Origin of the sequence: Mesorhizobium sp. M0140, assembly GCF_040322475.1 — a bacterium.
Lineage (GTDB): Bacteria > Pseudomonadota > Alphaproteobacteria > Rhizobiales > Rhizobiaceae > Mesorhizobium.
Genome location: NZ_JAMYTM010000030.1, coordinates 1 through 54652, shown reverse-complemented (window position 1 = coordinate 54652; position 54652 = coordinate 1). Strand labels below are relative to the sequence as shown.

At 63.8% G+C, this 54652-nt stretch carries 57 protein-coding genes (1 of these 57 cut by a window edge); 22 read left to right on the top strand and 35 right to left on the bottom strand.

Annotated features, from left to right (window positions below):
* Window positions 1–324 carry the 5' end (the start) of an anti-sigma factor gene (locus NKJ37_RS25355; protein ID WP_352775476.1) on the bottom strand. Its footprint begins 405 nt before the window's first position, so 324 of the gene's 729 nt are visible here — the first part of the coding sequence; its start codon is at window positions 322–324; the stop codon falls past the left edge of the window.
* Window positions 321–860 carry a sigma-70 family RNA polymerase sigma factor gene (locus NKJ37_RS25350; RefSeq protein ID WP_013528490.1) on the bottom strand — a complete coding sequence of 180 codons (540 nt, stop codon included), beginning with the start codon at window positions 858–860 and terminating at the stop codon, window positions 321–323. The genes NKJ37_RS25355 and NKJ37_RS25350 overlap by 4 nt, the downstream gene beginning before the upstream one ends.
* 152 nt (window positions 861–1012) lie before the next feature.
* Here NKJ37_RS25350 and NKJ37_RS25345 point away from each other — a divergent pair, with 152 nt between their 5' ends.
* Both NKJ37_RS25345 and argB read left to right on the top strand, forming a co-directional pair.
* Complete coding sequence (locus tag NKJ37_RS25345; protein WP_352775474.1) at window positions 1013–2512, top strand: amidase; 1500 nt, start codon at window positions 1013–1015, stop codon at window positions 2510–2512.
* Window positions 2513–2670: 158 nt separating this feature from the next.
* Window positions 2671–3564 carry an acetylglutamate kinase gene (gene argB, locus NKJ37_RS25340; RefSeq protein ID WP_128304177.1) on the top strand — a complete coding sequence of 298 codons (894 nt, stop codon included), beginning with the start codon at window positions 2671–2673 and terminating at the stop codon, window positions 3562–3564.
* A 37-nt stretch (window positions 3565–3601) separates the two neighbouring features.
* Here the strand turns inward: argB and NKJ37_RS25335 are convergent, their stop codons facing one another.
* The 3 genes from NKJ37_RS25335 to NKJ37_RS25325 form a co-directional block, all read right to left on the bottom strand.
* The gene (locus NKJ37_RS25335; protein ID WP_352440605.1) at window positions 3602–4000 is read right to left on the bottom strand and encodes a RidA family protein; all 399 of its coding nucleotides are present in this window, start codon (window positions 3998–4000) and stop codon (window positions 3602–3604) included.
* A 207-nt stretch (window positions 4001–4207) separates the two neighbouring features.
* Entirely contained in the window at window positions 4208–5794 is a 1587-nt protein-coding gene (gene bchE / locus NKJ37_RS25330; protein ID WP_352775470.1) for a magnesium-protoporphyrin IX monomethyl ester anaerobic oxidative cyclase, read from the bottom strand.
* Between the two features lie 116 nt (window positions 5795–5910).
* The gene (locus tag NKJ37_RS25325) at window positions 5911–6387 is read right to left on the bottom strand and encodes an Lrp/AsnC family transcriptional regulator (protein WP_352553158.1); all 477 of its coding nucleotides are present in this window, start codon (window positions 6385–6387) and stop codon (window positions 5911–5913) included.
* A gap of 138 nt (window positions 6388–6525) precedes the next feature.
* Between NKJ37_RS25325 and phhA the strand changes: the two genes are divergently transcribed.
* Window positions 6526–7362, top strand: a complete 837-nt coding sequence (phhA, locus tag NKJ37_RS25320; protein WP_352775467.1) for a phenylalanine 4-monooxygenase — start codon at window positions 6526–6528, stop codon at window positions 7360–7362.
* Between the two features lie 20 nt (window positions 7363–7382).
* On the opposite strand, the gene NKJ37_RS25315 is transcribed toward phhA, so the two are convergent.
* The 3 genes from NKJ37_RS25315 to NKJ37_RS25305 all read right to left on the bottom strand — a co-directional run bounded on the left by NKJ37_RS25315 (window position 7383) and on the right by NKJ37_RS25305 (window position 9952).
* Window positions 7383–8822 (bottom strand): GMC oxidoreductase, encoded by a 1440-nt coding sequence (locus NKJ37_RS25315; RefSeq protein WP_352775464.1) that lies wholly within the window; start codon window positions 8820–8822, stop codon window positions 7383–7385.
* The gene (locus tag NKJ37_RS25310) at window positions 8819–8995 is read right to left on the bottom strand and encodes a hypothetical protein (RefSeq protein WP_352775462.1); all 177 of its coding nucleotides are present in this window, start codon (window positions 8993–8995) and stop codon (window positions 8819–8821) included. The genes NKJ37_RS25315 and NKJ37_RS25310 overlap by 4 nt, the downstream gene beginning before the upstream one ends.
* Before the next feature lie 195 nt (window positions 8996–9190).
* On the bottom strand, window positions 9191–9952 hold the full coding sequence (locus NKJ37_RS25305; protein WP_352775460.1) for a GGDEF domain-containing protein: 762 nt from the start codon (window positions 9950–9952) through the stop codon (window positions 9191–9193).
* A 160-nt stretch (window positions 9953–10112) separates the two neighbouring features.
* On the opposite strand from NKJ37_RS25305, the gene NKJ37_RS25300 reads away from it, so the two are divergent.
* Complete coding sequence (locus NKJ37_RS25300; RefSeq protein WP_023810770.1) at window positions 10113–10838, top strand: pyrimidine 5'-nucleotidase; 726 nt, start codon at window positions 10113–10115, stop codon at window positions 10836–10838.
* Window positions 10839–10919: 81 nt separating this feature from the next.
* Here NKJ37_RS25300 and NKJ37_RS25295 read toward each other — a convergent pair whose 3' ends face one another.
* Window positions 10920–11765: an LOG family protein gene (locus tag NKJ37_RS25295; protein WP_023810769.1), complete on the bottom strand. Its 846-nt coding sequence runs from the start codon at window positions 11763–11765 to the stop codon at window positions 10920–10922.
* A 226-nt stretch (window positions 11766–11991) separates the two neighbouring features.
* On the opposite strand from NKJ37_RS25295, the gene dapD reads away from it, so the two are divergent.
* The 4 genes from dapD (at window position 11992) to NKJ37_RS25275 (ending at window position 14438) form a co-directional block, all read left to right on the top strand.
* Complete coding sequence (dapD, locus tag NKJ37_RS25290) at window positions 11992–12846, top strand: 2,3,4,5-tetrahydropyridine-2,6-dicarboxylate N-succinyltransferase (protein ID WP_023810768.1); 855 nt, start codon at window positions 11992–11994, stop codon at window positions 12844–12846.
* 72 nt (window positions 12847–12918) lie between these two features.
* Window positions 12919–13281, top strand: coding sequence for a DUF805 domain-containing protein (locus NKJ37_RS25285; protein WP_128304182.1), 363 nt, complete (start codon window positions 12919–12921; stop codon window positions 13279–13281).
* Entirely contained in the window at window positions 13274–13651 is a 378-nt protein-coding gene (locus NKJ37_RS25280; protein ID WP_023810766.1) for a DUF805 domain-containing protein, read from the top strand. Before NKJ37_RS25285 ends, NKJ37_RS25280 begins: the two co-directional genes overlap by 8 nt.
* A 13-nt stretch (window positions 13652–13664) precedes the next feature.
* Complete coding sequence (locus NKJ37_RS25275) at window positions 13665–14438, top strand: hypothetical protein (protein ID WP_023810765.1); 774 nt, start codon at window positions 13665–13667, stop codon at window positions 14436–14438.
* Here the strand turns inward: NKJ37_RS25275 and NKJ37_RS25270 are convergent.
* Entirely contained in the window at window positions 14341–15381 is a 1041-nt protein-coding gene (locus NKJ37_RS25270) for a 2-dehydropantoate 2-reductase (RefSeq protein ID WP_352775456.1), read from the bottom strand. The genes NKJ37_RS25275 and NKJ37_RS25270 overlap by 98 nt on opposite strands.
* Window positions 15382–15508: 127 nt before the next feature.
* On the opposite strand from NKJ37_RS25270, the gene dapE reads away from it, so the two are divergent.
* Entirely contained in the window at window positions 15509–16702 is a 1194-nt protein-coding gene (gene dapE / locus NKJ37_RS25265) for a succinyl-diaminopimelate desuccinylase (protein ID WP_352775453.1), read from the top strand.
* Window positions 16703–16707: 5 nt separating this feature from the next.
* Window positions 16708–17343, top strand: a complete 636-nt coding sequence (locus tag NKJ37_RS25260) for a transporter (protein WP_128304187.1) — start codon at window positions 16708–16710, stop codon at window positions 17341–17343.
* On the opposite strand, the gene truA is transcribed toward NKJ37_RS25260, so the two are convergent.
* From truA to def, 6 genes are all read right to left on the bottom strand, one after another.
* Window positions 17310–18080, bottom strand: a complete 771-nt coding sequence (truA, locus tag NKJ37_RS25255) for a tRNA pseudouridine(38-40) synthase TruA (RefSeq protein WP_128304188.1) — start codon at window positions 18078–18080, stop codon at window positions 17310–17312. The two genes, NKJ37_RS25260 and truA, sit on opposite strands and share 34 nt — an antisense overlap.
* A 23-nt stretch (window positions 18081–18103) precedes the next feature.
* Window positions 18104–18610 carry a GNAT family N-acetyltransferase gene (locus tag NKJ37_RS25250; protein ID WP_352775450.1) on the bottom strand — a complete coding sequence of 169 codons (507 nt, stop codon included), beginning with the start codon at window positions 18608–18610 and terminating at the stop codon, window positions 18104–18106.
* Window positions 18607–19560: a methionyl-tRNA formyltransferase gene (fmt, locus tag NKJ37_RS25245; protein WP_352775447.1), complete on the bottom strand. Its 954-nt coding sequence runs from the start codon at window positions 19558–19560 to the stop codon at window positions 18607–18609. Before fmt ends, NKJ37_RS25250 begins: the two co-directional genes overlap by 4 nt.
* Before the next feature lie 43 nt (window positions 19561–19603).
* Window positions 19604–20020, bottom strand: coding sequence for a type II toxin-antitoxin system VapC family toxin (locus NKJ37_RS25240; RefSeq protein WP_023810758.1), 417 nt, complete (start codon window positions 20018–20020; stop codon window positions 19604–19606).
* Window positions 20021–20025: 5 nt separating this feature from the next.
* A complete protein-coding gene (locus NKJ37_RS25235; protein ID WP_023810757.1) occupies window positions 20026–20286 on the bottom strand; it encodes a hypothetical protein in 261 nt (86 codons plus the stop codon).
* A gap of 116 nt (window positions 20287–20402) precedes the next feature.
* Entirely contained in the window at window positions 20403–20933 is a 531-nt protein-coding gene (gene def / locus NKJ37_RS25230; RefSeq protein ID WP_352553302.1) for a peptide deformylase, read from the bottom strand.
* A 103-nt stretch (window positions 20934–21036) separates the two neighbouring features.
* On the opposite strand from def, the gene NKJ37_RS25225 reads away from it, so the two are divergent.
* Window positions 21037–22308: a DNA recombination protein RmuC gene (locus tag NKJ37_RS25225; RefSeq protein ID WP_352775444.1), complete on the top strand. Its 1272-nt coding sequence runs from the start codon at window positions 21037–21039 to the stop codon at window positions 22306–22308.
* A 20-nt stretch (window positions 22309–22328) separates the two neighbouring features.
* Here the strand turns inward: NKJ37_RS25225 and NKJ37_RS25220 are convergent, their stop codons facing one another.
* The 3 genes from NKJ37_RS25220 to NKJ37_RS25210 all read right to left on the bottom strand — a co-directional run bounded on the left by NKJ37_RS25220 (window position 22329) and on the right by NKJ37_RS25210 (window position 24713).
* Complete coding sequence (locus NKJ37_RS25220) at window positions 22329–22733, bottom strand: GFA family protein (protein WP_127296482.1); 405 nt, start codon at window positions 22731–22733, stop codon at window positions 22329–22331.
* Between the two features lie 61 nt (window positions 22734–22794).
* Window positions 22795–23760, bottom strand: coding sequence for a cation diffusion facilitator family transporter (locus NKJ37_RS25215; protein WP_352440613.1), 966 nt, complete (start codon window positions 23758–23760; stop codon window positions 22795–22797).
* 143 nt (window positions 23761–23903) lie between these two features.
* Window positions 23904–24713 (bottom strand): transglutaminase-like domain-containing protein, encoded by an 810-nt coding sequence (locus NKJ37_RS25210; RefSeq protein WP_023810752.1) that lies wholly within the window; start codon window positions 24711–24713, stop codon window positions 23904–23906.
* Between the two features lie 211 nt (window positions 24714–24924).
* Between NKJ37_RS25210 and NKJ37_RS25205 the strand changes: the two genes are divergently transcribed.
* Together NKJ37_RS25205 and sugE are read left to right on the top strand one after the other, a co-directional pair.
* Window positions 24925–25050 carry a hypothetical protein gene (locus NKJ37_RS25205; protein ID WP_013528464.1) on the top strand — a complete coding sequence of 42 codons (126 nt, stop codon included), beginning with the start codon at window positions 24925–24927 and terminating at the stop codon, window positions 25048–25050.
* A 207-nt stretch (window positions 25051–25257) separates the two neighbouring features.
* Window positions 25258–25572 (top strand): quaternary ammonium compound efflux SMR transporter SugE, encoded by a 315-nt coding sequence (gene sugE, locus NKJ37_RS25200; RefSeq protein WP_023810751.1) that lies wholly within the window; start codon window positions 25258–25260, stop codon window positions 25570–25572.
* A gap of 138 nt (window positions 25573–25710) precedes the next feature.
* Here the strand turns inward: sugE and NKJ37_RS25195 are convergent, their stop codons facing one another.
* Complete coding sequence (locus tag NKJ37_RS25195; protein WP_023761392.1) at window positions 25711–26139, bottom strand: DUF6481 family protein; 429 nt, start codon at window positions 26137–26139, stop codon at window positions 25711–25713.
* Between the two features lie 301 nt (window positions 26140–26440).
* On the opposite strand from NKJ37_RS25195, the gene NKJ37_RS25190 reads away from it, so the two are divergent.
* The 3 genes from NKJ37_RS25190 (at window position 26441) to NKJ37_RS25180 (ending at window position 29859) form a co-directional block, all read left to right on the top strand.
* Window positions 26441–27502 (top strand): LLM class flavin-dependent oxidoreductase, encoded by a 1062-nt coding sequence (locus NKJ37_RS25190; RefSeq protein WP_023810750.1) that lies wholly within the window; start codon window positions 26441–26443, stop codon window positions 27500–27502.
* 117 nt (window positions 27503–27619) lie between these two features.
* Entirely contained in the window at window positions 27620–28789 is a 1170-nt protein-coding gene (locus NKJ37_RS25185; RefSeq protein WP_023810749.1) for an AI-2E family transporter, read from the top strand.
* 68 nt (window positions 28790–28857) lie between these two features.
* Complete coding sequence (locus NKJ37_RS25180) at window positions 28858–29859, top strand: LLM class flavin-dependent oxidoreductase (RefSeq protein ID WP_023810748.1); 1002 nt, start codon at window positions 28858–28860, stop codon at window positions 29857–29859.
* Between the two features lie 33 nt (window positions 29860–29892).
* On the opposite strand, the gene NKJ37_RS25175 is transcribed toward NKJ37_RS25180, so the two are convergent.
* Complete coding sequence (locus NKJ37_RS25175; RefSeq protein ID WP_352673003.1) at window positions 29893–30912, bottom strand: LacI family DNA-binding transcriptional regulator; 1020 nt, start codon at window positions 30910–30912, stop codon at window positions 29893–29895.
* 220 nt (window positions 30913–31132) lie between these two features.
* Here NKJ37_RS25175 and NKJ37_RS25170 point away from each other — a divergent pair, with 220 nt between their 5' ends.
* The 3 genes from NKJ37_RS25170 to NKJ37_RS25160 are packed head-to-tail and all read left to right on the top strand — an operon-like array spanning window position 31133 to window position 34994.
* Window positions 31133–32716: a sugar ABC transporter ATP-binding protein gene (locus tag NKJ37_RS25170; protein WP_352775439.1), complete on the top strand. Its 1584-nt coding sequence runs from the start codon at window positions 31133–31135 to the stop codon at window positions 32714–32716.
* On the top strand, window positions 32713–34029 hold the full coding sequence (locus NKJ37_RS25165) for an ABC transporter permease (RefSeq protein WP_352720854.1): 1317 nt from the start codon (window positions 32713–32715) through the stop codon (window positions 34027–34029). Before NKJ37_RS25170 ends, NKJ37_RS25165 begins: the two co-directional genes overlap by 4 nt.
* On the top strand, window positions 34026–34994 hold the full coding sequence (locus NKJ37_RS25160) for a substrate-binding domain-containing protein (RefSeq protein ID WP_023810744.1): 969 nt from the start codon (window positions 34026–34028) through the stop codon (window positions 34992–34994). Before NKJ37_RS25165 ends, NKJ37_RS25160 begins: the two co-directional genes overlap by 4 nt.
* A 40-nt stretch (window positions 34995–35034) precedes the next feature.
* Here NKJ37_RS25160 and NKJ37_RS25155 read toward each other — a convergent pair whose 3' ends face one another.
* Genes NKJ37_RS25155 through NKJ37_RS25130 form a run of 6 tightly spaced genes read right to left on the bottom strand, consistent with a single transcriptional unit; the run spans window position 35035 to window position 42183 of the window.
* Window positions 35035–35496: a MarR family winged helix-turn-helix transcriptional regulator gene (locus NKJ37_RS25155; RefSeq protein WP_352775435.1), complete on the bottom strand. Its 462-nt coding sequence runs from the start codon at window positions 35494–35496 to the stop codon at window positions 35035–35037.
* The gene (locus NKJ37_RS25150) at window positions 35493–36077 is read right to left on the bottom strand and encodes an amino acid synthesis family protein (RefSeq protein WP_352775432.1); all 585 of its coding nucleotides are present in this window, start codon (window positions 36075–36077) and stop codon (window positions 35493–35495) included. Before NKJ37_RS25150 ends, NKJ37_RS25155 begins: the two co-directional genes overlap by 4 nt.
* A complete protein-coding gene (locus NKJ37_RS25145; protein ID WP_352775429.1) occupies window positions 36070–36954 on the bottom strand; it encodes a UPF0280 family protein in 885 nt (294 codons plus the stop codon). The genes NKJ37_RS25150 and NKJ37_RS25145 overlap by 8 nt, the downstream gene beginning before the upstream one ends.
* Window positions 36954–38495, bottom strand: coding sequence for a 6-hydroxynicotinate reductase (locus NKJ37_RS25140; RefSeq protein ID WP_352440582.1), 1542 nt, complete (start codon window positions 38493–38495; stop codon window positions 36954–36956). The genes NKJ37_RS25145 and NKJ37_RS25140 overlap by 1 nt, the downstream gene beginning before the upstream one ends.
* Window positions 38492–41326 carry a molybdopterin-dependent oxidoreductase gene (locus NKJ37_RS25135; protein WP_352775426.1) on the bottom strand — a complete coding sequence of 945 codons (2835 nt, stop codon included), beginning with the start codon at window positions 41324–41326 and terminating at the stop codon, window positions 38492–38494. Before NKJ37_RS25135 ends, NKJ37_RS25140 begins: the two co-directional genes overlap by 4 nt.
* Window positions 41323–42183, bottom strand: a complete 861-nt coding sequence (locus NKJ37_RS25130) for an FAD binding domain-containing protein (protein WP_128304201.1) — start codon at window positions 42181–42183, stop codon at window positions 41323–41325. Before NKJ37_RS25130 ends, NKJ37_RS25135 begins: the two co-directional genes overlap by 4 nt.
* Before the next feature lie 246 nt (window positions 42184–42429).
* On the opposite strand from NKJ37_RS25130, the gene pncA reads away from it, so the two are divergent.
* Both pncA and NKJ37_RS25120 read left to right on the top strand, forming a co-directional pair.
* Entirely contained in the window at window positions 42430–43044 is a 615-nt protein-coding gene (pncA, locus tag NKJ37_RS25125) for a bifunctional nicotinamidase/pyrazinamidase (protein ID WP_352775423.1), read from the top strand.
* Window positions 43045–43201: 157 nt separating this feature from the next.
* Complete coding sequence (locus tag NKJ37_RS25120) at window positions 43202–44635, top strand: sodium:proton antiporter (protein WP_352775421.1); 1434 nt, start codon at window positions 43202–43204, stop codon at window positions 44633–44635.
* On the opposite strand, the gene NKJ37_RS25115 is transcribed toward NKJ37_RS25120, so the two are convergent.
* The 8 genes from NKJ37_RS25115 to gcvA all read right to left on the bottom strand — a co-directional run bounded on the left by NKJ37_RS25115 (window position 44636) and on the right by gcvA (window position 53642).
* Complete coding sequence (locus tag NKJ37_RS25115) at window positions 44636–45370, bottom strand: ABC transporter ATP-binding protein (RefSeq protein WP_352775418.1); 735 nt, start codon at window positions 45368–45370, stop codon at window positions 44636–44638.
* Window positions 45367–46095 (bottom strand): ABC transporter ATP-binding protein, encoded by a 729-nt coding sequence (locus tag NKJ37_RS25110; RefSeq protein WP_352775415.1) that lies wholly within the window; start codon window positions 46093–46095, stop codon window positions 45367–45369. The genes NKJ37_RS25115 and NKJ37_RS25110 overlap by 4 nt, the downstream gene beginning before the upstream one ends.
* A complete protein-coding gene (locus tag NKJ37_RS25105; protein WP_352440576.1) occupies window positions 46092–47054 on the bottom strand; it encodes a branched-chain amino acid ABC transporter permease in 963 nt (320 codons plus the stop codon). Before NKJ37_RS25105 ends, NKJ37_RS25110 begins: the two co-directional genes overlap by 4 nt.
* Window positions 47051–47932 (bottom strand): branched-chain amino acid ABC transporter permease, encoded by an 882-nt coding sequence (locus NKJ37_RS25100; RefSeq protein ID WP_352720833.1) that lies wholly within the window; start codon window positions 47930–47932, stop codon window positions 47051–47053. The genes NKJ37_RS25105 and NKJ37_RS25100 overlap by 4 nt, the downstream gene beginning before the upstream one ends.
* Window positions 47933–48147: 215 nt before the next feature.
* Window positions 48148–49452, bottom strand: a complete 1305-nt coding sequence (locus tag NKJ37_RS25095; protein WP_128304207.1) for an ABC transporter substrate-binding protein — start codon at window positions 49450–49452, stop codon at window positions 48148–48150.
* A gap of 128 nt (window positions 49453–49580) precedes the next feature.
* Entirely contained in the window at window positions 49581–51029 is a 1449-nt protein-coding gene (locus NKJ37_RS25090) for a hypothetical protein (RefSeq protein WP_352751918.1), read from the bottom strand.
* 197 nt (window positions 51030–51226) lie between these two features.
* Window positions 51227–52531, bottom strand: coding sequence for a nicotinate phosphoribosyltransferase (gene pncB / locus NKJ37_RS25085; protein WP_128304209.1), 1305 nt, complete (start codon window positions 52529–52531; stop codon window positions 51227–51229).
* Between the two features lie 136 nt (window positions 52532–52667).
* Window positions 52668–53642: a transcriptional regulator GcvA gene (gene gcvA, locus NKJ37_RS25080; protein ID WP_352751915.1), complete on the bottom strand. Its 975-nt coding sequence runs from the start codon at window positions 53640–53642 to the stop codon at window positions 52668–52670.
* Window positions 53643–53909: 267 nt separating this feature from the next.
* On the opposite strand from gcvA, the gene NKJ37_RS25075 reads away from it, so the two are divergent.
* A partial coding sequence (locus NKJ37_RS25075) for an arginase family protein (protein WP_352775412.1) occupies window positions 53910–54652 on the top strand: 743 nt, incomplete at its 3' end.

Sequence of the window (54652 nt, the reverse complement as noted above, 5' to 3'; positions counted from 1 at the left end):
CGCGGCAAGGCCGCGCCAGAAGGCCAGGCTGGACCACAGGCCGCCGCGCGATTCGGCGGGCGTGGTCACGGCGGCAGCGTTGGCGAACAGGCGGCGGTCGACAGCGGTCTTCACCGAAACCGACGGCTCGACTTCCCGATAGGCGGCGGCAAGCGGTGAGAGACTGACCTCCCAACTCTCGACAAGACGAGCGAAAACCGTATCCGCATCGATGCGGCGGGAGACGATCTGGCGTTCGTCGGCATCGAGCACGCCGAGAACGTATTCGGCGGCGAGCAGGTCGTCGCCTCCACGTTCCGGTCCTGTGTCTTCTGCCAGCGTCATCTTTCCAGACATTCTCTGAGTTTCAACAGGCTGCGGCGCAGCCATGTCCGCATCGTGTTCAGCGGCACGCCATGGCGCTCCGCCAGTTCGGCATAGCTCTCGCCCTTGAGATAGGCGCCCCGGACGGCGGCTGCCCGGTCCTTCTCCAACTCATCGAGACAATGGTGGATACGTTCGGATTCGTCGCCCGCCACCGCCATCGCTTCAGGCCCCGGCGCCGGATCGGCCACGTCGAGCGCGGCATCGATGTCGGCGGCGGGCTTGCGTCGCGCTCGTATGCGATCGATCGCATGGTTGCGCGCGATTGCCACCAGCCAGGAGATCGGGCTTAGATCGGAGACCGCAAAACGATCCGCCTTCGTCCATATCTTGACGAAGACTTCCTGCAGCGCTTCTTCCGCGTCTCCCCGGTCGTTCAAGACACGAAGGCAGACGCCAAAAAGTTTCGCGCTGGTCTGCCGGTAAAGCAGATCGAACGCGGCCCGATCCTTCATCGAAGTCCGAACGATCAGCTTGGTGATGTCCTGCGGCGTCATTGCAGGCAAGTTAGGCGATTGCGATGTATTTGCAACGGCGGAAATAATCTTGTGCACGCCTAAGCTTTTGTGTGTCGCCGGCCCGGATCCGTCCACCGATTGCCAATGGAATCGCCACTGGCTAGCTTGCCCTCAGTGATGGGGGAGCGCGCATGTCGGTCGAACGGATCCTTTGGGAAGAAGATGCCACGGGCCTCGCCAATCTGGTCCGCAAGGGCGACGTTTCGGCCGTCGAGCTGACCGACACCGCGATTGCCCGCGCCGAGGCCACCCGTCCCGACATCAATGCCACGGCCGAACCGCTCTACGATGCCGCCCGGGCCCGCGCCAAGACCATCGACCGCTCGCTGCCGCTGGCCGGTGTTCCCTTCGCCATCAAGGATCTCGGCATCGCCATCAAGGGCGTGCCGACGCATGGCGGCAGCCGCATTCCGGCATGGCTGGCCGATGTCAATTCGGTGCTGACCGACCGCTATCTCGCTGCCGGGCTTATCCCGATCGTCACCTCGACATCGCCGGAGCACGGGCTTCGATTGATGACCGAATCCAGGGCCTTTGGCATCACCCGCAATCCGTGGAACACCGGCCATACCAGCGGCGGCTCTTCGGGCGGTTCGGCAGCCTTGGTCGCAGCCGGCGTCGTGCCGGTGGCGCATGCCTCCGATGGCGGCGGCTCGATCCGCGTGCCTGCCGCCTGCACCGGGCTTGTCGGCCTGAAAACGTCGCGCGGCCGCACACCGCTGACGCCGCTGGTGAGCGAAAGCTGGTACGGCATGGTCGTCGACCATGCGCTCACCCGTTCGGTGCGCGATTGCGCGCTGCTGCTCGACCTCATCCACGGCCCCGATCCTCTGTCGCCCTATGCCGCGCCGCCACCGAAAGGCACGTTCGCGGCTGCCGCCGCGCGCGATCCCGGCAAGCTCAGCCTGGCCGTGTACCGCAAATCGCCGCTTGGCCTGCCGATCTCGGACGAGACGCTCAAGGCGCTCGACACGGCGGTGGCGCTTGCCCGCGAGGGCGGCCACACGGTCGAAGAGATCGACCTGCCCTTTATCGGCCGCGATTTCTTCGCCGATTTCTGCAGGACGGTTGCCTCCGCCGTTGCCGGCACGATGCGCGCGGACGCGCTGCGTGTCGGGCGCTCCGTTACCGGTGACATCGAGCGGGCGACGCGCGTGCTCGCCCGCTTCGGCGAACTGGTGTCGGCGGGCGAGACCTATGCCGACCTGCAGCGGCTGCATGCCGCCTCGCGACGGCTGATTTCGGAGACTGCGCGGTATGACGCCGTGCTGATGCCGGTCATTGCCCACCCGCCGCTCGCCTGCGGCGCCATGGATCCGAAAGGCGCCGACGAACTCATCGAGAACCTGCTCGACAAGCTTCATCTGACGCCTTTGCTGAAGCTGAAGCCGTTCTTCGGGCAGCTGATGGACAAGAGCCTCTGGTTCACCCCTTGGCCGGCGATCCAGAATGTCAGCGGCCAGCCGTCGATCGCGCTGCCGGTCCATGTGACTGACGCCGGCCTGCCGCTCGGCGTCCAGGCGGCCGGCCGTCCGGGCGACGAGGAGACGCTTTTGTCGCTCGCCGCGCAGATGGAGAAGATCTCGGGTTGGCTGGACCGCAGGGCGCCGCTGATGGTGCCGCCACAATGACGAGGTCGTGAAGCGCTCGAATATGACTGCAAAGCTATTTGCGGGCGACGCCAATTCCCGCTAAGACGCCGCCGTCCTTACCTGATGCATGTCGCCCAGAAGTGTCCAGCGGTTTGGGACAGCGACATGCTTAAAATAAAAAGCCGGGAGCCAAGCCGATGACGGAAGTAACCGCCACCGCCGAAATGCAGGCAGCCCTGTTGTCGCGGGCGCTGCCCTACATGCAGCGCTACGAGCACAAGACGGTCGTGGTGAAATATGGCGGCCATGCCATGGGCGACATCGAGCTCGGCAAGGCCTTCGCGCGCGACATCGCGCTGCTCAAGCAGTCCGGCGTCAACCCGATCGTCGTCCACGGCGGCGGCCCGCAGATCGGCGCCATGCTGGCCAAGATGGGCATCGAATCGAAGTTCGAGGGCGGCCTGCGCGTCACCGACCAGAAGACGGTCGAGATCGTCGAAATGGTGCTGGCCGGTTCGATCAACAAGGAGATCGTCGCGCTGATCAACGCCGAGGGCGAATGGGCGATCGGCCTGTGCGGCAAGGACGGCAACATGGTGTTCGCCGAAAAGGCCCGCAAGACCATGATCGACCCGGACTCCAACATCGAGCGCGTGCTCGATCTCGGCTTCGTCGGCGAGCCGGTCGAGGTCGACCGCACCTTGCTCGATCTTTTGGCACGCTCCGAGATGATCCCGGTGCTGGCGCCGGTGGCGCCAGGCCGCGACGGCCACACCTACAACATCAATGCCGACACCTTTGCCGGCGCCATTGCCGGCGCCTGCCAGGCGACGCGCCTGCTGTTCCTCACCGACGTGCCGGGTGTGCTCGACAAGAACAAGAAGCTGATCGACGAACTGACCGTGGCCGAGGCCAAGGCGCTGATCAAGGACGGCACGGTCTCGGGCGGCATGATCCCCAAGGTCGAGACCTGCATCGAAGCGATCGAACGCGGCGTCGAAGGCGTCGTCATCCTCAACGGCAAGACGCCGCATGCGGTGCTGCTGGAACTGTTCACCGAACACGGCGCCGGCACGTTGATCGTCCCCTGAGCGGCGGCCGATCTGCTGATCGTCCGCCGCCGGTCGTTCAGGCAGATTGGGGAAGGCGCGCGATGACCTTTATCTCGAAATCGAATCCCGCCAGCCAGTTCACGCCAACCGCGGTCCAGTTCGTGTAAGGCGGCTCACCGAATACCTTCTTTCGAACGGCATCGATCGCCTCCCATTGCGCGGCCGGATCGGTGTGGAACGTGGTCACGTCGACGATGTCGTCGAACGTGCCGCCGGCGGCCTTCAGCACCGCCGCGAGATTGTCGAAGGCCAGCTGGACCTGCTTTTCGAAGACCGGCTCGGGCGATCCGTCCTCGCGGCTGCCGACCTGGCCGGAGACGAACAGAAGGTCGCCCGAGCGGATCGCCGCCGAATAGCGGTTGATCTCGTAGAGAGCCTGCCGGCCAGCAGGGAAGATCGCGTCGCGTTTGGTCATAGTTTCACTCCATCTAGACAAGGCAGGTCCGACCTCCCGACGATCGCGACGTGGCGTCGCCGAGAGGGCGAGAGCCGTTCGCAAGGCTTCGGGGTTTTGGATCGCTGCGCTCCACCAATCCGGGGTGATTTTTGACATACGCCCCGCATGCGCGATGTGGGTGCATACGCGACGTATGTCAATATGCATACGCAGCGTATGTTATTTTCAGGATAGTATCGGCTGCGGGCCAAGCTCATTTGCGCGGTCAGGCATTCGACGAATCGCGGTCCCAGGCAGAGTCAGCTTGCGCGCTGGGCGTCGAACGGTCATTGACTCCTCCTCGGCGTCCTGCGGCGCGCCCCAGAATTCAGCCAGCGTCGGGCCGTCTTTCACCCTGACGTCGCGGACCAGAAAACCCCAGACCTCGCGGAACCAGACGCGGCGGCCCATCTGCGTGTACCAGCGCATCGAATGCCGCTGCTCGGGATCCCTGTGGAACAGGATGCGCGCCAGCGCCTTGGGCCGCGATTGCACTGCGAGCTCGATCAGTTTGACGCTGAAGAACAGCATCCAGGGTTTCAGACGCGTCATCTGCAGCACCTGGTGCTTGTAGTCCCAAAGGCGCGCGTCCTGCTGGATCACCTTGCGATCCCGCGCAATGCGGAAGAACGGCGTCCAGCGATGCGGCGTCACATAAAGCGCCTGGATCTGGTCGGGGTCGTAGGCGATGAGCTGGCGAAACCCGCGCCACAGATCGCGAAACCCTTCGTCCTCGAAGCCGGCAACCCAGGTCGCCATCGACAGGATGCCGTGCAGGCGCAACAGCCTTATCGCCTCGCGGTCGGATGAGGTGCTGCCGCCCTTGCGGATCAATTGCAGCGTCTGCTCGTCGGTGTTTTCCATGCCGAGCAGCCAGCGGATGACACCGGCCTTACGATAGAGATGCAGGATGTCGGCATCGCGCACGATGTCGTCGGCGCGGGTCGAACCGACGATCAGCACCGGCACGTTCTCGGCGATAAGGGCGTCGAGGAAGACGCGCCAGGCCTTCTTCGAGACCGTCGGATTCTCGTCGGCGAGATTGATCAGCTCGACGCCGTGCTCGCGGTGCAGCCAGGCGATCTCCTTGGCGAACTTTACGGGATCGCGATGCCGCCAGCGGGTCCAGAAGCCGCGCTGGCCGCAATAGTTGCACAGATGCGGACAGCCGCGCGAAAACTGCATGACCACGGCCCGCTTGCCGCCCCAGTAACTGTACCGCGAGTGCTCAATCAGCTCCCAGCCGACGCGGTAGGCATCGAGTTCTGCGATGGTCATGGCCGGCTGCGTGGCTACGGGACGGCTGAGATCGTCGCGATAGGCGATGCCGGCTACGCTCGCCGCCGGCTGGCGCATTTCCAGCGCCTCGACCAGCGCCACGACGGTCGCCTCGCCCTCGCCGCGCACGATGAAGTCGAATGTATCCGTTGCGGACAGGATGTCGCGCCAATGATAGGTGGGGAAAACGCCGCCATAGATGATGATGGTCGCCGGCTCCCGCTGCTTGATCTGCTCAGCGATCAGCAAGGCGGTCGGATGCGCCGAGGTCGAGCCGGAATGGCCGATCAGGACGAAGTCGGGGTGGTCCTCCAGTGCGTTGCGCACGACGTCATCGAGCGGCATCGGCCCGAACTCGGCGTCGACGAGCCGTACTTCGTGCCCGGCATCGATCAGCGGCCCGCCGATCGCCAGCAGGCCGAGCGGCGGCAAATGATCGTCGGGCACGCGGCTGCCGATGGCGGTGTGCGGCGGATTGATCAGGACGATTTTCATGGCGGACCTCTGGGCGCTTGGTCCGCGCAAGCTGGCCGGCGATGTGGACACGCGCTTGGCCCGTTTCAGCAGTTTGCGTGCAGCTTTTGCTTAAGGGGTGAGGAAAGGAGGCATTCTCACTTCCGGAGATGCCCGAGCGGCACATGGCCCGGCCCCTTGATGTTCTGCAGCACCAACTGCGTGTGGACGTCGCGCACGCCGTCGAGCCGCATCAGCCGGTGCATGACGAAAGCGTTGAGCTCGTCGACCGACGGCACCATGACATGCAGCAGAAAGTCATGGTCGCCGGTCATCGTCCAGCACGAGGACACCTCGTCCATGCGCTGCACGGCGGCGATGAAGCTTTCGGGCGAGCCGTCGCTGTGGCTGACCAGGCGCACCTGGATGAACACCTCGACCATCAGGCCGACCGCGCGGCGGCTGATCACCGCGGCAAATCCCTTGATGATGCCGGCCTCCTGCAGCGCCTCGAAGCGCCGCGCGCACGGCGTCGTCGACAGACCGATCTCTTGGGCCAGTTCGGAAACCGGCTTGCGCCCGTCGCGCTGCAGGACATCGAGCATCTTGATCTCGAAATCGTCGAACTGAGGCATTTTCACTCCGACAGAGGGTTTTGTGAGTGGATGTTATCTCGAATATTCCGTTCGAGCCATCATCAAAACCGATTTGCCTCGGCAAATCCGGGTAGCCTTTCGGCACGTCTGCCATTCATGATTTGCGAGGAGAAAACCATGACGACGATGAGCGTTGCCGAATACGCCCGCGACTGCGCGGCGCAAGGATTGCGCGGCGACTACTCGGTCTGCCGTGCCGATTTCACCGTGTCGCAGGGTTACGATTACAGCGAAGAAGAGCAGGCGGTGTGGCGCACGCTGTGCGAGCGCCAGACCAAATTGACGCGCAAGCTCGCCCACCATTCCTATCTCGACGGCGTCGAAAAACTCGGCCTGCTCGACCGTATTCCCGATTTCGACGAGGTCAGCGCCAAGCTGCGCAAACTGACCGGTTGGCAGATCGTCGCGGTGCCGGGGCTCATTCCCGCGGCCCCGTTTTTCGATCATCTCGCCGATCGCCGCTTCCCGGTCACCAACTGGCTGCGGACCAGGCAGGAGCTCGACTACATTGTCGAGCCCGACATGTTCCATGATTTCTTCGGCCACGTGCCGGCGCTGTCGCAACCGGTGTTCGCCGATTTCATGCAGATGTATGGCGAGAAGGCCGGCGACATCATCGCGCTGGGCGGCGACGAGATGATTTCCAGGCTCTACTGGTACACGGCCGAATACGGCTTGATGCAGGAGGCCGGCCAGCCGCTAAAGGCCTTTGGCGCCGGCCTGATGTCGTCGTTTACCGAGCTGCAGTTCGCAGTCGAAGGCAACGACGCCCACCACGTGCCATTCGACCTCGAAACGGTGATGCGCACCGGCTACGAGATCGACAAGTTCCAGCGCGCCTATTTCGTGCTGCCGTCCTTCGACGCCTTGCGCGATGCCTTCCAGACCGCCGATTTCGCGGCGATCGTCGCCCGGCGTAAGGACCAGCCGGCGCTCGACCCGGCGACGTTATAGCGAGCACGTTGCCGCAGACGTCAGGCGGTGACCACCTTGCTCAGATGATCGCCCAGCCGGCAGGCCAGCGCGGTGATCGTCGTCGTCGGGTTGCATTGGCCCGACGTGCAGAACACCGAGGAGCCGCCGACATAGAGATTGTCCATGCCGTGCACCTTGCAGTTGGCGTCGACAACACTTTTGGTGACGTCGGTGCCCATGCGCGTGCCGCCCATATGATGATGGCCTGCCGTCTCGTCGTTGGTGGGATAGTCCTGGCCGTTGTTGATCCAATCGGCAATGCGCACGCGGCCGAGATTCTTCTCGATCAGCGTCTTGCCGAACAATCTGAGCCCTTCGAGCAGGGTGCGGCGCTCCATTTCCGATTTCTTCCAGTGCAGCTCGATGCGCGGCACGCCGGCGTGGTCGACATCGGTCTTCGACAACTCGATCTGGTTGGAGGCCAGCGGCGCCTGCTCCCAGGCGACGTAGAGCTGGGCGGCGCAGCGCAGTCTCTGGCTGAGCTTGGAGGACATCCACTCGGCCATGTCGGGCGCCGTGCAGGCGAGATCGGCGATAAGGCTCTTGACCCCGGGATACGGTGTCTCGATCAATCTGATGCCGAAATTCATGATCTGCAGCCGCTCCGTGGCGGCAAGTGTCGGCGAGAAGAAGGCCTCGTTGACGGCATCGACCTCGAACGCGTCGTAGTCGGTCAGGATGGCATTGCCGCCCTCGAAGGTCGGATGCTCCATCCAGTAGCGGCCAAGCGCCGTCGCATTCGGCACGACGCCGCCGTTCGAGCGCTGGTTCGACCACAGAAGCAGCCGCGAATTCTCCAGCCCACCGGTGCAGACGATGAAATAGTCGGCACTGAATGAGCCGGCATCCTGCCCGTTCGACCACAGTCTGGCGCCAGTCACGCGTTTGCCGTCGCCGGCAAGTTCGGTGGCACAAGTGTTGAGCACCACCGCGATGTTCGTGGCTTTGTCGAGTTCATCGCCGAACTTCTCGGCGAAGCGCACGGCCGGGCTCTTGATCAGCTGCACCCAGCGAATGTCGTCCGAGATCGGCATATCGGGCCGGAGGGCCGGAAGGTCGAGAATGTCGCGCACTTCCGGCAGATAGGGTTCGATGTCGGTGCGGCGGATCGGCCAGCCCGTATCGGGTACCCAGGCTTTCGGCTCGAAATCCTGCTTATCGAGCACGCGGCACCAGCCTGCCCAGTGGTTGGAACTGCCACCCATGAACCGCAGCCGGGTTATGTCGAGATCGAAATAGAAATCGCCGACCGTGCTGCCCCGGTAAAAGTCCTGCGACTCGTCGCTGAATTCGCGCGGACCGGCCTCCATCACCACCACCGGAATGCCGGCCGCGCCAAGCTTGCGGGCAATGGTGGTACCGGCCGGGCCGGAGCCGAGGATGCAGACTTTTGGGGTGAAGTTCGCGGCGCGATACGCCTCGTAGCTGTCGAAGATCATGCCAGGTCGCTCCGCCTCAGGATCCAGCCATTGACCTCGACGATCTCGTTCGGGTCGGGCTCTGGATCGGCTGCATCGGCATCAGGCAACTTGCGGAACAAAGACAGGGCAGGCAATGCGATCAACGCCTGCACGAGCGCGCGGCGTGACATTTTCTTGATGATGAAACTCATGGCTGGTCTCTCGGCTGGGCTTCGGTACCGCATGGGCGTTCCCAGAACGGCAATTCCCGGAACGACACATGCATCACCGTGGAAGCCAGTATCGTGCCAAGTCTGGCCGCAAAGCAGTGAAAGCCTGGCTAAACGGCACAACCGAGTGCAAACAGAGTTAGAATTTCCTTAACGAGCTGGTTGTGTCGGATCGGATCACGCCGCCGCGGAGATATCCGTATCGAGGATCGTCAGGTTTCGGCCCTGGTGCTTGGCCTGGTAGAGGCGTCGGTCGGCGGCGCGCATCAGCTCCGACACACTGGCTTCCTCGCCGCAGACGGTGCCGCCGATGCTGACCGTGAGCGGGATGGTCCGCTCGTCGACGGGCCGGAAGCGGATCAGCTCGACTTCGCGGCGAATGCGCTCGGCGACGCGCTTGGCCTCCTGCTCGGTGGCGCCGGTCAGGAAGGCGCCGAACTCTTCGCCGCCGATGCGGCCGAGCACATCGCCGCTGCGCACGCCGCGCTGGATCGCGCTGGCGATCAAAAGCAGCGCATCATCGCCGGTCAGGTGGCCAAAATTGTCATTGATGGTCTTGAAGTGGTCGGCGTCGATGATCAGCAGCGCGCCGCGATCGGACTTGCGGCGCGAACCGTCAAGCGCGGCAAAGAAACTTTCCCGGTTGAGCATGCCGGTCATGTCGTCGCGGCTCGCCTTTTCCGCCAGTCGGCGATGCGCGGCGGCGAGCTGGGCATGAGCGCGGGCGAGATCGCGATGCGCGTTTTTCAGCCTGTCGCTTTGCCAGAAAGTGCTTGCGCTGGCGGCCCACGCCAGCACCAGCGGACAGAGGGTGGAGGTCAGCCAGATCGTACGATTGACCGGAAATCCCATGGCCGGAACGATGATCAGGGTCAGCAGGAGAGAGGCCGCGACTGAGGCGAAAGCAACGGCGGCGGATCTCAGAATTATGCTGTTCATCGCTTGCTCCCACAAGACTGCCTCTCTGCCAGCAAGCCCTGAAGGCCACCTTTCCCAGATGCCTAAAATTTGAATCGTGAGGCGATTTACGCAACCTCAACGAGCAGAAGTTGTGGATAAAGTCGCTTTCGGAATGCGCGTTTCATGCCATAAGGAGCCTATGACCACGCTCCCTGACCCCGCCCGCTTCGCCCATGTCACCGACTGGGTCTTCGATCTCGACAACACGCTCTATCCGCATCATTCGAATCTGTTCTCGCAGATCGACGTCAAGATGACCGCCTATGTCGGCGAGCTGCTGGCATTGCCGCGCGACGATGCGCGCAAGTTGCAGAAGGAACTCTACCGCGAATATGGCACGACGCTGAACGGCCTGATGACACGTCATGGCATCGACCCCGACGATTTCCTCGAGAAGGTCCACGACATCGACTATTCATGGCTGGTGCCCGATCCCGTTCTCGGCACCGCCATCCGCCAGCTTCCGGGCCGCAAGTTCATCTTCACCAATGGCGACCGCAGGCACGCCGAGCGCACCGCGCGCCAACTCGGCATCCTCGACCATTTCGACGACATCTTCGACATCGTCGCCGCCGGGCTCAATCCCAAGCCGGCGCGCCAGACCTACGAGAAGTTCGCCGAACTGCACGCCGTCACCGGCCACAATGCGGTGATGTTCGAAGACCTTGCCCGTAACCTGTCGGTGCCGAAGTCGCTCGGCATGACCACGGTGCTTATCGTGCCGCGCAATTTCGAGCCGACCTTTGCCGAGATCTGGGAGCGCGACCCGGCCAACGAGGATGATGTCGATTTCGTAACCGACGATCTGGCGGGGTTTCTGACGGCGATTGTGGAGGGGGAAGGAAGAGGGGAATTGAAGAATTGAAGAATTGAAGAATGAAGGACGGTCTCCACGGATCAAGTTCCCCAGTTCTTCAATTCACCAGCTCTTCAATTCCCCACTGCCCTACTCCCCCAGCTTGTAGAACCGGCTGATGATCCCCCAGGCTTCGTCGGCGGTGTCGACGAAGTCGATGATGTCCTGATCGCCGGGGCTGATCGTGCCCTGCTCGGCGAGAAAATCGAGATTGATCGCCCGCTTCCAGAAGGATTTGCCGAACAGGATCACCGGCACGCGCTCCATGCGCCCTGTCTGGATCAGGGTCAGCGTCTCGAAGAATTCGTCCATCGTGCCGAAGCCGCCCGGAAACACCGCGACCGCCTTGGCGCGCATGACGAAATGCATCTTGCGGATAGCGAAATAATGGAAGTTGAAGCAGAGCTCCGGCGTCACATAGATGTTCGGCGCCTGCTCGTGCGGCAGGACGATGTTGAGGCCGATCGACGGCGCGCCGACATCGTCGGCGCCGCGGTTTCCCGCTTCCATCACGCCGGGCCCGCCACCGGTCACCACGACATATTCGCGGTAATAGGAGGTAGCCGACTGCTGCGAGCAGAGGCGGGCGAATTTGCGCGCTTCCTCGTAGTATTTGCTGTTTTCCTCGAGGTTCTTCTTCTGCGTCTCGTTCTTGGCCGCCCAGGCCTCGCCGCCGGGTTCCGGCAGGCGCGCGCCGCCGAACAGGATCACCGTCGAACGGATGCCGCGTTCGGCCAGGATCATCTCCGGTTTCAGGAGTTCGAGTTGCAGCCGGACCGCGCGCAACTCGCGCCGCGTCATGAAGTCGGGATCGTTCCAGGCGAGCCGGTAGGTTTCGGCACGCGTCTGCGGCGTGTCCGGCACACTCTTCGACCGCTCCAGATCCTCGTCCGAATGCGGCAGTGGCGTCCAGCCCGCCTTTTCCATAGGTGTCATATGCTCTACCCGTCCAAATTCTTAACTTGCGCCGCCCCATGACGCAGCCGCGATTGACCCTCACCAAGGCTTCACATAAGCAGGTTCCGCAAAAGTGTCCCGCGGTTTTGTGACAAGAACCTGCTACATGCAAAGACGCAAGCATGCGAAGCATGCATGGGGTCCGCGCGACTTTCAAAACAGGTTAAGGCGCAGCCCCTTAACAGCTTGGTAATGGAGCGAATTCATGTCGAAGCCCGATCTGGCGAGCCTCGAAAAGACCATCGAGAAGGCCTTCGAGGAACGCGACGCGATTTCGACTGCGACGCGCGGCGAAACGCGCGATGCCATCCAGTCGGCGCTCGACCTGCTCGACCGCGGCGCCGTCCGCGTCGCCGAGCGGCAGGCCGACGGCAAGTGGCATGTCAACCAGTGGCTGAAGAAGGCCGTGCTGTTGTCCTTCCGGCTCAATCCGATGGAGATCATCAAGGGTGGTCCCGGCGAAGCGATGTGGTGGGACAAGGTGCCGTCGAAGTTCGATGGCTGGGGCGCTGTCGATTTCGAAAAGTCGGGCTTTCGTGCCGTGCCGGGGTCGATCGTGCGTCGCTCGGCCTATATCGCGCCGGGCGCCGTGCTGATGCCGTCCTTCGTCAATGTCGGCGCCTATGTCGATACCGGCACCATGATCGACACCTGGGTCGGGGTAGGCTCCTGTGCCCAGATCGGCAAGAACGTGCATCTTTCCGGCGGCGTCGGCATCGGCGGCGTGCTGGAGCCGATGCAGGCCGGTCCGACCATCATCGAGGACAATTGCTTCATCGGCGCGCGTTCGGAAGTGGTCGAAGGTTGCATCGTGCGCGAAGGCTCGGTGCTCGGCATGGGCGTCTTCATCGGCCAGTCGACCAAGATCGTCGACCGCGCCACCGGCGAGATCTTCTATGGCGAAGTGCCGCCGAATTCCGTCGTCGTCGCCGGAACGATGCCGGGCAAGTCCTTTCCTAACGGCGAGCCAGGTCCGAGCCTCTACTGCGCCGTCATCGTCAAGCGTGTCGACGCCAAGACCCGCTCCAAGACCTCGATCAACGAATTGCTGCGCGATTGATCTTTGCGCAAAGCGAGCGCACCTTCCGCCGGCGCGACAATCGGTCGCGCTGGTTCAACATGGAGGGGTGACATGGACTGGAAGGATCTGCTCACAAGTTTTGATGGTCGCATAAACCGTGGCAAGTTCTGGGCCGCGATTGGCGTTTTCATCGTCATTGGCATCGTTGCCTTTATTCTCGATGCGATTCTCGGTACACGCATCACCACCGCCAGTGGCGCCCAGATCGGCATCATCGGCATTCTCATCGCTCTGGCCTCGATCTATTTCGCACTCGCAGTCTACGCCAAGCGCTGGCATGATCGCGGCAAGTCGGGCTGGTGGAGCCTGATCATGCTGGTGCCGCTCATCGGCCCGATCTGGTTTCTGGTGGAATGCGGCATTCTCGAAGGCGCCAGGGGCGCCAATCAATATGGACCGGACCCGCTTGCCTGACAGATCAGATCTCACCTGGCTTTTCTTCAAAACCTCGGGCCGCGTCAGTCGCGCGGCCTATTTTCTTGGCGGGTTGCTCGTCGCCATCATCCAGGCCTTCCCGCTCTACCGCTTCACGCTGGTGCCGGAAGGTTCGGCCGAGAGCAACATGTGGTCGTTCATCTTCTTCGTCGCCTTCATCGCCTCGCTGTGGTCGAACATCGCCCTGGCGGTGAAGCGGCTGCACGATTTGGACAAGCCGGGCATTGCCGCGCTGATCCTGTTCGTGCCGGTAGTGTCGATCGTCGCCTTCCTTGTGTTGTGCCTGTTTCCGGGGCAGCCTGGACCCAACCGCTATGGCCGGCGCACCAACGAGCCGGAACAATCCTGAGGGCCGATCGGACATGCGCTACCGCACGCTTGATCCGAAGCTGATCATCGAGACCGCGGAACGGCTGGAGACGCGTGTTGCGGAGCGTTTCCCCAAGGCCGGCCTGCGCGGCGTTGCCGCCGAACTGGTCTCGCTGTCGCGCGATCTGGCACAGGGCGCCAAGGCCCTGGAAGCGCCGATCTGGTGGCTGCGCGGCCTCATCGTCGCCGCTGTCGTTGCCGGCGCATTGATGTTCATCTTCGTCGGCACCGTCCTGCCATTCGACCGCATTTCCAAACCCGGTGATGCCGTCCAGTCGGTGCAAGGCATCGAAGCTTCGCTCAACATGTTCATCCTCGCCATTGTCGGATTTCTCGCCTTGATCCGCTCCGAGGAGCGCATCAAGCGCAAGCAGGTCTTTCGCCAGCTGCATGGCCTGCGCTCGCTGATCCACGTCATCGACATGCATCAGCTGACCAAGGATCCGGCGGCGCTGTCGGCCGATTTCAAGCCGACGTCGCATTCGCCCGCCCGCATCACCAATGCCGCCGACCTGGCCCGTTACCTCGATTATTGCTCCGAAATGCTGTCGATCACGGGCAAGATCGCCGCATTGTTCGCACAGTCGGTCAATGACGACGTGGTCATCGACGGCGTCAACGACATCGAGAACCTGGCGTCAAACCTGTCGCGGAAAATCTGGCAGAAGATCACGTTGATCGACGGCCGGCCGGTGCAACAACCTGCTCCGGCGGCAGGCCCGGCGAGCCAAGCCGCTCCGCTTCCGCCGCGCGCACCAAGGCGGTGATCCGCTGAACCGTCGGCACGGGCGTGCCGACCTTCCCCGCCAGCTGCAAGATGGCGCCTTGCAAGTCGTCGATCTCCGTCGGCCGGCCGCGCTGAAGATCGTCCCACATCGACGAGCGCGCCTGCGCGTCGATCGCCAGCATGCGCCGCGCCAGAAGCTTGAACAGCCAGTCAGGCAGCCTGAGCACCTTCGGCAGCAGCGCCGGCCGCAGGCCGGCGATCCGCGCCGGCTCGATGCCGGTCGCTTTCATCGCCGTGAGCGCCTCGTCGATCTGGCTGGCCAGGATCAGCCGCCAGCGCCGATCGGCCAGTTCGGCCGTCAGCGGCAGGCCGGAAAGCGCCACCAGTGCGTTGTTCAAATTCATCAGCAGCTTGCCCCACAGCACAGCCTTCATGTCGCCACGGGTTTCGACCGCAAACCCTTCGACTCCAAGCAGGTCGGCCAAGCCGGCGTCGCCATCCTCGACCATTACCGTGCCGTCGCTGGCGCGGTGAACGCGCAGCGGCAGTTCGCTGTCCGGCGACTGCACCACATTGAACGGCACCATGCCGGCCAGCACCGTACGTCCGGCAAGTTCAGCGCGCAGCCTGTCGGCATTGCCGACACCGTTCTGCAGGCTGATCACCACGGCATCGGGGCGGGCATGGGCCTTGATGAGGTCCGCCATATCCTGGGTGGCGCCGCTCTTGACCGTGACCAGGATCACGTCCGCCGGCGGCAGGGCGACGGCCGGATCGGCGGTGACGACAAGCGCCTCGGGCTTGATCGAGCGATCGGGGCCCTGGAGGTCGCTGACCCGCAATCCACCCTGCCGCAACGCTGCCTCGATGCGAGGCCGAGCCAGCAGAATGACCTCTCGGTTGGCCAGCGCCAGGCAGCCGCCGGCATAGCAGCCGATGCTGCCGGCACCGGCCATGACGATCCGTTTGTCCTTGTCTGCCATCCTGTCGCCCGCGCCGGGTCGCAACTATACGACATGAAAACCATAATATCGGCGGTATCGCCAGCCATGAGGCTGGCCCCTATGTCTGGCCGTGACAGGCCCTGCGCTTTCGACTATCGCTTTTGCCATGACGCTGCCGACCGATCCCGCCGAAAACCTCGCCGCCCTTATCCGTTGCGCTTCGGTGACGCCCGCTGAGGGCGGTGCGCTGACCGCGCTGGAGACGATGCTCAAACCGCTCGGTTTCCTGGTCGATCGGCCGGTGTTTTCCGAAGACGGCACGCCCGATATCGAAAACCTCTATGCAAGGCGTTCCGGCAACGGCCCTCATCTGATGTTCGCCGGCCACACCGACGTGGTGCCTGTCGGCGACGAAGCCGCCTGGACGCATCCGCCTTTCGCCGCCGAGATCGCCAATGGCGAGATGTATGGCCGCGGCGCCGTCGACATGAAGGGCGGCATTGCCTGTTTCATCGCCGCCGTGGCGCGCCATGTCGAGGCCAATGGCGGTCCGAAAGGGTCGGTCTCGCTGCTGATCACCGGCGACGAGGAAGGCCCCGCGATCAACGGCACGGTGAAGCTGCTCGAATGGGCGGCTTCGCGGGGCGAGAAATGGGATGCCTCTGTCGTCGGCGAGCCGACCAATCCGGACGCTCTCGGCGACATGATCAAGATCGGCCGCCGCGGCTCGATGTCCGGCGCCGTCACCGTCAATGGCCGCCAGGGCCATGTCGCCTATCCCCTGCTTGCCGACAATCCGGTGCGCGGGCTGATGAGCCTGGTCGATGCCTTGCTGCATCCGGTTTTCGACAAGGGAACCAGGGATTTCCAGCCGACCAATCTGGAGATCACCTCCATCGATGTCGGCAACCCGGCCACCAATGTCATCCCGGCCAAAGCGACCGCGACCTTCAACATCCGCTTCAACGACACCTGGACGGACGAGACCTTGCAGGCCGAAATCCACAACCGGCTCGACCAGGCAGCCAGGCGCAAGAAGTACCGGCAGGGCAAGAAGACGCCGGTCGACTACGAGCTCGTCTGGCGCGACCGGCCGAGCCATGTCTTCCTGACCCGTGACGACAGGCTGATCGAAACGCTGCGCGGTTCGATCAGGTCGGCGGTCGGCAAGGAGCCGACGCTGTCGACCTCCGGTGGAACGTCCGACGCGCGTTTCATCAAGGACTATTGTCCGGTGGTCGAGTTCGGGCTGGTCGGCAAGACCATGCATATGGTCGACGAGCGCGTCGCCATTGCCGACCTCGAGACGCTGACGCAAATCTACCAGCGCTTCATAGAAGACTGGTTCGGACAGGGCTGAACAGCATGCTTTCGGCGGACGAAACCCAAGCTTCGCTGACGGGCGCCTGGCGATTGATGCTCGGCAAGGCCGACGGCCTGCGCCTGCTCGACCTGTCGGCCGACGGCTTCTGGAATTCCTTCTTCGCCATTGTCGTTGCAGCACCGGCGCTGATCGTCGGCTGGGTCGGTATCGCCAACGAAATCGGCGATCCCGACGCCTTCGCAGGGCGCTTCAGCATGCTGGTGCGCCTGGCGACGGTCGACATCGGCTCCTGGGTGCTGCCGCTGGTTGCGCTCGCTTTGATCGCGCCGCGCGCCGGCATAGGCGGCCGCTTCGTCCACTACGTCGTCGCCAGCAACTGGGCTTCGGCCATCACCGCCTGGCTGATGCTGCCCTCGGCGCTGATCCGGCTTTTCCTGTCGTCCGCAAGCCAGGTTTCGAGCCTTGTGTCGCTGTTCCTGTTTGCCCTGTCGATGGTGCTGACCTGGCGCATGACCAACGCCACGATCGGCAGGGGCGCATCGGTCGGCACCGCCGTTTTCGTCGGCATGTTCATCGCCTCGCTGCTGGTGCTGTTCGGCCTGCAGACGCTGCTCGGCATCACCGTGCCGGACGATGTCGGAGTTCAGAGCCTGTCCGGGCTCGTCTCGACTGGATAATCGACACCGGTGAGAAACAGCCCGTCGGGCGGCGCCACCTGGCCGCAGGCGGCGCGGTCATGCGCCTCAAGCGCCGTTTTCAGGTCGGCCGCGCTCCAGCCGCCGTCGCCGACGCGCTTCAGTGAGCCGACCATCGAACGCACCTGATTGTGCAGGAACGAGCGCGCCGAAGCCCTGACCTCGACTATGTCGCCCTGTCGGCTCACATCGAGCCGTTCCAGCGTCCTGATCGGGCTGTTGGCCTGGCACTGGGTCGAGCGGAAGGTGGTGAAGTCATGTCGTCCGAGCAGGACTTTCGCCGCTTCGTGCATGGCGCCGGCGTCGAGCCGCTTCGGCACCCACCACACCTTGCCCTTGTCGAGCGCGGCCGGGGCACGGCGGTTTAGGATGCGGTAGAGATAGTGGCGGCCGATGGCCGAGAAGCGGGCGTCGAAGCTGTCGGAAACGACCGTCGCTTTCAAGATGGCGATGCGCGCTCCGGCCGCCTGCAGATGGGCATTGACGGCATCGCGCACCTTGTCGCCCGGCCACCCCTTGACGAGATCGACATGCGCCACCTGCGCTGTCGCATGCACGCCGGCATCGGTGCGTCCGGCGGCGCGCAGCCTGATCGCTTCGCCGCAGAATTTTTCAATCGCCCGCTCGATCGCCTGTTGCACCGAAGGCTGATCCGCCTGGTGCTGCCAGCCGGCAAACAGGCTGCCATCATATTCGATGTCGAGGCGAAAACGCGGCATGCCGGGCGGCTATACGCTCTCGCCTAGGCGGCGAGAGCGGTGAAGGCGGAGGCGTATACCAGCCTGCCGGCGTCAGGCGCATCGCCCCAAGCCAGCGCCTGCAGCGCTTCGCCCTGGTATTCGCTCGCGAAGTTCTCGGCACGCTTGTGGCTGTAGCCGAAGCGGCTGTAATAGGTGGGATCGCCGAGCACCACGGCCAGCGTTTCGCCGGCATCCTTGAGGCGGATATGCGCCTCGCGGATCAGCGCGCCGCCGATGCCGCTGCCATGGAACGAGGGCTCCACCGCCAGCGGCGCGAGCGCCACGGCGGCGAAGGTCTTGCCGCCATTCTGGACGAACAGCCGCGAAAACAGGATATGGCCGACCACCTGGCCGTCTTCTTCCGCCACCAATTCGGCAACCGCGTCGCCGCCGGTCACCAGCGCGTCGACCAGACCGGCCTCCGCCTGCTGGCCGAAAGCGTGTTCCTCGACGAGGCGGATGGCCTCGCGATCCCGCGGCGTTGCCGCGCGTATCGACATCATGCTCATGAGAATTTCAGTCCTTTTTCGATCTTGGCCCCGCGCAGGAATTCCGACGCGGCAGCGGGCTTTCCGCCCGCCCGTTGAACTTCGACCAGCCTGATCGCGCCTGCCCCGCAGGCGACCGTCAGCCGATCATCGAGAATTCCTCCCGACTCGCCCAAATCTTCCGAAGGCGACAGGCCTTGCGACAGCGTCGAGCGAAGCAGTTTCAGCCGCTCCCGGCGGCCGCCAATTCCTATCTCCGACCAAGCGCCGGGAAAGGGCGACAGGCCGCGAATATGATTGTGGACCTCACTTGCTGAGCGAGTCCAGTCCACGCGAGTCTCGGATTTATCGATTTTCTTGGCGTAGGTCACCCCCTCCACAGCTTGTGTGGTGAATGTCAGGGTGTTCCCTTCCAACCGCGCCAGCGCTTCCACCATCAAGGCAGCACCGACGCTCATCAACCGATCATGCAAATCGCCGGCTGTCATATCGGGTTCGATGGCGCATTTTTCAATCAGCCCGACCGGGCCGGTGTCCAGCCCCTCTTCCATGCGCATCACCATCATGCCGCTTTCCAGGTCGCCGGCCATGATGGCGCGCTGGATAGGCGCGGCACCGCGCCAGCGCGGCAGAAGCGAGGCATGGCCGTTGATGCAGCCGAGCCGGGTCGCCTCCAAAACCGCCTTCGGCAGCAGCAAGCCATAGGCGACGACCACAGCGACGTCGGCCCGCAAGGCACGGAAGGCGGTCTGCTCGGCCTCGCCTTTGAGCGAAACCGGCGCTCGCACCTCGATGCCCAGTCGCTCCGCCTCGCGCTGCACCGGCGACGGTGTCAGCTCCAGCCCGCGCCGTCCGGCAGCGCGCGGCGGCTGGGTATAGACGACTGATATCTCATGGCCAGCCTCGGCGATCGCGCGCAAAGTCGGCACCGAAAACTCCGGCGTGCCCATGAAGATGACGCGAAGGGGCATTTTTCTTCCGAGACCTTCTCTCTACCTGCGCCGGGAAGTCAGCTCAGGCTTCAAACGGGTTTACCAGCTTCAGGTCAAGTCCGTCGAAGTCTCGAACGTTGCGGGTGGCAAGCGTGGCGTCGTGCACCTGGCAGATCGCAGCTATCATCGCGTCCTTGGTTTCGACAGGTCTGCCAGCGAGTCGTCTTGCCGCGGCAATGCGGCCATAGTGTTCTGCGGGCAGATCCCCAAAAACCAGGATCCGACCCGAAAATTCGCCCCGGATCCTCGAAATGCTTTGGAGAAGACCATCCCGCCGGATGGCCTCCTGAACGAGGTAGGCTCCGAAATAGAGCTCTGCAAAAACAATGGTGGAGAGGAAAAGGGTCGCAGGCTCTTGGCCATTCAACCAGTTGAGAACGTTTTTGCTCCGTTGCCGCGATAGCACGTCCGATATGACGTTGGTGTCCAGTATAATCATTTCGGTCAACGGAAATCAGGCGGCCCACGATCGGCCTCACTTCGCGACCTCGCTATTTCCTGAATCTCGTCGCTTGTGAAACGATCATCGCCGACGAGCGAATAGAGGCGATCGCCGACTTTTTCGGCGCCAGCAAATTGTGTTGCAAAACCCTTCTGTATCAAGACGACCGCTTCCTCCGAAAGGCTGCGCCTGTTCAGCCGCGCACTTTCCTCGAGACGCCGTTTCAATTCCGGATTGATCCCACGGATCAGCATGTCACCCATAGACACCTCCTACGTGATATCACTGATATCACAGCAAGTCGGTATTTTCAATCGAAGGTTCGTGAAGCTGAACCGCCGAGGCTGATCGGAGGGGCCGTGCTCCGACAGAGCATGCCCTATCCCACCAGCTTGCCCGGCGCTTTGTCCTTGGCGAGCTTCTTGAATTTCTTCACCACCATGTCGCGCTTCAGCTTCGAGATGTGGTCGATGAACAGGACGCCATTGAGGTGGTCGATCTCATGCTGCAGGCAGGTGGCCATCAAGCCCTCGGCCTCCATCTCCTGCAGCTTGCCGTCGCGGTCGAGATACTTGACCCGTACGGCGGCCGGGCGTTCGACCTCGGCGTAATAATCCGGGATCGACAGGCAGCCTTCCTCGTAGACGGAGCGCGCATCGGCGCTCTCCAGGATTTCCGGATTGATGAAGACATGCGGCGCTGGCGTCTCGTCTTCCTTGGCGAGATCGATCACCAGCAATCGCAGCGGCTCGCCGATCTGGATTGCCGCCAAACCGATGCCAGGTGCGTCATACATGGTCGCCAGCATGTCGTCGGCTAATCTGCGCAGGGGCGCGTCGACACGCTCCACCGGTTGGGAAACCTGGCGCAGGATGGGGTCGGGAAGGATGATGAGCGGCTTGATCGGCATGGCGTTCCACGTAAGACCTCCAGCGAAAAGCGTCAACCGGTTGGCATGAGGCTCGTTCACGTTTTGATCTGTGCTATCGCGGCGAATCGTCTATGCTGTCCACATGAATGATTTGAGCACCATCCTTTCGGAGCCTGTCGCCCGGCTTGGCGCCACAACCATCACGCTCGGCCATGCGCTGGCCTTCGGCGCTTTGCTGTTTCTGGCCCTGTTCGTGGCGCTGGTCATTGCGCTGTGGCGGTCGGCGAAGGCGCGCGCCGTGGCGGCTGCGGAAGCCGCCGATCATGCCCGCGATGCCGAGGCGCGGATGGCCGGAATTCTGCAAAGCCAGGCCGAAATGCAGGGTCGCATGGGCGCCATTGCGGAAGTGTTCGGCGCACGGCAGGCGGAGCTGACGCAATCGATCGGCCAGCGCCTGGACGCGATGACCGGCCGGCTCGGCCAGACCATGACCGAGCAGACCAAATCCACGCATGAGAGCCTGGCCAAGTTGCAGGAGCGGCTGGCTATCATCGATGTCGCGCAGGGCAACATCCAGTCGCTCGCCGGCCAGGTCGTGCAGCTGCAGGCGATCCTCTCCAACAAGCAGACGCGCGGTGCTTTCGGCCAGTCGCGCATGGAGGCGATCGTTGCCGACGGCCTGCCGCATGGCGCCTATGAATTCCAGGCGACGCTGTCGAACGGCAGCCGTCCCGACTGCCTGGTGAAGATGCCGAACGGCGCGCCGTCGCTGGCCATCGACGCCAAGTTTCCGCTCGAGGCCTGGAATGCCATCCGCGCCGCCGACGGCGCCGACCTGCAGAAGGCCGCCTCGCAGGCCTTCCGCCGCGACATCGAGATCCATGTCCGCGATATCTCGGAAAAATACCTGATCCAGGGCGAGACGCAGGACACGGCCTTCATGTTCGTGCCGTCGGAATCGGTGTTCGCCGAGATCCACGAGAATTTCGAGGCGATCGTCCACAAGGCGCACCGTGCCCGAATCGTCATCGTCTCGCCGTCGCTGCTGATGCTGTCGATCCAGGTCATCCAGGCGATCCTCAAGGATGCCCGCATGCGCGAACAGGCGCATCTGATCCAGGGCGAGGTCATTCGGCTGATGGAGGATGTCGCGCGTGTCGATGAGCGGGTGCGCAAGCTGCAGGTCCATTTCGGCCAGTCGGCCAAGGACATCGACGACATCCTGGTTTCGACGTCGAAGGTCACCAAGCGCGGCCAGAAGATCGAAGCGCTGGAGTTCGGCGCGCAGCCCGACGGCGATGCCGCCGCGGACGCAGCGTCACGGGCTCCCGCCGCGAAAGTCGATACTGGCGCGCGCGTTGCCGATTCGAAAACCGGGCAGCTCAGGCTGAGGGTCGTCGAAGGCGACAACTGAGCAGCAGCGCCGGATCCGCCCTACTGCTCTTCCTTGGTCGTCATACCCGGGAATTCCGGCAACCAGGGCAGCGCCGAGCGGTGCCAGCTTTGCCGTCTCGGGACCAGCTGTTCACGTTGCCGCGCCGTGCCGACCCGGATGCCATAAACCTTCGGCCCGTCGCCAACCGATGTCGCGTAGAGATGCGAGCCGCACTCGCCGCAAAAGCCCTGCGCGCGCTTGTCGCCGCTCGATCCTGTCTTGATATAGACCTTTGGCGCACCCTTGGTGATCCGGTAGTGGCCTTCCGGCGCGCCCACGGTCACGCGAAAAGCCGTTCCGGTCAGTTGTTGGCAATCGGTGCAGTGGCAGATTCCGGTGTTCTCCGGGTCGACCTCCGCCTCGTAGGTGATGGCGCCACAATGACAGCCGCCGTCTATTCTCATCTTCGTTCCTCCAAAGTCCCTTCAATCTAGCGGGGCAAGGCCGTGAGGCAATGGCGCGCCGCTAGTCCAGGGTCGGATCGGATGCGTTCTCGATCAGCCTGCGCCGCTGCTCCCAGGTGCCTGACGTCTGCGGCTTGACGAACAGCCGCGTGATCTCCGGCATCTCCTTCTTCAGCTGCGCCTCCAGGCGCTCGACGCAAGCTTCGATCTCGGGCGCCGTCAAATGGTCCTCGAACTCGATGCTGAGCCCGGCGACGATCTCTGCCGGCCCCATATGGACGGTCAGCACGCCGTTCGCCCGCTGCACCGCCGGATCCTGCTGGGCGATCGTCAGCACCTGTCTCTGGACCTCGAGCGAGGCCGGCTCGCCGATCAGCAGGCCCTTGCTTTCGCGGGCCAGGAAGATTGCCGTCGCGCCCAGGATCAGCCCAATGCCGATGGAGGCGGCGCCGTCGAGTTCCGGCATCTCCAGAACTTCCGCCGCCAGGATGCCGGCGAACGCGACGATCAGGCCGAGAAGTGCTGCGCTGTCCTCGAACAGCACGGTGTAGACGCTCGGGTCCTTGCTCGACTGCACCGCCCGCAGCCAGCCCTGCTTGCCCTTCTGCTGGCGGAACTCTTTCAGCGCCACCCACCACGAACTGCCTTCGAACAGGAAGGAAAGGCCGAGCACGATGTAGGTCACCTCGGCGTTGGCGACCGGCTCCGGCGCCATCATATGGATCACGCCTTCGTAGAACGACACGCCGGCGCCCAGCGCGAAGACGAGGAGCGCGACGATGAAGCTCCAGAAGTAGAGTTCCCGGCCGTGACCGAGAGGATGCGTCCGGTCGGCCGGGCGGGCGGCACGGTGCATGCCGTAGAGCAGCAGGCCGCCATTGCCGGTATCGACCAGCGAATGCACGCCCTCCGACAGCATCGCCGAACTGCCGGTAAAGGCGGCGGCGGCGAACTTGGTCAGCGCGATGGCGAAATTGCCGGCGAGCGCCGCGTAGATCACCTTTTTTGAGCCGCCGTGCCCGGCCATGGTGCTGTCCCCATTCGATGCACACCCAGTCTAATGGTCAGATGGAAGAAGCTCCACAGCCACCACAACGTGTGAACCGCTGGCTCGTTCAAAAACGGCGGTCGTTAAAGAGGTTTGTCGTTAGAGACTGGTAGGCAGAACGACTACTCGATGATCTCGCTGGTCCACACCTTGAAGCCGGCAAGCGTTCCCGGCCCGAATATATGGGTCAACGGAACGTCGGCGGCGTCGCGGCCGGAGGCGATCAGGATGCGGCCGATGCGCGGTGCATTGTTGCGCGGGTCGAAGACATGCCAGCGGCCGCCGAGATAGACTTCCATCCAGGCGCAGAAATCCATGCTCGCCCATGGTTTCGGCATACCGATGTCGCTGATGTAGCCGGTGCAATAGCGCGTCGGGATGTTGAGTGCCCGGCAGAAGGTGACCGCGAGATGCGCATAGTCGCGGCACACGCCGCTCTGTTCGCGATAGGCTTCCGCGGCGGTGCGTGTCGGCCGAGCATTGCCGTAGTTGAAGACGATGTGATTGTGGACGAAGTCGCAGACCGCCTGCACGCGCGGAATGCCCAGCGGCGTGTTGCCGAACAGCCGCCACGCTTCATCAGCCAGAAGGTCGCTTTCGCAAAAACGGCTGGGCAGCAGAAACAGCAGCGTGTCCGCCGGCAGATCGCGCACCTCGTGCTGCCAGGCCATCAGGTCGCCCATCTCGAAAGTGCCGGGATCGCGGATCACCGCGTCGGTGCCGAAGGTGAAACGCCCGGGCGGCGCAACGAACCGGTTGCACCAGTTGCCGAAACTGTCGCGATAGCTTTCGATCGGCACCGGCGGGTTGGAGATCAGGAAATCCGGCCGCTCGAGATCGGAGGCACGCGAATAGTGGACATTCAGCATTGCGATGAGCGGCGTTTCCTGCGGAAAGTCGAAGCTCATCTCGCAGCCGATGTGAATTCGCATTGTCGTCCTGACGGCCTGCCTGACGATCACCGGGCGGAGGCACGGGTTGATGCTGCAGTGCGAAGACAACCATGGCATGGACCGCCATGGTTTACGAGCAAATTAGAAACCGGTTGAAAGCGAGCCGCTGACGGCGGCAGCAGTCGCTAACCCCTTGCAGTCCGGCGGTTCTCTTGTTTCACTTCGCTTCCCACATCAGGAGGAACGAATCATGGCTAAAGGTGCGATGAAGGCAGGCAAGGAAGCCCGCAAGCCGAAGAAGGACGCCAAGAAGCCCGCCCCGGCTCCGGCCCTGAAGGCGCCGCCGGTGAAGGCGATGAAGCTCAAGGACAAGTAAGTCCGGCCGATTTGCTTCGAAATGGGATTGCGACCGGCAGCGCTGTTGCCGGTCGTTGTTGATCGAGCGCTCGAAATTCCTATATTGGCGTGGCGGGGACGACCTCGCGCTTCCCCAAAATCCGGACGGGACGACCCGCCATTGTTTGACTGATCGTCGGACGCCGAAAATCGCTTTTCGGCCCGATGCTCTGATGGAGCGTTGTCGATGTCGTGGGTTCTTCTCTTTTTCGCCGGCCTGTTCGAGATCGGCTGGGCAATCGGCCTCAAATACACCGATGGCTTCTCGAAGCTGGTGCCGACCGTGCTGACCGTTGCCTCGATGGTCGTCAGCCTCACTCTGCTCGGCCTGGCGCTGAAGGCGCTGCCCGTCGGCACCGCCTATGCGGTGTGGACCGGCATCGGCACCGTCGGTACGGCACTGCTCGGCATCTGGCTGCTCGGCGAACCAGCCACCGCGATCAGGCTGGCCTGCATTGCGCTCATTGTCTGCGGCATCATGGGATTGAAGTTCGCCGCCTGACCGATAGCGCTCTTGTTTTATGCATGTCGTCCTCCCAAAACCGGGACCACTTATGGGCGACATGCATGGGACAAACACAATCAGGGCCGCTGCGAGGCGACCCTGATTCTCGAAGCCGATTGCTTCGTAGCCTGGAGGCTAGCGGGCCGAGAAGCCCGGCGGCGTCCTGCCGGTGCGCTGCTTGCGTGCCGCATAACGCGCGTCACGCTTGGCCTTGCGCTCGGCTTCATCGGCCAGAAAACGGGCGATGCGCTCGTTCTCTTCGGATTCCCGAATCTTGGCCTCAGCCTGTGCAGCTTCCTCGGCGGCGATACGTGCCGCTTCGGCTGCTGCCTCGCGCTCGGCCTTCTCGACCGCTTCGCGTGCCAGCTTCTCCTGCTTCAGCCGGGCCTTCTCGGCCTCGCGGATTTCGCGAGCCGCAAGGATAGCCTTGCGTTCAGCCTGCCGCGCCAGCACTGCGGGATCATCCGCCGCCGGCTTTGCCTTGAAGCGCTCGAGGAGCGCCTTCTTTGCCTCGTTTGCGGCGTTGCGCCGCTCGAAAACGTCTTTTTCCCTGTAGATAGCCAAGTCCACTTCCCTGAAGTCAATTCGCGACGCTTACATACGCGCGAAAACCGAGAGTTCAAGCGCCAAAACGGCATGGCAGCCATGAAATTGTCGGCTGTTGCAGCCGGGAGACGCCTTTGGAGCAATTCCAGGAGAAATGTGAAGCGGTTTTCCAGGGAAAAGCGCGCAGCGCTTTCCCTTGGGAATTGCGACGAAGAGATAGAGTCGAAAACGACATGCACTGTTCACCGTCGCCCCTCTGGCAGCGAGGTTGGCGGATGGCTACGTCTAGCGGCAAATTCCAACATCAGGATGACATTAGATGGAACTCGGTCTCTACACCTTCGCCGACGTCAGCCCGCAGCCGGGCCCCGGCGCAATCGGCCCGCATGAGCGGCTGCGCAACCTGATCGAGGAGGTCGAACTGGCCGACCAGGTCGGCCTCGACGTCTTCGGCCTCGGCGAGCATCACCGGCCCGACTATGCCGCCTCCGCACCGGTCGTGGCCTTGGCCGCGGCGGCCGAGCGTTCGAAGCGCATCAAGCTGACCAGCGCGGTCACCGTTCTGTCTTCCGATGACCCGGTGCGCGTGTTCCAGCAGTTAGCCACGCTCGACCTTCTGTCGGGAGGCCGCGCCGAGATCATGGCCGGACGCGGCTCGTTCATCGAATCCTTCCCGCTGTTCGGTTACAACCTCGAGGACTATGATGAGCTGTTCGCCGAAAAGCTCGATCTGCTGCTTGCCATCCGCGACAGCGTGAAGGTCACCTGGTCCGGCAATCTGCGCGCGCCGATCAACGATCGCGGCGTTTATCCCCGGCCCTTCCAGGACAGGCTGCCGGTCTGGATCGCCATTGGCGGCACGCCGCAGTCTGCCGCCCGCGCTGGCGCGCTCGGCCTGCCGCTGGCGCTCGCCATTATTGGCGGCGAGCCGGCGCGTTTCGCGCCGCTGTTCGATCTCTACCGCGAAGCCGCCAAGCGCGCCGGTAGTGATCTGGCGGGCCTCGCCACCAGCATCAACGTGCACGGCTTCATCGCCGAGACGACCGAGCAGGCGGCCGACGATTTTTACGGCCCGCAGGCGGAGGTGATGAACCGCATCGGCCGCGAGCGCGGCTGGGGTCCGACATCCCAAGCGCATTTCGACCAGTCGCGCGGCCCGAACGGGGCCTTGTTCGTCGGCGGCCCCGAGCAAGTGGCTGAGAAGATCGTCGCCCAGCACAAGATCTTCAAAAACGACCGCTTCCTGCTGCAGATGGCGATCGGCACCATGCCGCATGCCAAGATCATGAAGGCGATCGAACTCTACGGCACCAGGGTGGCGCCAATCGTACGCAAGGAAACAGCCAAGGCTGAGCCGGCACCGGCAGCGCCGGTCGCCTGACCCGGAGTCCGGTGCGAGCGGCCTCATTCCGGAAGCCGGCTCATGGAACCTGCGCCCATAACTCTGCGTTCATGCAGGCAATAGCCGATCGCCGAGGGCGCCGGCTCGAGGGTGAGCATGAAAACCGAACCCGCTGCCTTGGCTCACGCCGTCGCCGACGAATCGGATTCGCGCGTTGCGGCCCGCGCCGACACGCATCTGATGCGTTCGCTGCTCGTCGGCATTTTCCTGTTCATGGCCATCTATGCACTCTACTTCGCTCGCGCTTTCTTCATGCCGGTCATTCTGGCTTTCCTGCTGGCGCTGACGCTGACGCCGATCGTTAGGCTCCTGCGCAGGCACGGCATCTCCGAAGTGATTTCGGCGACCCTTCTGGTGCTGGTGTCGATCTGCATCTTTGCCAGCGTAGGCTACCTGCTCAGCGGACCGATCATCGACCTCATCAACAACACCTCTTCGATAGGCCAGCAACTTGCCGAACGGCTGGCACAATTGCGCCGCCCGCTCGAGAAGATCATGCAGATTTCGCATCAGATCGAACAGCTGACCCAGACTTCGCAGGAGCCGGGCATTCAGAGGGTGGCGGTGGCGCAGTCCGGCATCCTGTCGGCGGCCGCCAGCAACATCCTGTCGGCGGGAACAGGCCTGACCATCATCTTCGTGCTGTCGCTGTTCCTGCTCGCCTCCGGCACGATGTTTTATGAAAAGATCATCCAGTCCTTCGCCCGCCTCAGCGAAAAGAAACGGGCGCTGCGCGTCGTCTATGACGTCGAGCGCGAAATCTCGCACTATCTGCTCACCGTCACCATCATCAATGCCGGCCTTGGCACAGTCATCGCTCTCGGTCTGTGGGCGCTTGGCATGCCCAATCCGCTGGTCTGGGGAGCCGCCGCGGCGTTGCTCAACTTCTTGCCCTATGTCGGAGCGCTGATCACCATTGCGCTTGTCACGGTCATGGCGTTGATCAGCTTCGATACCATCTTCTACGCGCTTCTGGCGCCGGCCTTCGTGATCTTGTGCGACATCGTCGAAGGCCAGTTCGTGACGCCGATGGTGGTCGGCCGGCGCCTGGAGATCAACGCCGTGGCGATCTTGATCGCCATCGCCTTCTGGTCATGGCTGTGGGGCTTCGTCGGCGCCCTGATGGCGGTGCCGCTGCTGGTCGTCATCAAGGTATTCTGCGATCATTTCGACGGGCTCAGCCATGTCGGCAATTTTCTCTCCGCGCAGCACGCGGTTGTCGTCGAGGAGGACGACATCGCCGACCCCGAAGCTGTCAAAGGCTGATCAATATTTTTGAATTTGCGGCGCCGCCGGATGCTTCCTACATGCGGTCCTGACACAGGATCCCACCCATGACCGCTCTTTCCGTTCTCGACCTGTCGCCGATCGTCGAAGGCAGCGATGCCTCGCAGTCGCTGGCCAACTCGCTCGATCTTGCCCGCCATGCCGAGCGCCTGGGCTACAAGCGTTTCTGGCTGGCCGAGCATCACAACATGCCGGGTATCGCCAGCGCGGCCACAGCCGTCGTCATTGCCCATGTCGCCGGCGGCACCAAGACCATTCGCGTCGGCGCCGGCGGTATCATGCTGCCCAACCATTCGCCGCTGGTGATTGCCGAGCAGTTCGGCACGCTGGCCGCCTTGCATCCGGGCCGCATCGATCTCGGCATCGGCCGGGCGCCCGGCACCGACATGGGCACCGCCCGTGCCTTGCGCCGCAATCTCGAGGCCGGGGTCGACAATTTCCCTCAGGATGTCGTCGAGCTGATGGGCTATTTCCAGCCGGCCGAGGAGGGCCAGCGCATCCGAGCCGTGCCCGGCGAAGGCCAGGACGTGCCGGTCTGGATCCTTGGCTCCAGCCTCTACGGCGCGCAGCTCGCCGCCATGCTCGGCCTGCCCTACGCCTTCGCTTCGCATTTCGCGCCGGCGGAGCTGGATCACGCGCTGGATGTCTACCGCTCGCGCTTCCAGCCGTCCGAGCAGCTCGACAAGCCGCATGTCATGCTTGGCCTCAATGTCTTCGCCGCGCCCACCGATGCGGAGGCCCGTTTGTTGTTCACCTCGCTGCAACAGGCTTTCGTCAATCTGCGCACCGGTCGGGCCGGCCGGCTGCCGCCACCTGTCGAGAACTATGACCGCGATCTCGATCCCATGGCAAAGACAATGCTCGGCCAGGCATTGTCCTGCGCCGTCGTAGGCTCCCCGGAAACGGTGCGGCAAGGCATCGATGCCTTCGTGCGCCGCACCGGCGCCGACGAACTGATGGTCACCGCGCAGATTTTTGATCATGCGGCGCGGGTGCGATCGTTCGAGATCCTGGCCGAGGCGCACAAATCCCTGTCGCAGGCGGCCTGACAACTCCTGGTACGAATATACGCTGGCGAAAGACTACGCGCTTACGCTCTGCGCCATCGCCCCGAGCGGGCGGCATGAATTGCGGATCATCAGCCTACCCTTGAGCAAAAGCTTGCGCGGCGGCGCGTCCCTGTTGCCGGCGAGACGGTCGAGAAGCAGATTGGCCGCCTGTTCTCCGATCGCCTGCACCGGCTGGGCCACCGTGGTCAACTGCGGCTGGAACACGTCGGACCATGGAAAGTCGTCGAAGCAGGCGACCGAAATGTCTTCCGGGCAGGACAGGCCGATGTCGCGGATCGCCTTCATGGTGCCGATCACCATCGGGTTGTTGGCCGAGAAGATAGCACTTGGCCGATCATGCGAGGAAAGCATCTGCATGGTTTCGGTATAGCCGTCGATCTCATGGAAATTGCCGAAGCGGATCAGTTCTTCGGCGATCGGCAGGCCGGCGGCGTGAAGCGCCTCGCGATATCCTGCCATGCGGTCATGCATCGGCGAGATGTCCGAGGTGCCGGTGATGTAACCGATGCGCCGGTGGCCGAGATTGATCAGATAGGTGATGGCGTCGAACACCGCGCGCTGGTTGTCCAGCACCACGGCATCGGTGTCGACGCCTTTGCAGATACGATCGAGCAGCACGACCGGCACGTTGGCGTCGTCGACGATCCGCTTGAGGATCGCGCCGTCGCCGACGCGCGCCACGATCAGCCCGTCGACCATGCGGTCGAGCAGCAGCCTGATCTGGTCGTCCTGGGTGTTCAAATCCTCGTCCGTGCAGCACAGCATGACGGCATAGCCGGCCCGGTCGAAGGCCTGCTGGATGACCGAGACGACATCGGTGAAGAACGGGTTGGTGATGTGCGGCACGGTCAGTCCGATGGTGCGGGTCGTGCCCATCTTCAGGCTGCGGGCGATCGCGTTGCGCTTGTAGCCGATATCGCGGATCGCCTGCTCGATGCGCTGGCTAAGCTCCGGGCTGACCGTCGCCGTGCCATTGATCAGCGCCGAAACGGTGGCGACAGAAACACGCGCCGCTTCAGCCACATGAAGCATGGTGGGCGCGGTGGATTTGCGGTGTCTTTTTTGCCCTGACGCTGTCATTTTCGAAACGTTTCGCCACCCCTGCTGGCCAATACGTACGGAATCCTGTCCTTTTAAGCAAGAATCGAATTGCATCAAACGCCCGGCACCTTATATCGGCTTGACATGATCGAAACGTTTAGATTAGCGTTTGCGGGAAATTGACGACGACGGAAGGGAGGCCGCTATTGTCATGCAAGAGAGCAATTCCCTTTCCCCGCAGCACGGTGCGGCTGATCGGTCGGACACCGTTCTGAGTGCCGAGCGCATTTCCAAGAGCTTCGGCGGCATCGCCGCGCTTGTCGATGTAGGCTTTGAGCTGCGTCGCGGCGAGGTTCATGCCTTGATGGGCGAGAACGGCGCCGGCAAGTCGACGCTGATGAAAATCCTCTCCGGCGTCTATACCGGCTATGAAGGCACGGTCAGCGTCGATGGCCGCCCCGTCAGCTTCGCCGGAGTGCGCGATGCCGAGGATGCCGGCATCGCCATCATTCATCAGGAACTCAACCTGGTGCCCGAACTCAGCGTCGCCGACAACATCTTCCTCGGCCGCGAGAAGCTGATCGCAGGGCTGATCGTCGACCGCAAGGCAAGCAGCCGCGCGGCGGGTGCTTTGTTGCAGCGGCTCGGCATCGAACTCGATCCGCAAGCCCGCGTCGGCGCCCTGCGTGTCGGCGAGCAGCAGCTGGTCGAGATCGCCAAGGCGCTGTCGATGTCGGCACGCATCCTGATCATGGACGAGCCGACCTCGGCGCTTTCGCCGGCCGAATGCCAGCGGCTGTTCCGCATCATCCGCCAGCTTGCCGAGAGCGGTGTCGCCATCGTCTACATCTCGCACCGCATCGACGAGGTCATGCATCTGGCCGGCCGCGTCACCGTGTTTCGCGACGGACGCCATGTGCTGACCGAGCCGATGGCCAGGCTCGACGAAGATGCGATCATTTCGGCGATGGTCGGCCGCAACCTGCTTGCTTCCTCCCAGGAAGAGCGCCACTCCGGCGGCAAGATCGTGCTTTCGGTCGAAAACCTGTCGCTGTCGAAGCGCGATGCGCATGGCTGGCGCACGGTGATCGACGGCGTCGGCTTCGATCTTGCCGCCGGAGAGATCCTCGGCATTGGCGGGCTGCTGGGTTCGGGCCGCACCGAGATCCTGGAAGCGATCTTCGGTTCGAGCGATGGCCGCACCGGCGGCGAAATCCACGTCGGCGGCCAGCCCGTGGATATCCGTTCGCCGCGCGATGCAAGGCGGCTGGGCATCGCGCTGGTCACCGAGGATCGCAAGACGCAAGGGTTGCATCTGCAGGCTTCGATCGCGGACAATGTCGCGCTGCCGCTGGTCGGCTCGCTGGCCCGCTTCGGCATCCGCTCGCTGGCCGGCGAGCAGGGGCTGGCGCGGCAGGCGGTCAGGGCCCTCGGCATCCGCTGCCGGGACATCGACCAGCCCGCCGGTACGCTGTCGGGCGGCAACCAGCAGAAAGTTGTCATCGGCAAATGGCTGGCGACGAAGCCGAGGGTGCTGTTGCTCGACGAGCCGACGCGCGGCATCGATGTCGGCGCCAAGCGCGAGATCTACGACCTGATCTTCAGGCTGGCGCGCGACGGCCTCGCCATCGCCGTCATCAGCTCCGAACTGCCGGAGCTTTTGCATCTCTCCGACCGCATCCTGGTGATGGCCGATGGCCGCCAGACAGGCATTCTTTCCCGCGATGCGGCCAGCGAGGAGGCTATCATGCGTCTCGCCGCCCCGTGCCGGACCATATCGAGACCAGCCGCATGACTGCCCTGAAACTCCTGTCCCGGACCAAACTCTATTGGGGCCTGATCGCCATCTTCCTGATCGGCGTGCTGGGCTCGCCGATGAGTTCGAAGGGCAACAACATCTTCCTCTCCTACGGCAATCTGCTCGACGTGCTGCGCCAGGTGTCGACCACCGGCCTGATCGCCACCGGCATGACGGCTGTCATCATCACCGGCGGCATCGATCTCTCCGTCGGCTCGCTGATGGCCATCTGCTCGGTGGTCTGCGCCATGCTGCTGACGGTTCCTGGCGTGACGCCGGGCGTCGTGCTGGGCGTGCCGACCGTCGCGCTGGTGGCGCTTTGCCTCGGTTTCGTCGTCACCCGCTTCATTTTCCAGAACCTGGCAAAATCCCGTGCCGGCGCCGACCTCCTCCGTGAGATCAAGTTGGACGGGATTCGCGGCCTGGTCACGCCCGCCGTCGTCGGCGTGGTCCTGTGCTGCCTGTCGCTGTGGTTTCTGCTGCCGCAGATCGAGCCGAAATTCGGCGTGCTCGGCGTGCTGCTGGTGGCGCCATGCGTCGGCTTGCTGTTCGGCGCGCTCAACGGCTTCATCATCGTTGCCGGGCGGCTGCAACCCTTCATCGTCACCTTGGCGATGATGGTGACGGCGCTCGGCATCGCCCGGCTGACCGCCGGCCAGAACAATGCGGTGCTGCCGGTCTATACCGGCTCCAACGCGACCGCCGATTTCGAGATCCTGCGCTCGCTGGTGTTCGGCATCATCCCGATGCCGGGCCTGTTCTTCCTCGGCGCCATCCTGATCTATGGCGCGGTGCTGCGCTTCACGCCGTTCGGCCGCTATGTCTACGCCATCGGCGGCAACGAGGAGGCGGCGCGCCTCTCCGGCATCGCCGCCGGCCGCGTCAAGATCGCTACCTATGCTGTCTCCGGGCTGCTCGCCGGCATCGCCGCCGTGCTCTATGTCGCGCAGTACCGGCAAGGCAAGCCGGATGCCGGCGCCGGGCTGGAGCTCGATGCCATCGCCGCCGTGGTCATCGGCGGCACCAGCCTGATGGGCGGCCGCGGCAGTCTCACCGGCACGTTCTGCGGCGTGCTGATCTTCGGCCTGCTCTCCAACATCCTGCAGCTCCACAACATCAATTCGAACCTTCAGCTGGTGCTGAAGGGGATGATCATCATCGGCACCGTGCTCGTGCAGGAGCGCAATGCCGGTGATCTCCTGGCCTATCTGCGCCTGCCCGGCGGGCAATCGGCGCACAAGGAAACGGCCGCGGCAAAGCGGCCGTCGCAAGAGACACCGTCTCTCAATCTCGGAGGAAACAAAAAATGAAACGACGTGACATGCTGAAGCTTGCCGCCCTGACCGCGGCGCTGCTGACCACCACCGCGCTTCTGACCACCGGCAATGCCTTCGCCCAGGACAAGAAGTGGAAGATCGGCTTCTCGCAGGTGACGACCATCGAGCCCTGGCGCGCGCAGTTCAACAAGGACATCCTGGCCGAAGCCGCCAAGCATCCCGAGGTCGAACTGATCATCACCGACGGCGAGGACAAGACCGAAAAGCAGGTCGCCGATGTCGAGAACCTGATCCGCCAGGAGGTCGATGCGCTGTTGGTGTCACCGAAGGAATCTGCCGGCTTGACCGGCGTCGTGCAGCAGGCGATCGACGCCAAGATCCCGGTCTTCGTGCTCGACCGCAATGTCGACACCAAGGACTACACGCAGTTCGTCGGCGGCGACAACGCGCTGATCGGTCGCGCGGCCGGCGAATATGCCGTCGAACTGCTTGGCGGCAAGGGCAAGGCTGCAGGCAACGTCGTCGAGATCTGGGGCGGCATGGGCACCCAGCCGGCGCATGACCGCCATGACGGTTTCCATGAATTCACCGACAAGGAACCGGGCATCAAATATCTGCTCGACCAGCAATCGGGCGACTGGAAGCAGGACCAGGCCTACAATCTGATGGCCAACGCGCTGAAGAGCAACGAGAAGATCGATCTCGTTTACGGCCACAACGACCCGATGGCCTATGGCGCCTATCTCGCCGCCAAGGATGTCGGCCGCGAGAAGGACATCAAGTTCATCGGCATCGACGGCCTGCCCAATGAAGGCGTGCAGATGGTGAACAAGGGCGAGCTGACGGCGACCTTCACCTATGTCACTCCCGGCGCCGAAGGCCTGCGCCAGGCGATCAAGTTCCTCAACGGCGAGAAGGTCGAAAAGACCATCACTCTGCCGACCGAGAAGATCACCAAGGAAAACGCCGCCCAAGTGCTGAAGGACAACGGCCTCTGAGCCAAGCTTCCTGCCGGGTGCCTTTTTGGCGCCCGGCGGTCTAAGCCAGCTTCACCAGCAGCTTCATGAAGGTGGCGATCTCCTTGGCGGAGAGCGGCGCCAGCGTCTCCTGGGTGATCTCGCGCGCCAGCGGGATCAGGCGCTCGATCGCATGGCGGCCTGCCGCGGTCAGATTGACCAGAAGCCGTCTTTTGTCGACCTCGTGCCTGGAAAGCTCGACCAGGCCGCGCGCCTTCAGCCGGTCGATGACGCCCTTGACCGTCGCCGCATCCATGGCGATCAGCGTGCCGAGCTGGTTCTGCGAGGTCTCGCCGACGTCCCGCAGCTTGGCAAGTGCTGCAAATTGCGGCGGCGTCAGGTCGCCGATATGCGCGGCAAAGATCGCGACATGGCGCTGATGCGCCTTGCGCAGGATGAAGCCGACCTGCTCCTGCAGGAGGTAATCCTGGTCGTCCGGGGTCTCGACCTCGACCAGCTTGAGCAGATTGTCCTCGCCGCTCACCGCAAGCCATCCCAGGCTTTGATGTCATCGGCCGCGAGACCACCCATGCGATCGTGGATGCGGGGGCCACAGGTCATGGCGAGGCAGAACAGGATCTCGTCGGGGCGCGGACCATCGGACATGCCGACTTCCATGGCGTCGAAATGGCTGCGCACATAGGCTGCGTTGATGTGGCCGAGCGGCACGTCGAGCTTCGAACCGAAAGCGCCGACCTTCTTGGCCGACGGCACGATCGCCTTGGCGTCGCCGAGCCGCTCGCGCATGGCGTAGCCGCCGGGCACATGCCACAGCGCACCGTGCTCCAACTCGCCCGCCGCGCCGACAATGGCGCCTTTGCCGTAGCCGTCGATCTGCTTGACGTCGCCGCCGAGCGCCGCGATCAGCCGGTCGGCGAGCAGCAAGCCGAGCGGCTTGAGATCGTCCATGGCGCTCTGCAGCTCCTCGACATAGCGCCCGGCGAACGGATTTTTCACGAGCGCCATGGCGGCGGCGCGGCGGCGCGGCACCTGGGCCACCGGCCCGCCCTCGTGAAAGATCTCTTCGATCAGCACCGCGATCTTGCGGATTGGAAACTCAGGCATGGGCAACTTCCTCCCTCGAACTTTTGTTGGGCGCGGCAAGCGCAACCGAGCCACTGATGCGGGCCTCACCGCCAAGAAACAGCGCCGATCCGGCAATCAGGCCGCGCCGGCGAAAATCTTCGGCGACGGCAAGGCCATTGTCCAGCGCCCGCGCCACTTCGCCAAGGGCAAGCGTGCCGACACCATGTGTCACCAGGCGCGCGCCGAGATCGCTGTCGGGCGACAATTCATGTGCGGGAATGCGCTTGATGGCGGGATTGCCGGGCAGGTCCACCGCGTTGGCAATGAGGGTCGCTGCCGCATCTGCCTCGGCGCCGGTCCGCGCGAGCACGGTGACGGCGTCGGCAATGCCAAGCGAGAAGGAGCGGCCGCGCCAGCCGCTGGTGGCAACGCCACGAACGCCATCTTCCGCGCGGATCGTGATCCGGTCGGCCATGCCGTTGCCGGTGCCGGCGACCGCCAATCCCATCGACTGTCCCCTGCCGATATGGATTGCGCAGTCGCCACCGTTGTTGACATAGGCGCGATCGAGCTTGCGACCCTCAAGCAATGCGGCGAGCATTTCGTCGGCTACCGATCCCGCGACGGCGGCCATCGGTGTTATGAAGCATTCCGCCAGGGGCATGACGGCTGCCTCCATGCGGCGCGCCGTCGGGCCGGCGAATGTGCGCGGCGCCAGGAAAAACGCCGGCAGCCGCAATTCGGGGAGTTCCTCGACCAGCTCCATCAGGATCGTCTGGAACCGCGCTACGGCTTGTTCATAGGCTCGGCGGCATTCATCCGCCTCACCAAAAACCTCGACGATCAGGTCGATCGGCCCGTGGTTGAGATGCAGCCGCCTGCCGTCCTGCAGCCAATGGGCTTGCGGACCTTGCATCACCCGGCCCCGTTCGGGCCGGCACGACGTAGCTGCGCGAGTGGCGGCCATGGATTGTTGGCTTCGGCGCCGGTGCCGCGGCGCGGATTCAGGTACTCACCGCCTTTTGCGACAATGTCCTCGACGCTGCGTATCTCGGCCTCGTAGCCGCCGAGCCTGACATAGTCGTCGCGGCGCAGCGTGAACTCGATCGGGGCCACCAGCGCCGGCGTCGGCACATAGCCGAAGGCGCCTTCCGGCACTCGTGTGACATCGACCATCAGCGTGATGCCGCCGCCCGGCCAAACATAGACCGGCGCGCCGCCGACCGTCACATAGGTCTTCAGGCCCTGAACCGAGCGGGTGAGATTGACCGGGTTTTCGGTGACGCCGGCCCGCAGCGAACCGCCGGCACCGCCGATGAACAGCACCGTGCACAAAGCCGGCTCGCAATTGTCCTCGATCAGGCCGACCGACTTTTGCAGCCGTTCGGGGAAAGGTTTTTGCACCGGTTTCAGCTCGTCATCGAGCTCGTAATAGGCGAACTGCTCGCCGGTGGTCGACACCATCAGCAGCGACAGACCCGGCCGCGCGCCTTTCTTGGCGTTCCACTCGCCGAGGATCGACAGTGGGTCGGAAATGCTGGTGCCGCCCCAGCCGAGACCGGGTTCGGAGACCTTGAAATAGCGGCCCGGCGTCGAACGGCGACCAATGATCTTGATGCCCGTATCCTGCCAGCCCAGAACCTTGCCAGCCTGGTGCTCGGAAACGACGCCGGTGATGTGGTCGTCGACCACCACCACCTCGTCGACCAGGCCGCGCCATTGCGTGGCGAACATGCCGATGGTCGCCGAGCCGCAGCCGACGCGCATGCGGTGTTCCTGCTTGCCGTCGATGACAGGCGCCTTGCCGGCTTCGACTGTTATGGTGGCGCCGCCGTCGATGGCCAGTTCCACCGGCTTGCGGTTGCACAGATTGAGCAGAGCGTCGCAGGTGGCGCGGCCCTCGGCCTTGGAGCCGCCGGTCAGGTGATGCACACCGCCCAGCGACAGCATCTGCGAGCCATATTCTCCCGTCGTGACATGGCCGATCGCTTCGCCTTGCGATCGCACGACAGCCGTTTCGGGTCCGATATGACGGTCGGTGTCGATCTTCACCTTGACGCCGCAATACGAAAAAATGCCTTCGGTGACCACGGTCACGAGATCGACGCCTTCGACTTCCTGGCTGACGATGAACGGGGCCGGCTTGTAGTCGGGATAGGTGGTGCCGGCGCCGATTGCCGTGACGAAGCGGCGGCCGGTGTTGACCAGTTCGCCGTCCCAGGCCTCGCCTTCGGCAATGAACGGCACGATTGCCGCGCCGGTCTCGGCCGCATGGTCGAGGATCGTCAGCGGGTCCATCCGCACGATCCTGCCGCCGACATTGCCGTAGCGGTCGCAGGCGCCCGTGCGCCCATCCGCGATGTAGCACATCACCGGACAGGCATCGCAGCGGATCTTCTCCGCCACCAGCTTCTCGCCGGGATCATGGGTTTCGAAGCGTTCGGCAAGCTCGCTCATCGGCGTGCCTCCTTTTCGCGGATGCCATCTTTTTCGCGGATGCCAGCGCGGATACGCGTCGGCGTCGCCGGTATCTTGGTGACCAGGACGCCGGTGGCGTGGCGGATGGCATTGAGGATTGCCGGTGCCGTCGGGATCAGCACATGCTCGCCCAAACCCTTGGCACCGAAGGGTCCTTCCGGGTCCGGAACTTCAATGAGAATGGTCTCGATCGGCGGCACGTCGCCAATGGTCGGGATGAGATAGTCGTGCAGATTCTCGGTGCGGCCGGGGATGTACTCTTCCATCAGCGCCATGCCGATGCCTTGCGCGATACCGCCTTCGATCTGGCCCTCGGCCAGCAGCGGGTTGATCGCCTTGCCGACATCGTGCGCGGCGGTGATTTTCAGCAGCTTCACCGTGCCGAGCTTGAGGTCGACCTCCAGTTCGGCGATCTGCGCGCCATAGCCGTAAACGGCATAGGGCTTGCCCTGTCCTTTGGCATCGAGCGGCAGTGTCGGCGGATCGTAGGTCTCCTCAGCACGGAAGACGAAGCCTTCGGTATCCACATCCAATGTCGCGAGATCGATGCGGCGCGTGGCTTCGCCTTCGCGGATGACGATCGCGGGGCCGTCGAGTTGCAGGGCTGCGTTTTCGGAAACATTGGCAAATCGCAGGATCTTTTCGCGCAAGGCGCGGCCGGCCTTTTCGGCTGCCTTGCCGGTGACGAAAGTCTGGCGCGAGGCCGAGGTCTTGCCGGCGTCGGGAGTGATGGCTGTGTCGGCGCTCTTCAGTTGGAATTTCTCCAACGGCAGGCCGAGAGCGTCGGCGCAGATCTGGGTGATGACGGTGTTGGAACCCTGGCCGATATCGACGGCGCCCTGGTGCAGGATGACCGCGCCGTCGGCCGCGATGCCGACCCGGATTGTCGACGGGTTGGGCAGCGAGGTGTTGCCGCAGCCATACCAGCAGGACGCGACGCCAACGCCGCGCTTTCTATCCCTGTTGGCACTGTTGAATGCATCCGCATCAGCCGTCGCGCGCACCCAATGCGGCTGCAGCGATTCGAGGCATTCGGCAATGCCGACGCCGGACTCCAGAAGCTGCCCGGTAACCGTTTCGGAACCGTTCCGAAGGCAGTTCCTTAAGCGGAAGTCGAGCCGGTCCATGCCGAGTTTGCCGGCCAGCTCGTCATAGAGCGTCTCCTGCATGATCGTCGCCTGCGGCACGCCGAAGCCGCGGAAGGCACCGGAAATTGGCCCATGCGTGTGAATGGCGCGGCCTTCGGCGCGGTAATTCGGCGTCGCGTAGGGTCCGGAGGCGTGCACCGGCACGCGGTTGGCCACGGTAGGGCCCCAGCTTGCATAGGCGCCGGTGTTGAAGTCACCTTCGAAGATCATGCCGGTGACAAGGCCGTCGGCATCGGCGCCGATGGTCGCTTTCATCCCGGCCGGATGGCGCTTGGTGGTCGACATCATCGATTCGTTGCGGGTGTAGGCGAGTGCCGCCGGCCGCCCCGTCTTCAGCGCCACCAGGCCGATCAGCGGCTGCAACGAAACGTCGAGTTTGGAACCGAAACCGCCGCCGGTCGCGGTCGGCACGATGCGCACCTTGTCGACGGCAAGGCCGAGCACCTTCGCCGTCTCGTCGCGGTCCATATAGGGCGCCTGGGTGCAGGCGACGACGACCAGCGTGTCGCCGTCCAGATAGGCATAGCCGGCTTCCGGTTCGATATAGGCGTGCTCGACATAGGAGGTGTCGATGGCGCCGGACACGGTGAACGCAGCGCCGGCAAGCGCCGTCTCGGGGTCGCCGCGTTCGACCAGGCCGGAGGTGAGCAGGTTCGCCGGCCGACTTTCATGGATCAGCGCCGCACCTTCGGCCTGCGCTTCGGCGGGTTGCAGAAAATGCGGCAGTTCGCTCCAGCGGATAGGAAAATCCGACAGGTCGAGATCGAGGATCGCCTCGCGCTCGCCGGCGACCAGCGCCACCGCCTCGCCGCGAAGACGAGTAAAACCTTCGGCCAGCGCCGGCTGGTCGGCGAATGGGCCGATAGCGCCGAAACAGTTTTTTCCCGGAATGTCGGCGGCGGTGAAGACCCCGGCGATGCCAGGATGCTGTTTCGCCCAGCCGTCGAGGTCGCCGAAGGCGAAACTGGCGTGATAATGCGGCGAGCGGACCACCAGCACGGCCAGCGCATCGGCGGGGAAGGAATCGCCGCCGAATTTCTCAGCCCCGGTGACCTTCGGCACGCCGTCGAGTCGGATCGGCGAGGAGCCGATCGCGTGGCCGGATGGAGGCAAGCGGAAATCCAGGCTTACTGCCTGCACGGAGGCATCCATCACCGCGGCAATGATCTTCCGGTAGCCGGTGCAGCGGCACAGAATTCCGCCGAGCGCGTCCTGTACCTCGACCTCGGTGGGGCTCGCCTTCTTCTCCAGCAACGCCGTCGCCGCAACCAACAGGGCGGGCGTGCAGATCCCGCACTGCGCGGCGCCGTAGGCGAGGAAAGAGGCCTGCAACGCCGACAGCCGGCCGTTGGAAAGCCCTTCGACTGTCGTCACCGATGCGCCGGCAGCGGAAGCCGCCGGCATCAGGCAGGCGCAGACGGGATCGCCGTCGACCAGCACCGTACAGGCGCCGCAATCGCCGGCATCGCAGCCGACCTTGGTGCCGGTCAGCCCCAGTTCGTCGCGCAGCACCAGAGACAGCCGGCGCAGCGGCGGCACATTGACCGAGACGGCGGCGCCGTTGACCTCGAAGACGATATCGGCGCGCGCAGCGCCGAAGCCTGGCTGGGCACTGCTCGGATCGGGCAAGGCTTCACGCGCGTCAGGCTGAATTTGGCTCATGCCGCCACCTCTTCGCCAGTCGTCCGGCCCACAGCCGCGAGCACGGCGCGGGCAACAATCTCGCGCACCGCATCGAGCCGGTATTCGGCGCTGCCGCGCACATCGGCGATCGGCGACAGTTCGCTCATCGGCGCGGACAGGACCGCAAAGGCAAGTCCGCCATCCGCCGGCAGCCCGCACAACGCGGCTTCGACGCCGGCCAGCCGCCTGGCCACCACCGAGCAGGAGCCGGCGGCGACCGCCGCTTGCCGGACAAGGCCGTTTTCGACGACCAGACGTGCCGCCACCATGGCAATGGAAATGACGAGATAACGGCGCGCGCCGAGCTTGACGAAAGCCGACATGCCCGTAGCAGCGGGTCTCGGCACGCGGATGGCCGTGACCATCTCACCGGGCAGCAGAGCCGTTCGGCGGTTGCCGAGAATGAAGTCCTGCAGCGGCAGGTGCCGCGTGGCTGCCACCGAGCGCAGCTCGACCTCGGCATCGAGGACGAGCAGGGCAGGCACACCGTCGGCGGCCGGCGACGCGTTGCAGACATTGCCGGCGACCGAGGCGACGTTCTGGATCTGCACCGAGCCGACCTCGCGCGCCGCCTGTTTCAAGGCATCGAAGGCCGGCGGCAAGGGGTGGCGGACGATGTCGGTCCAGGTCGTGCGCGCGCCTATGACGAAATGGTCGCTCGTCTCGGCAATGCCGCGCAGCGAACCCAGGCCGTTAATGTCGAGAACATTGTCGCGGAAGGGTTTGCTGCCCTGTGCCGGATAGAAATCGGTGCCGCCGGCAAGGATGCGCCAGGCGCCCTCGCCAAGCAAAGCGAGCGCTTCGTCGACCGAGGTGGGTTTCGCGTAACGGATCACGCTTTGCCTTCCAGAAAAGGAACTTTCCGAATCCGGTATTTCCGGCGTTCAAGCCGAGAAATTCATTCGTATGCAAATGATATCAAGCCCGCAGGATTTGTCAAAGCCGGAGTTTGCAGCGACCCGGCCGGCACGCATTTGTTATGTCGCGAGAGGTTGACGCCGCCGGCCATCTGGTCAAGTTTCTGCGTCCGGTCGCGTCAGCGGCATTTTCCACTGGAGCCTGCATACGGAAGAGGAAAGCCCATGGCCGACGAAGCGCTTGTCGTCATCGACCTGCAGAACGATTTTTGTCCGGGCGGCGCGCTGGCGATTGCTGGCGGCGATGAGATCGTGCCGCTGGTCAACGACCTGATCCGGCGAACCGACCATGTCGTGCTGACGCAGGACTGGCATCCCGCCGGTCACTCCAGCTTTGCTTCGAGCCATCCGGGCGCGCATCCCTTCACCATGATCGAGATGCCGTACGGCCAGCAGACGCTGTGGCCGGACCACTGCATCCAGGGCAGCTTGGGCTCCGATTTCCATTCCGGCCTCGCCTGGACCAAGGCCGAACTCGTCATCCGCAAGGGATTCCGGCCTGATATCGACAGCTACTCGGCCTTCTTCGAAAACGATCGCACGACACAGACCGGCCTTGCCGGCTACCTCCGGGAGCGCGGCATCGACACGCTGACCCTGGTCGGGCTGGCGACCGATTTCTGCGTCGGCTTTTCGGCGCTGGACGCCGTTAGCCAGGGCTTCAAAACCACAGTGCGGCTCGATGCCTGCCGCGGCATCGATCTCAACGGTTCGCTCAATGCCATGCTGCAGCGCATGCGCGACGCCGGCGTGACGCTCGAAGACCCTTTGTCGGATTGAACGGCCGTTGGGCAAGCACCCCCTCACCCGGATTGCCAGCCGAATTGCGAAGGGCAATTCGGGGCAATCCGACCTCTCCCCGAGCGGAGAGAAGGCTGCCGGCGCCGAAGCTCGTCTCTTCTCCCCAGCGGGGAGAAGGTGGCCGCGTAGCGGCCGGATGAGGGGGCCTTTCTCGTACGCGATCCCATGCGCTGTAACAGTTTTCGCAATACTGTTTCCTGGAACAGCTTTTGCCGCCGAAGACCACGGCCTGCCCGGCGCTTCGATGTCGCTGTGGTGGACGCTGCCCTTTGCCGGGCTGCTGTTGTCGATCGCCACCGGTCCGCTGCTGTTTCCTCATGTCTGGGAGCATCACTACGGCAAGATCGCGGCCCTTTGGGGCGCTCTGGTGGTCCTGCCGCTGGCGGTTGCCTTCGGTGTCCCCACAGCGACCGAAGCGGTGCTGCATGCGTTGCTCACCGAATACATGTCGTTCATCATCCTGCTGTTTGCGCTGTTCACCATTTCGGGCGGCATTCTCATTGCCGGCAACATTCACGGCACGCCGCTGGTGAATGCCGGCCTGCTGCTGGTCGGCGCGCTGCTGGCCTCGGTGATCGGCACGACCGGTGCCTCGATGATCCTGATCCGGCCGATCATCCGCGCCAATGATAACAGGCCGTTCAACGCCCATGTTGTCATCTTCTTCATCTTCCTCGTCTCCAACATCGGCGGCTCGCTGACACCTTTGGGTGACCCGCCTTTGTTCGTCGGTTTCCTCAGAGGCGTCGATTTCTTCTGGACGACCGCCAACCTCTGGCGCGAAACGCTGTTCGTCGGCGGCGTCGTGCTGGCCGTCTTCCTGGGCATCGACATCATCCTGCACCGGCGCGAGGCTGGCGCGCCGAAGATCAAGGATCCGACACCGGATACCAAGGTGCGTCTGCGCGGCCTGGCCAACCTTCCGCTGCTGGCGGACGTGATCGGCGCCATCCTGCTGTCGGCGGCCTGGAAGCCGGGCGTCAGCTTCTCCGTGTTCGGGGTCAGCCTGGAACTGCAGAATCTGGTGCGCGACGCTCTCATCCTGGCGCTTGCCCTCGTTTCACTTGCCATTTCGCGCAAGGAATACCGCGAAGCCAACGGCTTCAACTGGGGTCCGATATCAGAGGTGGCCAAATTGTTTGCCGGCATCTTCATCTGCATCGTGCCGGTCGTCGCTATCCTGAGGGCCGGCCATGAGGGCGCGCTGGCGCCGTTGGTCGCCCTCGTCACTTCGCCCTCGGGAGGGCCCAATGACCTCGCCTATTTCTGGCTGACCGGGGCGCTGTCATCCTTCCTCGACAATGCGCCGACCTATCTGGTGTTTTTCGAGCTTGCCGGCGGCGACCCCCGGCACCTGATGACGGAATTCGCCTCGACTTTGGCGGCGATCTCCGCAGGCGCGGTGTTCATGGGCGCCAACACCTATATCGGCAATGCGCCGAACTTCATGGTCTATGCCATCGCCAGGCATCGCGGCGTCAAGATGCCGGGCTTTTTCGGCTATATGGCATGGTCGGGCCTGGTGCTGATCCCGACATTTTTGGGTGCGGGTTTTCTGTTCTTCGGCTGATCAGCCCACGCCGACATAACGGCGCACCGCCGACGGGTCGGCACGCAATTCCTCGACATCGACCGTCTCGCGATTGCGGCCGTTTTCGATGAAGGCAACATGGTCGGCGACAGAGAGCACCGCATCGACACGCTGTTCGACCAGGATGGTCGAAACGCCCATGTCGCGCAGCTTCGACACCGTCTCGCGGATCTTGGCGATCATCGACGGCATCAGCCCTTCGGTAGGCTCGTCGAGCAGCAGCACCTGCGGTTCGAGACAGAGCGCGCGCGCCATCGCCAGCATCTGCTGCTCGCCGCCGGACAGCGTACCGGAGCGCTGCCTCAGCCGCTGGCGCAACAGCGGAAAGAGGCCGAGCACATTTTCACGCGTCGCCTTGCCCTTGCCGCGCGCCATCAGGCCGATCTCGATGTTTTCCGCCACCGTCATCTCGGCGAACAGCCGCCTTCCCTGCGGCACATAGGCGACGCCGGCCTTGGGCACTTCATGTGCCGGTAGCCGAGTCAATTCCTGACCGTCGAGCCTGATCGAGCCGGCGCTCGAGGGAACCAGCCCCATGATGGCTTTGAGCGTCGTCGTCTTGCCGGCGCCGTTGCGGCCGAACAGGCACAGCACCTCGCCCTTGTTCAGCATCAGGTCGAGGCCATAGAGCACCTGGACCTCGCCATAGAAGCAGTCGAGCCCCGAGATGGTGAGTGCTTGAGACGTCGCCTCGGCCTTGTCTGTCTCGGTCATGGGGCGGTCCCCAGATAGGCTTCCTGCACCGCCACGTTGTCGCGGATTGCTTCGGGCGTGCCTTCGGCGAGGATCCTGCCGGCGTTGAAGACGGTGATGCGGTCGGCCAGTTGCATGACCACGGGCATGTTGTGCTCGATCAGAAGCACGGTGGCGTTTTTGGCGATCTCGCGCACCAACGTGATGAAATTGTCGATCTCAGAGTCGGCCAGGCCTTGCGTCGGTTCGTCGAGGATCAGCAGGCGCGGCTTCAGCGCCAGGCCCATCGCCACTTCCAGCAGGCGCTGATGGCCGTAGGACAATTGGCCGGCCGGCATGTGGGCACGATCGGCCAGGCCGGTGCGTTCGAGTGCTGACATGACAGCGGCCTGTATCGCGCTCTTGGAATGGCTGCCATGCCGCAGCGTCAGTTGCGCGGGCAGCGCGACGTTGGCGTAAACGGACAGGTTGGCATAGACGCTGGTGAGCTGGAAGGTGTAGGCGATGCCTCTGCGCACCCTGACATAGGCAGGCAGATTGGTGATGTCGGCGCCATCGAAGACGATCATGCCGGCAGACGGCTGGATGCGGCCGCTGACCAGGCTGACGAAGGTGGTTTTCCCCGCCCCGTTGGGGCCGATGACGGCGCGGATTTCGCCCGGCATCAGCGCGAAATCGACATTGTCGACGGCGCGCAAGCCGCCAAAGTTGCGCGACAGGCCCTTGGTGGTCAAAAGCGGCATCATGGCAGCCACCCGAGCCAGCGCTGGCGGATGCTGCCCAGAATGCCCTTTGGGAAAAACAGCACCAAAAGGATGAGCGCGATGCCGACGATCAGCAGATAGGCGGAGGTGTAGCCGCTGGTGATGTCGATGACATAGTACATGAACAGCGTGCCGATCAGCGGCCCAAGCGTCGTGGCAGCACCCCCCAGCAGCACCCACAGCAGCGGCAGGATCGAATACTGCACCGAAGCGAAGCTCGATCCGACATAGCCGAACAGCAGTGCATAGGCGGCGCCCGAGGCCGCGCAGATGATGCCGGAGATGACGACGGCGGCGAGCTTGTTGGAGAAAGTGTCGTATCCCAGCATCTTCGTCCGCTCCTCGTTCTCGCGGATGGCGACCAGCACGCGGCCATAGCGGGAGCGGACCATGGCCAACTTGACGAGAAGGACGATCGAAAACAGCCCGAGCGCTGTCAAGTAGCGCACCGTTGGATTGGTGAGCTCGAGCGATGTCGTGCCGAAGCTAAGCACCCGCGCCGGCTGCGGGACGACCATGCCCTGGTCGCCGCCAGTCCACGTCGCGAAATAAAGAATGAGGAGATAAAAAACCTGGGCGAACATCATGGTGACGATCATGAAGGCGACACCCGTGGTGCGCAGCGCCAGCAGGCCGATCACCAGCGCCAGGAGCGCACCGCAGGCAATCCCAGCGGCAAATGCCGCTGGTACGCCCCAGCCAAGCTGGATGACGGCAAGGCCGGCGCCATAGAGACCGGCGGAGAAGAACATGGCATGGCCAAGGCTGAGCAGGCCGACATAGCCGAACAGCATGTTGTAGCCCATGGCGAACACCGCCAGCACCATGATGCGGGCGAGCAGGCCGTGATAATACTCCGGCAAAAGGAAGCTCAGCACGAAGAGCAGCGCGATGACGCCGAGATGCAAGGCATAGGCTTTTGCCGGCGAAGCTTCGCTCATCGCGATGCCGTCCCGAACAGGCCTTGCGGGCGGAACACCAGCACCATGGCGACCAGCAGCGTTGCGATGATCTTGGCCAAAGTCGGCGAGAAGAACATCGAGATGATGCCGTCGGAGAGGCCGATCAGCACGGCGGCGACGACCGTGCCGCGCAGCGAGCCGAGGCCGCCGATGATGACGACGATGAAGGAGAGCAGCAGCGGATCCTGTCCCATCAGATAATGCGCCTGGCTGATCGGCACGATCAGCACCGCGGCAATGGCCGCCAGCATGGCGCCGAGCGCGAAGACGCAGCCATAGACACGGCCGACAGGGATGCCGAAGGCTTGCGCCGTCTCGCTGTCATACTGCGTGGCGCGCATGACGAGGCCGATCCTGGTGCGCGTCAGCACCAGCCATGTCGCGGTGAGCAGCAGCGCGGAAGCGGCGATAACAGACAGTTTGTAGCCGGAGTAACCGAACCAAGGCAAAAGGATGCGGTAGCTGAACGGCGGCTCCACCGGCCGCGCCTCCGGGCCGTAAAAAGTCAGCGCCAATTGCTGGATGATGTAGAGCATGCCGATGGTGGCGACGATGGTGGCTTCCGGATTGTAATTGAGCCGGCGCAGCACCAGCCGTTCGGCGACCAGCGCAATGGCGCCGACGATCAGCGGCGCAATCACCAGCGCCGCCAGGAAGCCGAGCACAGGGTGACCGCCGATGGCCGTGGTGATCGCCCAGGCGAGCACCGCGCCCAGCATGAAGAACTCGCCATGCGCGACATTGACCACCCGCATGACGCCGAACACCAGGGACAGCCCGAGCGCGGTCAGCGCCAGCACCGCGGATGTGACGAGGCCTTCGAGGGCGGCGAGGAGAAGGTGGGGACCGAAGTGCATCGGCTACGCACCGGCGGATGCGCGAGGCACCCCCCTCTGTCCTGCCGGACATCTCCCCCGCAAGGGGGGAGATTGGATGTCCTCACTGGTTTCGCCAACCATCAACGCTCGCAGATGGGCGCCGCCGCACGAACTGCCGATCTCCCCCCATGCGGGGGAGATGTCCGGCAGGACAGAGGGGGGTGCCTTGGCGCTCACGCTGCTGAAGCTAAGCCTCACAGCGCCTGCGTCGTATAATCCCCCTCGGCCTCGTAAAGCCCGTCCTCGATCTTGGTCTTGTGCACGACCTTGAGCTTGCCGCCCTCGACCTTGGAGATGTTCTGGATGCCAAAGCACTGGTGGATCTTGCCGTTGAAGGTTTTCGGCCCCTGCGGATGCTCGGCACCTTCGGCGAATTCGGTCAGGGCTTCGGTCGCCTCGACCAGCTTGGCGCGGTCTTCCGGTCCCTTGTAGCCGGCATCTTCCATCGCCTTCTTGACGACGTAGAGCGTCTCCCAGCAGCCGAACATGTGCGCGGCAGTGGAGACGTCCTTGGGGTCTCCGACGGCGGCGCCATTGTCGTCGATGCCGACAGCAGCGCGATAGGCCTTCTGCGCTTCGGAATCATCGGCCTGGGCATAGCGCGGCGAGCCTTCCCAGAAATGGCTGCCGTCGAGGAATTCGAGGCCGGGGCTGTTGATGTCGGTGGCCTCGAGCGAATCGATGAAGCCGAACAGTTGCGGCCGGTTGGAGCCGTAGAACTCGCCGAGCTCCTTGACGAAGGTGAGCACGGCCGGGCCGACCATGACGTGGTAGATCACCTCGGTCTCGGCCGGGATCTGCGGGAAGTATTTGGTGAAGGACGATTCCGTCGGCGGGATGGCTATCTGCGCGATGACCTCGGCGCCTTGCGCCTTCAGTGCCGGCGGCAGGTAGTCGCGATGGTCGTAGCCGAAGGCGAAATCGGGGAAGATCTGCGTCACCTTCTTGCCGGCATTGGCCGCGATCCACGGCGCCATCGACTGGATCTGGCTCTTCACGTCGGTGATGCCGGGCTGGAAGACATAGCGGTTCAGCTTTGTCGAGGCGACGTGATGGCCTTCGCTGACGACGAAATAGGGCATCTTGTTTTCGCCGGCGGCGGGCGCCGAGCCGATGACGACATGCGAGAACAGCGTGCCGAAGACGATGTCGGTCTTGTGCTGAGTGGCGAACTTGCCGACCACCTCGGCGCCACGGCCGGGATCGGTGCCGTCGTCCTCGATGATCACCTCGACCTGGCGGCCGTTGATGCCGCCGGCGGCATTGATCGCCTTGACCGCGGCAGCCGTGGTCTTCTCGTACCAGCGGCCGTAGGCAGCGCCGATGCCGGTGCGGTGCGACTGGAAGCCGATCTTGATCGGCGCCGAGCTCTGCGCCTGGGAATAGCGGACGAAGCCGGGGGCCAGGCCGAGGCCGGCGCCCGCGGCCAGACCCTTCAGCGCCGTGCGGCGGGTGAGCGTGGATCTGGAGAGATCGAAAAACCCATTCTTGTCAGTCACGGCAGTTCCCCTGTTCTTGAGTTTTGACTGGCTGTAACGAGGCAAAAAATCGCATGTATACAAACTAAATCACCAAAGCCCCGACGTGGCAAGCGGGCTTTCCCCGAAGGTATGTTGGTCGCCTTTTCTCACCCTGTGGTCGGCGTGGCAAGCAACCAGAGGCCGAAGACGGTGTAGGCGATCATCAGCAAGGTGAGCGGGAGCTGGCTGAGTGCCGCGCGGGAGGGCTGTGGGTGCAGGCGCCAGGCGAAGCCGTGAGCGACGAGGACGGCGAGCACATGGCCCAGGATGATGGCGCCGGCCTGGATATTCCACAGCCACCACGCAGAGTCCGCCCCCGCAACGATGCCGGTCTCGATCTGCATGTCGGCGGTGTCGAACAGGTTCCAGCCCATCGCGAACGGATCGGAAAGTGCCGCGAGCGCATATTGGCCGTCGACGAGCAGCGCCGTCAGATAATGCGCAACGTGATAGGCGAGCGCGATCGGCACGATCGACCACACCAGCAGGCCTGCGGCCTGGCCGAGAGTGTGATCGCTGCCGGCAAGACGCTGGCCGAGCCGGACGGCAAGCAGGAACACCGCGGCCAGCAGCGCGAATGTCAGGATCAGCCCGAAAGTGCCGCTGCCGATCAGCGCGGTGCGGCCGGGAAATTCGAGTGGGTTGATACCGAACAGGCCGAGCCAGAAGAAGGTCTTCGACAGGCCGTCGAAGGATACCGACGACAGGGCTAGTAGCAGGAAAGCTATGCCGCTGGCCGGCAAGGGCTCCGCGGCCAGCAGCTTGGCGCCGGGCCAGCACAGGCCAAGCCGGCCATCTTGGCTGCGTTCGACCATGGCAAAGCGCGCCACCATCGAGAAGAAGACCGTCAGGAATTCACCGCTGCGGCTCCAGCCGCGATAGCCGAACGCCAGCATGGCGAGGAAAGAGAACAGCCAATATAGGCCGGCGGCAAAAGCCAGCCGTGCCGGATCGTCGGGCGCCGGATCGATGAGTTCGAACCAGGCGAAGGCGAAGAACAGGATGGCAGCCGGCCAGCAGCCGACCCATCGGGGCAGGCGCCATGCTCCGTGATCCCCGGTCCCGAACAGGCGCGAGGTGAGACGCCATGGTCCATACCAGGGGTTCAGCCATGACCAGAGATCGCCGAAGAGGCCTTGCAACAGCGTGAGGCCAGCCCAGAGCAAGGTCCAGATCACCAGGGGCAGCGGGTTGGAAAGCGGGTCGCGGCTGCCGAAAAGGCCGGCGGCGATGAGAATTGCAAAGCCGGCGAAGGATAGCAGGCTGATGGCGGCGCGGGTGGCGTCTCTGAGGGCAAACAACGGCAGGCGCCGGCGCCAGAAACGGTCGAGCAAATCCGCAGGCAGCAGCGCCAGCACGAGGAAGCTGATGGCCACGCCGAAGGCGCCGCCGACCAGATAGTAGCCGGTCGGCAGGAGCAGGACGTGGCCACGGTCGGAGGCGTGCGCGGAGGCGGGGGTGGGGAGGGATACGAATAAGCAGATGAAGCTTGTGATCAAGAGGCGATAACCTTCGCCGCCACGATCCTTCACACCCCCCTCTGCCCTGCCGGCCATCTCCCCCGCAAAGGGGGAGATCGGATGTCGCTCAGGCTTTCGCCAATCTTCAACTTCGGAGAAAAAGGCGGACTGGTCGAAGCGGCCAATCTCCCCCCTTGCGGGGGAGATGTCCGGCAGGACAGAGGGGGGTGTGCGGGAACTCAAGCTATCCGAGATTCCATCTTTGCAGGCGATGCCAGGAGCCCCATCACCCCTCACACCTTGACCAATTGCTCCACGCGGTCCTTCTCGCCAAAGATCCTGAGATACCGCTCGATCTCTTTCACATCGCCGGTCGCCTTGGCCGGATTGTCGGAAAGCTTGACCGCTGGCCTGCCATTGGCCTCGGTGACCTTGCAAACCAGCGATATGGCGTCGAGGCTGTTGGTTTCCGTCGGCGCGCAGCCTTCGAAATCATTGGTCAGATTGGTGCCCCAGCCGAAGGACATACGCACCTTGCCCTTGAAGTGGCGATAGGTCTCCTCGATCGTCTCGACCTCGAGCCCGTCCGAGAAGATCAACAGCTTCTGCTTGGGATCCTTGCCCTTGTCGCGCCACCAGGACAGGATTTTTTCGCCGCCTTCGATCGGCGGCGCGCTGTCGGGGCGAAAGCCCGTCCAGTCGGCCACCCAGTCCGGCGCGTCGCGCAGGAATGAGGCGGTGCCGAAGGCGTCGGGCAGCACGATCAGCAGATTGCCGCCATAGTAGCGCTGCCAGTCCTGCAGCACCTTGTAGGGCGACTGTCTCAGTTCTTTTTCCGAGTCGGCAAGCGCGGCGAACACCATAGGCAGCTCATGTGCATTGGTGCCGAGCGCTTCGAGGTCGTTGTCCATGGCCAGCAGCACGTTGGAAGTGCCGGTGAACGCCTCGCCGATGCCTTCCTTCAGCGCCTCGACGCACCAGCGCTGCCACAGGAAGGAATGGCGCCGGCGCGTGCCGAAGTCCGAGATGCGGATGCCGGGCAGCGCCTTCAGCCGCTCGGTCTTGGCCCACATCTTGGACTTGGCGCGGGCATAGAGCACGTCGAGCGCGAAAGGCCCGAACGCCCGCATCGCCGCGCGAGATCGGAGTTCATTGATGATGGCGAGCGCCGGGATTTCCCACAGCGTGGTGTACATCCACGGCCCGCTGAAGGTCAGCTCATACTGCCCGTCGCGCTTCGACAGCTCATATTCGGGCAGCCGGAACCCTTCCAGCCAGGCGAGGAACTCCGGTTCGAAGATCTGCTTGCGGCCGTAGAAATTGTTACCGCCGAGCCAGATCATCTCCTTCTTGGAGAAGCGCAAGGTGCGGGCATGGTCGAGCTGTTCGCGCAGTTCGCCCTCGTCGATCTCGTCGGCAAGGCGCACCGAGGTCGAGCGGTTGATCAGCGAGAAGGTGGTGTCGACCTTGGGATACATGCCCCAGATCATCTGCAGCATCAAAAGCTTGTAGAAATCCGTGTCGAGCAGACTACGCACGATCGGATCGAGCTTCCAGGTGTGATTGTAGACGCGCCGCGCAATATCGGTCTTAGCCATGTTTCAACACCGCCTTCGCTGCCTGCCATCCACAATCGCGACAGGCCTCATAGCATCGAATCGGCCGGAACGCTGCCCGCTTTCAGGCTGGCCCGACAAAAAGAGCTGCCTGCATGCGGCGGCGCGCAGCCTGGCATCAGCTTGCGGATTTGCCGCCCATCACCCTGAGCGCCGGACGCTTGCGGCGGCTGGCGATGCGACCGGCAACCGGGGCGTCGGCGCGCCCGTCATCCCCGGCCTTCTCGGCGAACAGCCAGTCGATGAACACCTGCACGATCGGTGTCGCCCGCATCTCGTTGCGGCAGACGACATAGAAATCGTCGACCGCCGGCACCGACAGGCTGAACGGCGCGACCAGCATGCCCCTGGCCAGCAGCGCGCTTGCCGTCACCGAGTCGCCCAGCGCCACGCCATGGCCGTGCACCGCCGCCTCGGTCGCCATGCGCGCATCGCCGAGGTGATGGCGGCGACCCCGCTCCAGGTCCAGCGCATCGGCCGCCGCCAGCCAGGTGTGCCATTCGCGGCCGTCGTCGCCATGCAGGAAGACATGGTCAGCGAGATCCCTGACGCTGCGGATCGGGCGGTTGTTGATCAAGGTAGGGCTGACCACGGGGAACAGTTCGAGGCCCGACCATTTGCGCATCCAGCAATCGGTCCAGCTGCCGTCGCCATAGTGCACGCAGACATCGATGTTGGGCGCCCGCAGATCCCTGGGGTCGTTCGAGGGGATAAGCGTCAGCCTTATGTCGGGATATTGCGCCATGAAACTGCCGAGCCGCGGTGTCATCCACAGCAACAGCAGCGCCGGCACGCAGGAGACTGAAAGTGTGCCGCTGCTCGCCGGCCTTGTCATGCGCTGCGTGGCGGCAGCGATGCTGTCGAAGGCGGCCGATACCGCCGGCAGCAGTTCAGCGCCATGCGGTGTCGGTTTGACCCGCTGGCCGACCCGCTCGAACAGCTTGACGCCGAGCGACTGCTCGAGCGCCTTGATCTGGTGGCTGATGGCGCCATGCGTGACGTTCAGCTCACTCGCCGCCTTGGTCAGCGAGCCATGCCGGGCCGTTGCCTCGAAGGCGCGCAGCGGATTGAGGGGCGGCAGGCGTTTGGCCATGGGCATCCATCGAAGCACGATCCCGAAAAGTGGAGGCCGGTTTTCGGATGAGATCGTGCTCAGGGTTGATTGTGAGATTTTCTCACAGAAAACACCTTAACAATATCAATTGATTTTTCAATGCCGCTGCCAGACACTTGAGCCCGGAACAGCTTCAAGACGTAAAATCTGCAGGCAGCCAGCGGGACGGCGACCCGGCCGGAAGACGGTCGGTCCGCCGGGTATCCCCAACGGTGGCACTGCATCAGCCCGGCAGGAGGAGCGGACATGGGATACGATCGCGGCAAGCTCGACGCGCTGCGTCGCAAATATGGCGAGAGCCATGGCGGCGAAATGTTCGACCCGAAGTTCCGCAAGGTCGCCGACAAGATCTTTTCCAAGAGCGGTACAAGGCTGGCGCCCTATTCCGGCATCCCGACCTTCCTCGCCGCGCCCTACCGCGAAATATCGGCCGACAATCCGGATTTCGGCGATTTGCAGGTGGCGATGATCGGCGTGCCGATGGATCTCGGCGTCACCAACCGGCCAGGCTCGCGCTTTGGGCCAAGGGCGCTGCGCGCCATCGAGCGCATCGGCCCCTACAATCACGTGCTGGAATGCGCCCCGACTCATGAACTTCGTGTCGCCGACATCGGCGACACGCCGTTCCGCAGCCGCTACCGGCTGGAGATCAGCCATGAGGATATCGAGCGCCGCACCAACCAGATCGTCGACGCCGGGGTCATTCCGCTGTCGATCGGCGGCGACCATTCGATCAGCCATCCGATCCTGAAGGCCGTCGGCAAGAAAGCTCCGGTCGGCCTGATCCATATCGACGCCCATTGCGACACCAGTGGCCTGTTCGACATGACCAAGTTCCACCATGGTGGACCGTTCCGCAACGCGGTGCTCGACGGCGTGCTCGATCCGACGCGCACCATCCAGATCGGCATCCGCGGCTCCGCCGAATATCTGTGGGAGTTCACCTACGAGTCCGGCATGACCGTGGTGCATGCCGAAGAGGTGACCGG

Excerpts from the sequence above, each read along its gene's own strand:
- NKJ37_RS25350 (WP_013528490.1), bottom strand. The coding sequence starts at position 860 with ATGACGCCGCAGGACATCACCAAGCTGATCGTTCGGACTTCGATGAAG.
- NKJ37_RS25345 (WP_352775474.1), top strand. The coding sequence starts at position 1,013 with ATGTCGGTCGAACGGATCCTTTGGGAAGAAGATGCCACGGGCCTCGCC.
- argB (WP_128304177.1), top strand. The coding sequence starts at position 2,671 with ATGACGGAAGTAACCGCCACCGCCGAAATGCAGGCAGCCCTGTTGTCG.
- NKJ37_RS25335 (WP_352440605.1), bottom strand. The coding sequence starts at position 4,000 with ATGACCAAACGCGACGCGATCTTCCCTGCTGGCCGGCAGGCTCTCTAC.
- bchE (WP_352775470.1), bottom strand. The coding sequence starts at position 5,794 with ATGAAAATCGTCCTGATCAATCCGCCGCACACCGCCATCGGCAGCCGC.
- NKJ37_RS25325 (WP_352553158.1), bottom strand. The coding sequence starts at position 6,387 with ATGCCTCAGTTCGACGATTTCGAGATCAAGATGCTCGATGTCCTGCAG.
- phhA (WP_352775467.1), top strand. The coding sequence starts at position 6,526 with ATGACGACGATGAGCGTTGCCGAATACGCCCGCGACTGCGCGGCGCAA.
- NKJ37_RS25315 (WP_352775464.1), bottom strand. The coding sequence starts at position 8,822 with ATGATCTTCGACAGCTACGAGGCGTATCGCGCCGCGAACTTCACCCCA.
- NKJ37_RS25310 (WP_352775462.1), bottom strand. The coding sequence starts at position 8,995 with ATGAGTTTCATCATCAAGAAAATGTCACGCCGCGCGCTCGTGCAGGCG.
- NKJ37_RS25305 (WP_352775460.1), bottom strand. The coding sequence starts at position 9,952 with ATGAACAGCATAATTCTGAGATCCGCCGCCGTTGCTTTCGCCTCAGTC.
- NKJ37_RS25300 (WP_023810770.1), top strand. The coding sequence starts at position 10,113 with ATGACCACGCTCCCTGACCCCGCCCGCTTCGCCCATGTCACCGACTGG.
- NKJ37_RS25295 (WP_023810769.1), bottom strand. The coding sequence starts at position 11,765 with ATGACACCTATGGAAAAGGCGGGCTGGACGCCACTGCCGCATTCGGAC.
- dapD (WP_023810768.1), top strand. The coding sequence starts at position 11,992 with ATGTCGAAGCCCGATCTGGCGAGCCTCGAAAAGACCATCGAGAAGGCC.
- NKJ37_RS25285 (WP_128304182.1), top strand. The coding sequence starts at position 12,919 with ATGGACTGGAAGGATCTGCTCACAAGTTTTGATGGTCGCATAAACCGT.
- NKJ37_RS25275 (WP_023810765.1), top strand. The coding sequence starts at position 13,665 with ATGCGCTACCGCACGCTTGATCCGAAGCTGATCATCGAGACCGCGGAA.
- NKJ37_RS25270 (WP_352775456.1), bottom strand. The coding sequence starts at position 15,381 with ATGGCAGACAAGGACAAACGGATCGTCATGGCCGGTGCCGGCAGCATC.
- dapE (WP_352775453.1), top strand. The coding sequence starts at position 15,509 with ATGACGCTGCCGACCGATCCCGCCGAAAACCTCGCCGCCCTTATCCGT.
- NKJ37_RS25260 (WP_128304187.1), top strand. The coding sequence starts at position 16,708 with ATGCTTTCGGCGGACGAAACCCAAGCTTCGCTGACGGGCGCCTGGCGA.
- truA (WP_128304188.1), bottom strand. The coding sequence starts at position 18,080 with ATGCCGCGTTTTCGCCTCGACATCGAATATGATGGCAGCCTGTTTGCC.
- NKJ37_RS25250 (WP_352775450.1), bottom strand. The coding sequence starts at position 18,610 with ATGAGCATGATGTCGATACGCGCGGCAACGCCGCGGGATCGCGAGGCC.
- fmt (WP_352775447.1), bottom strand. The coding sequence starts at position 19,560 with ATGCCCCTTCGCGTCATCTTCATGGGCACGCCGGAGTTTTCGGTGCCG.
- NKJ37_RS25240 (WP_023810758.1), bottom strand. The coding sequence starts at position 20,020 with ATGATTATACTGGACACCAACGTCATATCGGACGTGCTATCGCGGCAA.
- NKJ37_RS25235 (WP_023810757.1), bottom strand. The coding sequence starts at position 20,286 with ATGGGTGACATGCTGATCCGTGGGATCAATCCGGAATTGAAACGGCGT.
- def (WP_352553302.1), bottom strand. The coding sequence starts at position 20,933 with ATGCCGATCAAGCCGCTCATCATCCTTCCCGACCCCATCCTGCGCCAG.
- NKJ37_RS25225 (WP_352775444.1), top strand. The coding sequence starts at position 21,037 with ATGAATGATTTGAGCACCATCCTTTCGGAGCCTGTCGCCCGGCTTGGC.
- NKJ37_RS25220 (WP_127296482.1), bottom strand. The coding sequence starts at position 22,733 with ATGAGAATAGACGGCGGCTGTCATTGTGGCGCCATCACCTACGAGGCG.
- NKJ37_RS25215 (WP_352440613.1), bottom strand. The coding sequence starts at position 23,760 with ATGGCCGGGCACGGCGGCTCAAAAAAGGTGATCTACGCGGCGCTCGCC.
- NKJ37_RS25210 (WP_023810752.1), bottom strand. The coding sequence starts at position 24,713 with ATGCGAATTCACATCGGCTGCGAGATGAGCTTCGACTTTCCGCAGGAA.
- NKJ37_RS25205 (WP_013528464.1), top strand. The coding sequence starts at position 24,925 with ATGGCTAAAGGTGCGATGAAGGCAGGCAAGGAAGCCCGCAAGCCGAAG.
- sugE (WP_023810751.1), top strand. The coding sequence starts at position 25,258 with ATGTCGTGGGTTCTTCTCTTTTTCGCCGGCCTGTTCGAGATCGGCTGG.
- NKJ37_RS25190 (WP_023810750.1), top strand. The coding sequence starts at position 26,441 with ATGGAACTCGGTCTCTACACCTTCGCCGACGTCAGCCCGCAGCCGGGC.
- NKJ37_RS25185 (WP_023810749.1), top strand. The coding sequence starts at position 27,620 with ATGAAAACCGAACCCGCTGCCTTGGCTCACGCCGTCGCCGACGAATCG.
- NKJ37_RS25180 (WP_023810748.1), top strand. The coding sequence starts at position 28,858 with ATGACCGCTCTTTCCGTTCTCGACCTGTCGCCGATCGTCGAAGGCAGC.
- NKJ37_RS25175 (WP_352673003.1), bottom strand. The coding sequence starts at position 30,912 with ATGCTTCATGTGGCTGAAGCGGCGCGTGTTTCTGTCGCCACCGTTTCG.
- NKJ37_RS25170 (WP_352775439.1), top strand. The coding sequence starts at position 31,133 with ATGCAAGAGAGCAATTCCCTTTCCCCGCAGCACGGTGCGGCTGATCGG.
- NKJ37_RS25165 (WP_352720854.1), top strand. The coding sequence starts at position 32,713 with ATGACTGCCCTGAAACTCCTGTCCCGGACCAAACTCTATTGGGGCCTG.
- NKJ37_RS25160 (WP_023810744.1), top strand. The coding sequence starts at position 34,026 with ATGAAACGACGTGACATGCTGAAGCTTGCCGCCCTGACCGCGGCGCTG.
- NKJ37_RS25150 (WP_352775432.1), bottom strand. The coding sequence starts at position 36,077 with ATGCCTGAGTTTCCAATCCGCAAGATCGCGGTGCTGATCGAAGAGATC.
- NKJ37_RS25145 (WP_352775429.1), bottom strand. The coding sequence starts at position 36,954 with ATGCAAGGTCCGCAAGCCCATTGGCTGCAGGACGGCAGGCGGCTGCAT.
- NKJ37_RS25140 (WP_352440582.1), bottom strand. The coding sequence starts at position 38,495 with ATGAGCGAGCTTGCCGAACGCTTCGAAACCCATGATCCCGGCGAGAAG.
- NKJ37_RS25135 (WP_352775426.1), bottom strand. The coding sequence starts at position 41,326 with ATGAGCCAAATTCAGCCTGACGCGCGTGAAGCCTTGCCCGATCCGAGC.
- pncA (WP_352775423.1), top strand. The coding sequence starts at position 42,430 with ATGGCCGACGAAGCGCTTGTCGTCATCGACCTGCAGAACGATTTTTGT.
- NKJ37_RS25120 (WP_352775421.1), top strand. The coding sequence starts at position 43,202 with ATGAGGGGGCCTTTCTCGTACGCGATCCCATGCGCTGTAACAGTTTTC.
- NKJ37_RS25115 (WP_352775418.1), bottom strand. The coding sequence starts at position 45,370 with ATGACCGAGACAGACAAGGCCGAGGCGACGTCTCAAGCACTCACCATC.
- NKJ37_RS25110 (WP_352775415.1), bottom strand. The coding sequence starts at position 46,095 with ATGATGCCGCTTTTGACCACCAAGGGCCTGTCGCGCAACTTTGGCGGC.
- NKJ37_RS25105 (WP_352440576.1), bottom strand. The coding sequence starts at position 47,054 with ATGAGCGAAGCTTCGCCGGCAAAAGCCTATGCCTTGCATCTCGGCGTC.
- NKJ37_RS25100 (WP_352720833.1), bottom strand. The coding sequence starts at position 47,932 with ATGCACTTCGGTCCCCACCTTCTCCTCGCCGCCCTCGAAGGCCTCGTC.
- NKJ37_RS25090 (WP_352751918.1), bottom strand. The coding sequence starts at position 51,029 with ATGGCCGGCAGGGCAGAGGGGGGTGTGAAGGATCGTGGCGGCGAAGGT.
- pncB (WP_128304209.1), bottom strand. The coding sequence starts at position 52,531 with ATGGCTAAGACCGATATTGCGCGGCGCGTCTACAATCACACCTGGAAG.
- gcvA (WP_352751915.1), bottom strand. The coding sequence starts at position 53,642 with ATGGCCAAACGCCTGCCGCCCCTCAATCCGCTGCGCGCCTTCGAGGCA.